Source organism: Oribacterium asaccharolyticum ACB7 (genome assembly GCF_000238075.1).
GTDB lineage: Bacteria > Bacillota > Clostridia > Lachnospirales > Lachnospiraceae > Oribacterium > Oribacterium asaccharolyticum.
Genome location: NZ_JH414504.1, coordinates 1,070,533 through 1,128,203, shown reverse-complemented (window position 1 = coordinate 1,128,203; position 57,671 = coordinate 1,070,533). Strand labels below are relative to the sequence as shown.

Here is a 57,671-nt window from a genome sequence, read left to right as displayed (position 1 = left end):
ATATGTGATTTTCTATGTTAGAATAACAAAAAATGTGTACAGAAAGAAGGCGAAACTATGTCTCCCCTTATATTTCCTTTACTGGCAAAAATTGCATCTCTGTTACTCATGGTATTTGCCGGGGGAATGTTGGTGAAAAGCGGATTGTTAAAAAAAGAAGACAGTTTGCCTCTTTCCAAAATTACTGTTTATCTTCTTTCCCCCTGTGTAATTGTGAGTTCCTTTTCGATAGAGCTCAGTGAAACTGCCGGAAGAAATCTTTTATTGTGTTTCTTTTATGCAATCTTGGCGAATTTTCTCTTTCTTTTCATGGGAAGGGTGCTGAGAAGGCCATTGAATTTAAGCTCCGTAGAGGAAATGTCTGTAGAGTACACGAATTGCGGTTATTTTGTGCTACCTCTTGTTGCAAGTGTATTTGGTGATGAATATCTTCTTTATGTTTCTGCATATATTACTGTCTTTAATCTTCTGATTTGGACGCATGGTCTGCAATTGTTTCAGGGGCAAATAGTCGGTGAAAAGCGATCTGCCAAGTTCTTTTTGAAAATTCTTCTTAATCCGAACATTTTGGCGATTCTTTTTGGTGCTTTTCTTTTTTTTACAAAGCTTTCTCTACCGCATCCTCTTGCTCTTGCCATTTCCGACTTAGGGAAGATGGTTGGTTCTATCAGTATGTTGATTACGGGTATTGCCCTTGGCGGGATGCAGGTGAAGAAGATCTTTTTTTATAAGCGAATCTATCTTATTTCTTTTTTGCGTTTATTCGCCCTACCTCTTTGCTATCTTTTGCTGATTAAAGCTTTTAGTGTAGTGGATGGATTCTTGGATAATCAGACTTTATTTTTAGTTACTTACTTAAGTGCAATAGCGCCATCAGCTGCAAGCGTTGCTCAGTTTGCTATTCTTTTTGGAAAAGACGAGGAGTATGCAAGCTGCATCAATATTTTCACAACGCTTCTTACGGTAGTGTCTATTCCGATTATGGTCTTTTTCAGTGACAAAATATTGACATGAGATTTATATCAATCTTTAATATTGCAGAACGAAAGGCAGGAGATACAGATTTAGTAAATATCTTTAATGCCATAGAGGGTAGTGCAATAGGAACAATGGCAGAGGATACTATTAAGGGTCTATTTAAAGATATAGATACCGGTTTCCAAACTTTTAGCCAGACTTGTAATGGATGGAAAAACAAGCATTAACAAAGTGTATGATCCAACTTGTGGGTCTCGTGTCATAATATTGACACAGGCAAATAGTCAAGTAAATACAAGGGGCTTAGAGCTTCTATTAAATTCTAAATCAAAAAAATGAATTGTGCTGTTTAGGAGAGTTTTAGGAAAATAAGTGTTGTAAACAGTACATCAGCATAAAGGAGGAACTCACATGTCTAAGGTAAAAAAAGACACGATCGAAGCAAAAGGTATTGCTATTCAAGTGTACACAGAAGATTTTAAGAATGACTATATCAGTCTTACAGATATTGCACGATATAAAAATAGTGAAGAGCCGAATGTGGTTGTTGCAAATTGGATGAGAAACTATAACACGATAGAATATTTAGGAATATGGGAGCAGTTAAATAATCTTGAGTTTAACCCCCTCGAATTCGAGGGGTTTTTGAAAGAAGCAGGTAGTAACGCATTTACCTTATCTCCTCAGAAATGGGTTAATATGACAAATGCAAAAGGAATATATGTGAAGCTTGGAAGAGGTGGCGGTACATTTGCGCACAAGGATATTGCATTTAAATTTGCTTCGTGGATTTCAGCAGAGTTTGAGCTATATATCATCAAAGATTATCAAAGATTAAAAGATGATGAGAATTCAAGATTATCATTAGGTTGGAACTTAAATAGAGAAATCTCCAAGATTAACTATAAAATTCATATAGATGCAATCAAAGAATATCTCTTAAAGGATCTTACCAACGAACAGTTGTCTTACAAGTATGCAAGTGAAGCAGATATGCTCAATGTTGCCTTATTTAACAAGCGAGCAAAACAGTGGCGTGAAGAAAATCATGACTTAAAGGGAAATATGAGAGATTATGCAAGTCTGAATGAATTATTGGTACTAGCAAATATGGAAAGCTATAATGCAATCCTTATTGGTAAAGGCATGGATCAAAAAGAAAGAATGATAGAACTTAGAAAACTTGCAAGAACACAATTGATGTCACTTGAAAAACTTGGTGACAGTAGTATTAAAAAATTGGAATGAGAAAAATAATTGCATTAATTAATAAAGCCCACTACTAGTAATAAGTTTTAAAAAAAATATTTCTATAAAGGAGATTTATGGAGCAATATATTCATCCAAACAATGAAGAGATAACTCAATTTATCGAAGAATTAGAATTAAGAAACTTAAGTTTAAAGGATACGACTTTAAAGATATTTGAATGGCTAGACAATAACATAGCGTATAGTCGTTTAAACTCACCTTATTTTCCATTACAACGAAGTGACTTAGATCTTTTAGAATTCAGATCCGGGACATGTGGAGATTATTCAAACTTTTTAGCTTCAGTATTAATTACTTTAGGTTTTAAAGTTAAATATGTATTACTCAAAACTGATTGCTATAAAAATCCTCAAGAACATATTTGTCTTACAGTTCAAGAAAATAGTGTTTGGAAATTAATTGATCCAACAAATCCTTATCGAAAGTTTTGTGGATTTGATTGTCAACACCAAGAATACGAGATAAAAACTCCTGAAGAATTCTTAAAATGGAATAAAGAATTAGAAAGAAAGTATCTAAAACAAGCAGATGAATTTGGAGACCATAGATATGCAGGATTATTATTTGCTCCGTGGATACATCAAGATACTATCTTTGAAAGTGAAGAATTGTTAGAGGTGGTTTTTTATTTACTAATCTTAGAAAAACCTAAAAGTTTCCAAATATATAGTACTTACATCGAGTATACAAAAAATGGTAGTTATACTCCTATAATGTGTAGGATAGAAAGTGGAATCGAAAATTATAGTTTTTCTATTCATACTCCTAAAAATTTATGGGATTCAAATCAATGGTCAGAGGAATACTTAGTAGATGAAGTACCTCAAATTTATAAGGATGAGAAGTACTTTTTATTGAAAGATAATATTCAAAAAAGATTAAAGAAAATCGAAAATATAGCTAATTTAAAATCATAGAATTTTTAACTTAAGAGGTAAATGGTAAACAAGCAATTAAAAGCTTTACAGGTTTTGGGTAGACATGAATGATACAGAAAAATAGCACGAATGATACAGGAAAATTAGCACTCTATATTGAAGAGTGCTAATTTTTGTGTTATACTTCATATTTGTAAGTAAAAAATTTGAAAAGAGGTATTGTTTATGCAGAAAAATGGATCTTTATCTATTCATAGTGAAAATATTTTCCCGATTATCAAGAAGTGGATGTACAGTGATCAGGACATTTTTGTTCGTGAGCAAATTTCCAATGCAACGGATGCGGTAACGAAGCTGGAGAAGCTTTCTCTAATTGGAGAGTGGACGAAGCCGTCTGACTTTAAGGGGCGAGTTACGGTTACAGTTGAGCCGGAGAAGAAGACAATTCGTTTTAGCGATAATGGAATCGGTATGACTGCGGAGGAGGTAGAAAAGTATATTACGCAGATTGCTTTTTCCGGTGCGACCGAGTTTATCGAGAAGTATAAGGACAAGGCAAACAGCGATCAGATCATCGGTCATTTCGGCCTGGGATTTTATTCCGCCTTCATGGTAGCGGACAAGGTGGAGATTGAGACCTTATCCTATAAAGAGGGCTCTACCCCCGTGCACTGGACATGTGACGGCGGTACCGAGTACAGTATGACGGACGGTGAGAAGAAGGAGCACGGTACGGATATTACGCTTCATTTAAATGAAGACTGTGTGAAGTATGCCAATGAATGGGAGCTTCGCTCCGTGATTGAGAAGTACTGCTCCTTCATGCCGGTAGAGATTTACCTTGATAAATATCCGCGCGACAGTGAAATCATTTCCAAGGAGGAGAAACTGGATTCCGACATCGTACTCGAGGAAATTCCCGAGAAGGTGGAAAAGGATGAAAAGGGAGAAGAAAGAAAGACGGAAGCCAAGCTGAAGATTGAAAAGCGCCCCGTTCTTTTAAATGATACCCATCCGCTTTGGGGAGAGTCTCCCTCTACAGTGGAGAAAGAGCAGTATCTCGACTTCTACAGAAAGACCTTCCATGACTATAAGGAGCCGCTTTTCTGGATTCATCTGAACATGGATTATCCGTATAATCTGAAGGGGATTCTTTATTTCCCGAAGATTAACTCGGAGTATGAGTCGATTGAGGGAACAATTAAGCTTTATAACAACCAGGTCTTTATTGCGGATAATATCAAGGAAGTGATTCCCGAGTATTTGCTCCTTTTAAAGGGTGTGATTGACTGTCCGGATCTTCCCCTGAACGTTTCCCGTTCTCAGCTGCAAAATGACGGCTTTGTAAAGAAGATTTCCGACTACATTACGAAGAAGGTAGCGGAGAAACTTTCCGGTATGTGTAAGACGGAAAGAGAGTCCTATGAGAAGTACTGGGATGACATTTCTCCTTTTATTAAGTACGGTGTGCTTCGTGACAGTAAGTTTGCGGAGAAGATGACCGACTATATTCTCTTCAAGGATTTGGAGGAAAAATATTGTACGCTTCCTGAATTAAAGGAGAAGGGCAAGGCTTTAAATGGAGTAGACACAGCGAAATCTTCCGAGGAACTTATTGAGGATGTGAAGGAGGAAAAGGATGCTCCGGTAGCAGATACTGCAGATCAGGTAGAAAATAAGGAAGAAGAAAAGATTCAAAAGGTCTACTATGTTTCCGACGCGGTAGCGCAGAGTCAGTACATTTCCCTCTTTAAGGAGCACAAGAAAGAAGCGGTTTACCTTACAGAGCGAATCGACCAGCCCTTTATCACGGAGCTGGAGGCGAAGAACAGCGGGCTTCGTTTCCAAAGAATCGATGCCGATGTGCAGGAGGCCATGAAAGACGAGCTTTCCTCTGATGATGAGGAGAAGTTGAAAGCAGCGGGAGAAAAGCTGGAAAAGGCTTTCCAAGGCTTACTTTCCAAGGATAAGCTTCATGTGAAAGTGGACAGACTCCTTTCCGAAACGCCGGCGAGTCTTCTTTCTATTTCCGAGGAATCCCGCAGAATGCAGGATATGATGAAGATGTATGCGATGTCCGGTATGCCGATGGGGGCGCTACCGCTTGAAGAAACCTTGATTTTAAATGAAAGACATCCGCTCGTGCAATATCTTCTCAAACATGAGGAAAGCACGGAAACGGATTCCGGAAAGCTTATTGAAGAGCAGCTTTATGATTTGGCACGCATCCAAAATGCGCCGCTCGAGGGAGAGGCAATGAAGAACTTTATTGCTCGTTCGGAGAAAATTCTTTTGGAGCTTGCAAAAGACGAATAATAAACTTGGTGAAAATTTTGTCAAAATCTCTAAAAACCGGTGGAAGAATCTTATTTTTCCGCCGGTTTTGTCAATGGCGGAAAAAATGCAACTATGGTATAAATATAAGGATGATTTTTTGGAACTTGGTAAAGAAAAGCGGAATCTTTCTTTACTGCGGAAAAGCTTAAGGCTTACACTTGAGTCTTGAGAGGATTCAGATTTTAGGGGAGAGTATGAAAAAGGAAAAGTTTTTATCGTATTTGGTCATCCTTACCGGAATTTTGGTTGCCGTGATTCTGGGAATCCGTTCCTGGAGCGGTCCTTCCGCAAAAAGCGCGGATGCACCCGCTACGGCAAAGAAGACTACGGTTACCGTTCCGGGCTTTGGCGGAGATATGCAGATTGAAGTCAGCGCGGATGAGAACAAGATTTATGCGGTAAATGTGTTGAGCAATCAGGAAACCGAGGGAATCGGAAGTAAGGCCGTAGCGGCTTTGCCGGGGAAGATGGTAGAGGAGCAGACCTTTAATGTAGACGGAATCAGCGGAGCAACCATTTCTTCCACAGCACTCAGAACCGGTGTGGAACAGGCGTTAAAGGAAATGGGATTAGATACCGAAAAGTTTGCCAAGGCGCAGGCAAGTGCCGATTCCGCTAAAAAAGAAGACCAGAATCTGGAAGCGGATGTCTGTGTCATCGGTGCAGGCGGAGCAGGTATGATTTCCGCAATCACAGCAGCAGACAGCGGAAAGAAGGTTGTTATTCTGGAGAGCCAGGGTATCGTGGGCGGAAATTCCGTTCGCGCAACCGGCGGAATGAATGCGGCTGCTACCAAGTGGCAGGCGGAAAATTCTTTTGAAGAAGGTTCCGGTGTAGAGAAGACTTTGGCAACCGCAGCGGAAAAATATGCGGACAATGCTGTAATTACCGCTTTGGCAGCAAAGGTGAAAGAGCAGTATGCAGCCTATCAGGCGAAGCCGGAGGGCTATTTTGATTCTGTGGAACTCATGGAGCTGGATACCATGATTGGCGGTAAGGGAACGAATAATCCCGAACTCGTAAAGGTTCTCGCGGAGAATTCAGGTCCGGCTATCGATTATTTGGAAACACTCGGTATGACAATCCATAATGTCGGTGCTTTTGGAGGTGCTTCCGTAAAGAGAATTCACCGTCCGGTAGACGAGAACAATAAGGTGATTGCTGTAGGTTCCTATATGGTTCCGATTTTAGAAAAGAATATCAATGACAGAGAGAACATCACGCTTCTCACTTCCGTAACGGCGGATAAAATCGAGCAGGATGATGCCGGAAATGTAACCGGTGTGCACGGGCTTTCTGCAGATGGCAGTCAGGTCAATGTAAAAGCAAAGGCTGTTATTATTGCGACGGGCGGCTTTGCGGCAAATATGGAAATGGTGGAGAAGTATCAGCCTTCCTTAAAGGGCTATATGTCCACAAATGCTGCCGGGGCACTCGGCCAGGGAATTACCATGGCGGAAGCCATCGGGGCGGATACTGTAGACATGGACCAGATTCAGATTCATCCGACAGTGACGGCCACGGATGCGCATCTTATTACGGAAGGCTTACGCGGAGACGGTGCCATTCTGGTGAACATGGAAGGAAAGCGTTTCACCGATGAGGTAGGAACCAGAGATGCCGTATCCAAGGCTGAGATTGCACAGACCGGTTCGCAGGTTTATCTTGTGATTGACAACAAGATGGTGGAGAAATCCGCTGTTATTCAGGGCTATATCAAGTCCGGCTACACCGTAACGGGAAATGATGCAAAGAGCCTTGCCGAGGCCATGGGTGTTCCTGCCGATGCCTTGGAAGAAACCTTAAAAAGCTGGAATGAGGCAGTAGAGAAGAAGGAAGATGCGGAGTTTGGAAGAACCAGCTTTGCTGCCGCTTTGGATACCGCACCTTTCTATGCCATTAAGGTTACTCCGGGTGTACATCACACCATGGGCGGTTTAAAGATTAATACCGTGACGGAAGTCCTGAATAAGGAAGGAAAGGCGATTCCGGGACTCTTCGCGGCGGGAGAGGTTACCGGCGGAGTGCACGGTGCAAACCGTCTCGGCGGAAATGCCGTTTGCGATTTCACTGTCTTCGGTAAGATTGCGGGAGAATCCGCGGCAAGTTACGCAAAATAAGTTTGAAAAACGAGCTATCGCACGCTTTGCAAGTGATACTCATTATGAATAAAAAAGACTTTTCCGGAGGAAAACTTTTCCCCTTTTGTTAAATCGAAGGGCTCAGGTTTTTCGGGAAGGTCTTTTTTTACGATTTTATAAAAATTTTGTCCGGACTTGCAGTATAAGGGGAAATGCGCTAGAATAAGACAAGTTTTAAGAGGGACGTGCCATTATGAATCATGATTTAAGCAATACGCAAATTATAAGACCATTACAAGACAGCAGTTTGGCTGTGACAGAAGTTTTAGAGCGGGTGTATGAAGCTCTGAATGAAAAAGGATACAATCCCATCAGTCAGATTGTCGGGTATATTATGTCGGGAGATCCTACCTATATTACAAGCTACAAGGGTGCAAGAAGCTTGATTATGAAGGTGGAACGGGATGAAATCCTGGAAGAACTGATGCGGAATTATGTAGAAAATAAATTGAAGAAGGCATAAAGTCTGTTCGGAGACTCCGAAGAGACCTTTTCTTCTTTATGGGAGTAGTATGCGCATTTTGGCATTGGATTATGGCTCTAAGACCGTGGGACTCGCCATTACAGATGCTTTAGGATACACTGTTTTACCTTACAAAACTCTGTGGAGAGAGAGGGAAGGACAACTTAGGAAGACGGTGCAAGCCATTTGTAAAGTGGTTTTGGAGGAAAATGTAGGGGAAGTCGTTTTGGGACTACCCCTCAATATGGATGGCAGCAAAGGAGAAAGGGCGGAAAAAGCAACTGCCTTTTATGAGTTGTTGAAAAAAAAGCTTTCCTGTCCCCTTATTTTTTTTGATGAACGGCTGAGTACCATAGAAGCAAGGGCTATCTTGGATGAAAATGCAGTTCCGAGAAATAAACAGAAGGAAGTTCTGGATCAAGTGGCGGCACAGGTTATCTTAGAGGATTATTTACGGACTAAGGGCAAGCTTTAAGCAATGTTTTAGAGGAGGAATGAATGGAAGGCGGAAGAATTCGTTTACAGTCGGATGATGGAAATTTGGAATTGGAAATTCTGGAAGAAACCGTGGTGAACGGGGTAAATTATATTTTAGTGACGGATGCACCGGAAGGAGAGGACGGTACCTGCTATGTGATGAAGGACATTTCGGCACCGGAGGATGAAGAAGCGGATTATGTTTTTGCGGAAGGCGATGAAGCGGAATCGGTGATGGATGTATTTGCAAAGATGTTAGAAGGGGAAGATATTACGATAGAGCGATAAGGGATTGAAGAAAGGAAATATATGAAAGAAGAAAAGAAACAAACAAGAGTTAAAGCGGATTCGCCGCATAGAATTGTGAATATTCATCGGAGTAATTTAACGCCGAGAGATGCGCTGGAAGAAAGCGCACAGCATAAAAACAGCAGAAGTACGAAGACCATGAACGGAAGAAGGCCCGGGCGAAAACGAAATGCGGAAGAGGGAGTCGATGTAGCGGCAAAGACACCGGTAAAGACGCCTGGGACAGGTCGTGGAAGAAGCAATTCCGCGGAAGGCGGAAAGCGTTCGGAATCAGCTCTGGTTCCGAACTTCGGCAGTAGAAGAAATACAAATACAAACAAAAGAGAATACAGTTTAGAGGATTTCCCGTTACTGGCCAATACAATGGAGGTACAGGAGAGCAAAAATAAAGGGAAAAAGCCAAAGAACGGTTTTCACGGTTCCGTGAAGATTATTCCTCTTGGAGGATTGGATCAGATTGGAATGAATATTACCGCCATTGAGACGGAAGATACTCTGATTATCGTGGACTGCGGTTTGGCATTCCCGAGTGGGGATATGTTGGGTATTGACTTAGTTATTCCCGATATCTCCTATATCAAGTCCAAGATTCACAAGATGAAGGGCTTTGTTATTACGCATGGACACGAGGATCACATCGGTGCTCTTCCGTATGTTTTACAGCAGATTAATGTTCCTATTTATGCCACCAAGCTGACACTGGCATTGATTCAAAAGAAGCTTGTGGAAAATGGGATGGATAAGCTTGTAAAGATGAAGACCATGAAGTATGGACAAAGCGTAAGCTTTGGGGACATTAAGGTGGAATTCGTGAAGACGAATCACTCCATTCAGGATGCGGCTTCTCTTGCGATTACGACACCTGCAGGTGTACTCGTTCATACCGGAGACTTCAAGGTGGATTATACGCCGGTATTCGGCGATCAGATTGATTTGCAGCGTTTTGCGGAGCTGGGGAAAAATGGGGTATTGGCGATGATGTCCGATTCCACCAATGCGGAAAAACCCGGATTCACTATGTCGGAGCGTTCTGTAGGAAGAACCTTTGATCTGATTTTTGCAGAGCATCAAAACAGCCGAATCATTGTGGCAACTTTTGCTTCCAATGTAGATCGTGTACAGCAGATTATTAACACTGCCGTGAAGTACAAAAGAAAGGTTGTTGTGGAAGGGCGTTCCATGGTGAATGTTATTTCCGTGGCTTCCGAACTGGAATATGTTCATATTCCGGAAGGAACCTTGATTGATATTGAGAATCTGAAGGACTATCCGGACGAGCAGACCGTGCTTATCACAACCGGTTCACAGGGAGAGTCCATGGCGGCTCTTTCCCGTATGGCAAGCGGTATGCACAGGAAGGTTCATATCGGGCCGAATGATGTTGTCGTCATGTCTTCTCATCCGATTCCCGGGAATGAGCTTGCAGTAGACCGGGTAATTAATGAGTTGTATAAGCTTCGTGCAAAGGTGATTATGCAGGATACTCATGTATCCGGTCACGCCTGTGCGGAGGATTTAAAGCTTCTGTATTCTCTGGTAAAGCCGAAATATGCGATACCCTTCCATGGAGAGTTTCATCACAGAAGGGCAGCTGCTCTGATTGCCCAGTCTGTGGGAGTGGAGAAAGACCAGTGCCTGATGATTGATAACGGAGACGTTCTGGAATTTACAACCGATGGAGAAGAAACGACCTACAGTATCAAAGAGAAGGTACAGGCAGGCGGAGTCTTTGTGGATGGCCTCGGCATCGGAGATGTCGGCAACATTGTCATTCGAGACAGGCAAAATCTTTCTCAAAACGGTATTATTGTTGTTGCACTGACTTTGGAACGGTACTCCGGAAACCTTATGGCCGGTCCGGACTTGATTTCACGCGGTTTTGTTTATGTGAGAGAGTCAGAGGACTTAATGGAGGAAGCAAGACTCACCGTCCAGAATGTGGTGGATGACTGCCTGCAGAGTCGCATGAATGATTGGGGAAAGATTAAAAACCTGATTAAGGATAGTTTGGCGGATTTCTTATGGAAGAAAATCAAGAGAAATCCCGTAATTTTGCCGGTTATCATGGAGGTTTAATTGGTGAACAGCAGAAGAAAGTCATTTCGCTCCTTTACGGAAATTCTGCTCAGTTTTTCCTTGCGTATTCTCTTTTTAATCGGACTTCTGTACTTGATTTTACAAGGCGTGAAGATTGCTTACGGGTATGGTCATGGCCTGTTATATGAGAGAGCGATGGAAAAAGAACCCGGAAGAGAGATTACTCTGGAAATTAAGCAGGGAGAGAGTGCCGGAGAAATTGCGGATAAATTGCAGAGCCTTGGCTTAATCGACAATACGCAGGCCTTTGTTTTGAAGGCTAAGCTTTATCACACTTCTCTTTTGCCGGGAAGCTACACTTTGAGCACGGCTATGACACAGTTGCAAATGCTGGATTTTATAGCGGAAGAAGGAAAGAAAAACCAGGAGTTGAGCGATAAAAATCTGGTAAAGGAGAATGAGGGCGAAAGCGAAACCGAGGAAGAAAATGTGATAGGCGGCGGAAACGAAAATGAGCAGGAAAATTCTTCCGTAAGCGGAAAGCAACAGGAAATTGATGCAGGAAATGAAGGCGAACAATAGAATCAGCGATTTTATAGGGGCTTTTTTAAGAGAAAACGAGCCCCTGTTGGAGGAGATTCGAGAGGAAGCGCAGAAGGATGCAGTCCCGATTATTCGGGATGAGACCGCGGCGCTTCTTCGCGTATGTTTGGAGATGCATAAACCGAAGAGAATTCTGGAACTGGGGACCGCAGTAGGCTATTCCGGGCTCTTTATGCTTTACAGTCTGGGAGAAAATACAGAGCTGAGCACAGTGGAAAACTTTCCCCAAAGAATTCTAAAAGCGAGAGAGAATTTTGCAAGAAGTCCCTATTCTGAAAACATTACCCTGTTGGAAGGGGATGGCGGAGAAATCCTCGAGCGGCTTGTTTTGGAAAAGAAAAGCTTTGATTTTATTTTTTTGGATGCGGCAAAAGCGCAATATCCTCTGTGGCTCCCCCTTATTTTAGAACTCTTACCTACCGGCGGTGTGCTCTTTTGTGATAATATATTGCAGGACGGACTCCTGTTGGAAAGTCGCTTCTTTTTGGAGAGAAGGCAAAGAACCATTCATAAGAGAATGAGGGAGTTTCTTCATCTTTTACGGGAAAATGCGGAATTGGAAAGCAGCATTGTGCCTATCGGAGACGGTGTGAGCATCAGTGTTAAGAAATAGAAATTGAGTAGAAAGTTGAGTAGGATGAATAGAAAAATAGAGTTACTGATTCCGGCGGGGTCCATGGAAGGATTGAAAACCGCCATACACTATGGGGCGGATGCGGTCTATATGGGGGGAGAGGCTTTCGGACTCCGGGCAAATGCCAAGAATTTCACCATTGAAAAAATGAAAGAAGCGGTAGCGTATGCCCATGAAAGAGGAGTCAAGGTCTATGTAACCGCCAATATCCTGGCCCATAATGAAGATTTATTGCCTATGCGAGAATATTTCCTGGAACTAAAGGGTGTTGGAATGGATGCGGTACTGGTTGCCGATCCGGGCGCGTTTATGCTGGCCCGGGAAATTATGCCGGAGGTAGAACTTCATATTTCCACGCAGGCCAACAACACCAATTATGAAACCTTTCTTTTTTGGTGGAAGCTGGGAGCAAAGCGTGTAGTTTGTGCCAGAGAATTAAGCTTAAAAGAAATCCGGGAAATTCGGGAACACATTCCTGAAGAGATGGAAATCGAAGCTTTTGTTCATGGAGCTATGTGTATGTCCTATTCAGGAAGATGTCTGCTTTCCAGTTTCTTCACAGGAAGGGATGCAAATCAGGGGGCTTGCACCCATCCTTGTCGCTGGAAGTATTCTCTGATGGAAGAAAAACGTCCCGGAGAATACTATCCCGTTTTCGAGAATGATAGAGGAAGCTATATATTTAATTCAAAAGATTTAAATATGATTGCGCATATTCCGGATCTTATTGAAGCAGGAGTGGATTCTTTAAAGATAGAGGGAAGAATGAAAACGGAACTCTATGTGGCTACCGTTACAAGAACGTATAAGATGGCCATTCGAGATTATCTGGAGGACCCGACAAAGTACCAAAGAAATATTCCTTTCTATGAGGATGAGATACGAAAGTGCACATACAGGGAGTACAGTACCGGATTTTACTACCAAAAACCGACAGAGGAAGATCAGATTTACGGGAACAATACTTATAAGGCGGGGGCAACTTACCTCGGAACGGTAGAAAAGGTAGAGGGAAACTATGCTTTTCTTACCCAGAAAAACAAATTCAGTGTAGGGGAAAGGATTGCGATTATGCGCCCCGGGCAAGAAGACATTCTCACGGAGGTTTTGGAAATGGAAGACTTGGAAAGCGGAGAGAAAATCAACTCCTGCCCTCATTCCAAGCAGCAACTTAAGTTACGCTTTTCCGTATTACCCGGCGTACAGGATGTTTTAAGAAGAATGGAGTAAGAAATGCTGATTCTCTTTTTACTGATGGGTATCGCTTCCTTTTTATATTTTGCCTTTCTTTGGACCACAACAGCTCTTTCCGATATTTGGATTTGGCTTATCATCGGTCTTCTTCATCTATTTTTATCTTTCCTTTTCAGGAAGAAGGCGAAGTGGAAGAGAAATTCGCTCTTGTTTCGAGCGAAGGTATTTTGTCTGAGTACTTATTGCATTTTCATTGTATTATTTTTCGCATTATGTTTTTTCCTGAGCAGGTACAAGTTCGGAAAGGCAGAGAATAATTTGGACTATGTCCTGGTCCTGGGCTGTGAACTTGAGGATAACAGGCCTTCACAGACGTTGAAGAAGCGGTTGGAGCTTGCGGCAAACTATGCGGAAGACAATCCGAACACCAGATTTATCCTTGTAGGCGGAAGGGGAAAGTACAGCGCCAGTGCGGAGTCCAGCGTGATGTATCATGCCCTTCTCCGTAGCGGAATTTCAGGTGATCGCCTATTGATGGAGTTTTACTCGAAAAATACGAAAGAAAAAATACAATTCGGTTTGAACAGTATTGCGGAATGGAGGGAAGAATTGTATTTTCAGGATATGGAAGTACAAAGGGAAAAAGGACTTAATTTTCAGGATGAAGAATATAGTTATATCAAGGAGGATGTTCTGGAATGGGAGGATAGACCGCCTCATGTGGGAATACTCAGTTCCCAGTACCAGCTCTTCCATTGCATGGCATTTGCCAAGGAAGAACAGGAATATTACTTTGTGACAATGAGTGCGGAGGAACCGCTTTACCTGATTCCGCATTATTATACAAGAGAAGTTCTATCGGTGCTCTTGGGAAGACTGTTTCATCAGATTTAAGAGGAAGAAGATTTAGAAGCATTCGGCACGCAAGCGGAAGAAGATTTAGAAGCATTCGGCACGCATGTTGTTAGGAAAAGGCTCAGAAAGGAAAAGGGTTTTAAAAGGATGATGGAAAAATATACTTTACTACAGGAAAAAAATATTGCGGAGCTTTCTACGGAAGCAAAGGTTTACGAGCATAAGAAGTCCGGAGCAAGAGTGCTTTGTCTGAAAAATCAGGATGAGAATAAGGTTTTCAGCATTGCTTTTCGCACTCCGGCTACAGACTCCACGGGAGTTGCGCACATTACGGAGCACTCCGTGCTTTGCGGTTCGGAGAAGTTTCCCCTAAAGGATCCCTTTGTGGAGCTTATTAAAGGCTCGCTCAATACTTTTTTAAATGCCATGACCTATCCGGACAAAACGGTTTACCCGGTAGCATCCACCAATGACAAGGATTTTCAGAATCTTATGGACGTCTATTGCGATGCCGTTTTTCATCCGAACTGTATAAAGAATCCGCATACCTTTTCGCAGGAGGGCTGGCATTATACCTTGGATGAGAAGGGAAATTTAGGCTACAGCGGGGTGGTTTACAATGAGATGCGAGGGGCCTTTTCCGAACCGGAATCGGTGCTGGAACGTTATATTTTTCATTCTCTTTTTCCGGATACTACTTATGGAAACGAATCCGGCGGGGATCCCGAAGACATTCCGAATCTGACTTATGAGGCTTTTCAAGCTTTTCATGCGCGTTACTATCATCCTTCCAATTCCTATATCATCCTTTACGGAGATCTGGATATGGAGGAGAAGCTGAACTGGCTGGACGCACAGTATTTGGCGGAATACACAAAGATTAACCCCGATTCCGAGATTGCAAGGCAGAAGAGCTTCCGGAAAATGTCCGAGGAGACAGAGTATTATCCGATTTCCAAGGAAGAAAATCCGGAGGGAAAGGCCTATTTTTCCTATAATTTTGTGCTGGATATAGACCAAGATGCAAAGAAAAGCTTGGCCTTTTCCTATATCGGTCATGCTCTGATTTCCGGTCCCGGAGCGGTGCTGAAGCAGCGTCTTCTGGAGGAAGGCTTAGGAGAAGACATCTTCGGAGGTTACGCAGACGGCGTATTACAGCATTACTTTACCATTACCGCGAAGAATGCGAAGGAAGAAGATAAGGCTCGTTTTTTAAAGGTCATTCAGGACTGTATTCGGGAGGCTTCGGAGAAGGGACTCGATCACAAGACTATCCGTGCGGCTATTCACCACGATGCTTTCCAGTATAAGGAAGCGGACTACGGCAATACCCCGAAGGGCCTGATTTACAGCTTAAAAGCATTGGACTCTTGGCTTTACGATGGTGAACCCTGGCTGTATCTCGAGCAGGACCGCTATTTTAAGGAACTGGAGAAAGCATTGGATGAAGGTTACTTCGAGGCACTTTTAAAAGAGTACTTTCTGGATGTAAAGCACGCCTCTCTTGTGGCACTTCTTCCTAAACAGGGCTTGACCGAAGAAAATGCGGAGAAGCTTGCGAAAAAACTTCAGGAGAAAAAAGAGACGTTGTCTGAAGAAGAGGTAGAGTCAATCAAAAAAGAAGAAGAGGCGCTTCTTCACTATCAGAATCGGGAAAACAGTAAAGAAGCACTGGAAAGCCTCCCGGTGCTTTCACGGGAAGACCTCGGAAAGAAAGCGGAAAGCTATCTAAGAGAAGAGGAGAATCTTTCCGGGAAGCGGATATTGCTTTATCCGGTGGATTCGAAGGGGGTATTATATCTTCGACTGCTCTTTAATACAAGAGATTTTTCGGAGGAGGAGCTTTCGTATCTTTCCGTCCTGAGCACCGCATTTGGCTATATGGATACGGATCATTACCGTTTCCAGGATTTGAATTCGGAGATTTATCTGCATAGCGGCGGCTTTTCAACGGACATCACGTCCTATCCGGATTTTCTGAATAAAAACAAGTATACCGGTGTTTTTAGCCTGGGCTTTAAATTTTTAGAAGGGGAAATGCAGCAGGGCTTAGTGTATCTGGAGGAAATTCTCTTCCATACCCACCTTTCCGATGAAAAGCGTCTTTCTGAAATTCTTTTGGAAATTAAGTCCAGAGAGAGAATGCGGCTGGAGAGTACAGGGCACAGTTATGCGGTTAATTCCGCTATGGAGAGCTTTTCTCCGACATCCTTTTACCATGAGAGGGTAAAGGGAATTCGATATTATCATTTTATTGAAAAACTGGAAGAGGATTTCCGGAAGAATCCGAAAAACTTAGGGGAAAAACTGACTGCACTTAGCAAGAAACTCTTAGAAGGAAAGAATCTATGTGTAGCAGTAGGAGGTGATCTGGAGATTTATCGTAAGGAAAAAGTGAGCCTTTCCGACTTTCTTGCAAAACATTTTTCGGAGAAGGAAGAATGGGAAGAAAGCGTATTTGCTGCGGGAGAGGGAGAGAGAAAGGCTTGGATTACGCCTTCTCAGGTGAACTATGTGGCAAGAGTCGGCTCCTTCCGAGATGAAGCGCTTCCTTACACCGGTGCCTTGAAGGTAATGAAAAATGCACTCACCTTTGATTTCCTTTGGAAAAATATCCGGGAAAAGGGCAATGCCTACGGTGTCATGAGCGGTTTTGGTAGAAGCGGGGAAAGCTATGTGGTTTCCTATCGGGATCCTCATGTTGGCAGAAGCTATGAAGTATATAAGAAAATTGCGGATTATCTACGCAATTTCGAGGCAACGGAACTGGAAATGACGAAGTTCATTATCGGAGCTATTTCGGAAATGGATACGCCGAAGCCTGCCTACACGAAGTTTCTGCTCGGCTTAAGCTGCACTCTTTCTCATTTAACAAATGAAGATTTGCAGAGGGAAAGAGAAGAGGTACTTTCCGCTAATCCGGAAACAATCCGGGAGCTTTCCGCATATATCGAAAAGGCCTTTTCCGCAGAAATTCTCTGCACCATCGGGAATGGGCAAAAGATAGAGGAGAACAAGAGCTACTTTGATACAATTGAAGAGGTCTGAAACATTGTAGAGAAATGGATCGATAAAGACGCGGACCGATAAAGCCTCGGACTATAAAGACTAGAACCGATAAAGACTGGGACCGATAAAGACCCGGAAGTGGATAAAGGTGTAGAAAAGGGAAAGCGGTCAAAAGAGAGGGAAAATAGCATGAATCAGGTTATTGAGGATTTTTTTGCAAAGGAAAATGGAAATGGAGGAAGCAAGGAGGAGATGATTAAATCCGGCTTTGTCTCTATTGTGGGCCTTCCGAATGCCGGAAAATCCACCCTCTTAAATGCGCTTGTCGGGCAGAAGATTGCGATTACCTCGAAAAAAGCACAGACCACAAGAAACCAGATTATGGCCGTCTATGACGATGAACGAGGTCAGATTGTTTTTCACGATACGCCGGGAATCCACAAGGCGCAGAATAAGCTTTCCGTCTATATGGAAAGTGTGGCGGAGAAGGCACTCGGAAACGGAGACCTTATCCTGTGGATTGTAGACAGCACCGAGCAGAAGGGAAAGAAGGAGGAGCAGATTTTATCGCTCCTTTCCCACAGTAAAAGGAAGATTCTTCTCGTCTTAAATAAAATTGATCTTTTGGGTGGAGAGGAAGCACTGGAAAGAAAGAAGGCGGAGTACCGGGACTGTCTTCCTTTTGTCGGGATTGTCGGCGTTTCCGCCTATAAGAATCAGGGTTTGGAGACACTTTTGGAAAGTATATTTTCCTTCCTTCCCTATGGTCCCCGTTACTATGATGAAGATACGGTCACAGACCTTCCGGTACGGGAAATTGCTAAAGAGCTGATTCGGGAGCAGGCCTTGTACAAGTTGGATAAGGAAATTCCACACGGGATTGCGGTGCTCATTGACAGCATGCAGGAGCGGAAAAACGGAATCTGGGATGTGAAAGCAACTTTGGTATGCGAGAAGGAAAGTCATAAGGGAATCATTATCGGAAAAGCCGGCAGTATGTTAAAAAGCATCGGTAGCGGTGCACGCATTCAGATAGAAAAGCTTTTGGAAGCAAAGGTCAATCTCCAGCTTTTTGTGAAGGTCAGGAAGGACTGGAGAGAGAATCCTGCATATTTACAGGAATACGGATACAGAGAGCAGAAGTAAAGTGAAAGAGTAGAGAGGAAGGGTAGTGAAGGAAGAGGTCGTTGTGCATGGAGTGGTTCTTTCCGAGCACAGTCAGAGGGAGTTTGATAAGAGGCTAAGCATTCTAACCATGGAAGAGGGGAAGATGACCGTCTGGGCAAGCGGGGCAAAGCGCCCTTCTTCTCCTCTTATGGCGGGAAGCAGGAGCTTTGTCTTCGGAACATTTTCCTTGAAGAAAGGGAAAAGCGGCTACAACCTGCAAAGTGTAAAAGTCGATGCCTACTTTGAAGAAATTGCACTTGACTTGGAAAAGGCCTGCTATGCGGCCTACTTTCTGGAACTGGCGGATTTTGTTTCCCAGGAGAATTTGCCTGCGGAGGAAATGGTCAATTTGATTTATCTTTCTTTAAAGGCTTTGCTGCACAAGGATTTGAAAAATGAACTGGTACGGGCTATTTATGAACTGCGTCTCCTTGAATTGGAAGGGGAATATACGGAGCAGCCGCCATTTTCCACGAAAAAAGCGGTTATGGAGGCGTGGGGCCATGTTCTCTCCAGCCCTCTTAATAAGCTGTACACCTTTAGGCTGGAAGAAGGAACTTTACTGGATTTTTGCGGCAATGTGGAAATGCTCTGCAGGGAGAGCTTTCCCATGCAATTTCATAGTCTGAAGATTCTAAAGAGTTTAAAACAGTAATGATTGAAACGCTTATTCATAATAAGTATTTCTCGCAAAGCGTGTGATATCTCGTTTGGCAGGGAACTGGGATAAGATTTCTCCTTTGTAATAGCAAAAAGCAATGAATCAACAAAGCGGACTGGATTTTTCTATAAAAAAAAGCTAAACTGATATTTAATTATCCAACGCATAAGGAGCAGAATAGCAAAGACTTCATATTATTTGTTGGTTGATTAAGTTATCTTCATGGAAAATAAATCGGAAAAATGGAGGAGGGAAGTGTTATGGCAAAAAACTATACGATGGACACCATTGTTTCCTTGGCAAAGTCCAGAGGTTTTGTATATCCGGGATCCGAAATTTATGGCGGCTTGGCAAATACTTGGGATTACGGAAACCTCGGTGTAGAACTGAAAAACAATATTAAAAAAGCCTGGTGGAAGAAGTTTGTGCAGGAATCCAAGTACAATGTAGGCATTGATTGTGCTATTTTGATGAACCCGCAAACCTGGGTAGCTTCCGGTCACTTGGCAGGCTTTTCCGATCCTCTTATGGACTGTAAAGAGTGTAAAGAGCGTTTTCGTGCGGATAAGCTGATAGAGAATTTCTGTGAGGAAAACGGTATTGCTCTGGAGGGCTCCGTAGATGCCTGGTCTAAGGAAGAGATGGAGAACTTTATTGTAGAAAAGCAAGTTCCGTGCCCCAGCTGCGGAAAACGGAATTTTACCGGTATTCGCCAGTTTAACCTTATGTTTAAGACCTTCCAGGGGGTAACGGAGGATGCGAAGAATACGGTATATCTTCGTCCGGAGACGGCACAGGGTATTTTCGTGAACTTTAAAAATGTGCAGAGAACTTCCAGAAAGAAGCTTCCCTTCGGTATTGCACAGATTGGAAAGTCCTTCCGAAATGAGATTACGCCGGGAAATTTCACCTTCCGCACCAGAGAGTTTGAGCAGATGGAGCTGGAATTCTTCTGTAAGCCGGATACGGATCTGGAGTGGTTCCAGTATTGGAAAGACTACTGCCAGAACTGGCTGTACAGCTTGGGCATGAAGAAGGAAATGCTTCGTGCGAGGGACCATGAGCAGGCAGAGCTTTCTTTCTATTCCAAGGCAACGACGGATCTGGAATTCCTCTTCCCCTTCGGTTGGGGCGAACTTTGGGGGATTGCGGACAGAACCAATTATGACCTTTCCCAGCATGAAAAGGTTTCCGGTCAGGATATGAGTTATTTTGACGATGAGACGAATGAGCATTATATTCCGTATGTTGTAGAGCCGTCTCTCGGTGCGGACAGAGTAACTCTGGCCTTCCTCTGTGCAGCATATGATGTGGAAGAACTGGAGGGAGGAGATGAGAGAACCGTTCTCCGCTTCCACCCGGCACTGGCTCCGATTAAAATCGGTATTCTTCCCTTGTCCAAGAAACTCGGGGAAGGTGCGGAGAAGATTCATGAGGAGCTTTCCAAGTACTACATGTGCGAGTACGATGACAGAGGAAATATTGGAAAGCGCTACAGAAGACAGGATGAAATCGGTACGCCGTTCTGTATCACGTATGACTTTGATTCGGAAAATGATCATGCCGTAACGGTAAGAGAGAGAGACAGCATGGAACAGGTTCGTATTCCGATTGCGGATCTGAAGAAATACTTTGATGAAAAGCTTGCTTTTTAAAAGAGAATAAACGAATAAATACGAAGTCATTCATATGAAAGAGAGGCGGGAGCGAGGCGACTCCCCGCCTCTTGTATTTTTTTAGGGTCTGCACTAAAAAAAAACATGTATTTATTGATTTTTTTGCTACAATAGTAAAGTTAGAGAAAATATTAACAGAGTATTATACCTAGCTAATCTAGGCATGAAACACGGAGGAGAGCATGTACAAAATCACTAGAGTTGAGCATCTCGTTGATAAAGACTGGCTCATGGATGTGGAAGCACCTTATGTGGCTCGTAAGGCGGAACCGGGACAGTTTATGATTGCAAAGCTAGGGGAACTTGGAGAAAGAATTCCCTTAACCATCGCAGACTATGATAGGGAGAAGGGAACCATTACCATTGTATTTCAGGTAATCGGTGCATCTACAGAGAAATTCAGTCACTTGAAGGTTGGCGATTATTTTACCGATATCGTAGGTCCTTTGGGACGTCCTTCCGAGCTTGTTGAAATGACGAAGGAAGAGCTGGAGAAAGAAAACATCATCTTCATCGCAGGCGGTGTAGGAGCAGCACCGGTATACCCGCAGGTGAAGTGGCTTCATGAGAGAGGAATTGAAGCGGATGTTATCTTGGGAGCAAGAAATAAGGATCTTCTCATTATGGAAGAGGATTTACGCAAAGTAGCCAAGAACGTTTATGTAACGACGGATGACGGTTCTTACGGCGATAAGGGTGTGGTTACCGATGTTTTAAAGCGTCTGGTTAATGAAGAAGGAAAGAAATACACTCGTTGTATTGCTATCGGTCCTGTTATTATGATGAAGTTCGCAGCGCTTACAACCAAAGAACTGGGAATTCCGACCATTGTTTCCATGAACCCGATTATGATTGACGGAACGGGAATGTGCGGCGCTTGTCGTCTGGTTGTAGGAGACCAGGTAAAGTTTGCTTGCGTAGACGGACCGGAGTTTGACGGACATTTGGTTGACTTTAATCTGGCCATGAAGAGACAGCTGACTTACAAGACAGAAGAAGGACAGGCACTTCTGGAACTGTTGGAAGCTGAGAAGTCCCATGGTGGATGCGGAAATTGCAACTAAGGGAGGAAAATTATGGCTGATATGATGAAAAGAGTTCCTGTAGCTGAGCAGGAACCGAAAGTTCGTGCAAAAAACTTTGAAGAAGTATGTTTAGGATATACGGAAAAAGAAGCGATGGAAGAGGCAGTTCGTTGCTTGAACTGTAGAAATCCGAAGTGTGTGGTAGGTTGCCCCGTATCCATTCAGATTAATGAATTTATTCACGAGGTAAAGGAAGGAAACTTCGAGAAGGCTGCAGAAGTCATTGCCCGTTCTTCTGCGCTTCCTGCTGTTTGCGGAAGAGTATGCCCACAGGAGACACAGTGTGAGGGTGTTTGTATCCGCGGCATTAAGGGAGAGCCTGTTGCTATTGGAAAGCTGGAGCGTTTCGTAGCGGACTGGGCAAGAGAGCATGGCTTCCAGGCCGCTCAAGCAGGAGCGCCGAACGGAAAGAAAGTAGCTGTAATCGGTGCAGGTCCTGCAGGACTTACCTGTGCGGGAGATTTGGCAAAGCTTGGCTATGATGTAACCATTTTTGAAGCTTTCCATGAGCCGGGCGGCGTGTTGCAGTACGGTATCCCGGAGTTCCGTCTTCCAAAGACCAAGGTTGTTGGACCGGAAATTGAAAATGTAAAGAAGCTCGGAGTAAAGATTTTGACCAATGTATTTGTAGGTCGTTCCATTACCGTAGATGAGCTTTTAAATGAAGAAGGTTTTGATGCCGTGTTCCTCGGAACCGGAGCAGGTCTTCCGAAGTTTATGAATATCCCGGGTGAGAGTGCAAACGGTGTATTTTCTGCCAATGAGTTCCTGACCAGAAATAACCTGATGAAGGCTTATCTTCCGGAATCCGATACGCCGATGCGTGCCGGAAAGAAGGTGGTAGTCGTAGGTGGCGGTAACGTTGCTATGGACGCTGCAAGAACCGCACTTCGTCTGGGAGCAGAGGTACACGTTGTTTACCGCCGTTCCGAGGAAGAGCTTCCTGCAAGAAAAGAAGAAGTACATCATGCGAAGGAAGAGGGCATTATCTTCGACCTTCTGCAGAATCCGATAGAGATTCTTGTAGATGAAAATGACTGGGTAACCGGTGTAAAGATTGTAAAGATGGAGCTTGGTGAGCCGGATGCTTCCGGAAGAAGAAGACCGATTGAGATTCCGAATTCCGAGTATGTGATGGATTGCGATACAGTAATCATGTCTCTCGGAACTTCTCCGAATCCGCTAATCAGTTCTACAACGAAGGGACTCGATACGGACCGCAGAGGCTGCATCATTGCGAAAGAAGAAAACGGAGAAACCACAAAGACTGCCGTATATGCAGGTGGAGACGCCGTTACCGGAGCAGCTACTGTTATTCTGGCCATGGGCGCAGGAAAGGCTGCAGCAAAGGGAATCCATGAATTCCTTTCCAAGAAATAAGATATAGGGAGAAGAAATACCTCGACGAAAAAAGTGCCCGAGACGCAAAGTCCGTGCACTTTTTCTTTTCATAACGAGTATCGCTTGCAAAGCGTGCGGTATCTCGCCGGGGCATTTTTTCCCATTTGTTTTTCGTTCTTAACAAGTGGTGCAAGCGAAGGCTTAGACAGCTCTGGTATACTTCTTTAAGAAGACTTTTTCTTCTTCGTTTAAGTGTGGAGCAATTTCTTCGTAAACTCTTTTATGATAATCGTTTAGGAGCTTTCTATTTTCCTCATTTAACATATCGAGACTTATGGCATCAAGGTCAAAAGGAATCAGGGTGATGGTTTCAAAATAGAGGAACTGACCATACTCGTTCTGAACGCCTTTTCTGGCCAGAAGCTCATTTTCCAAACGAATCCCGTGAGAGCCTTCGATATAGAGTCCGGGCTCGTCGGTAATGACCATTCCTTCCTGAATCTCCTCGGTTTCTCCGGCCCTAAACTTATAGCGGAATCCGGCAGGACCCTCATGAATATTGAGAAGATATCCCACACCGTGTCCGGTGCCGTGGTTATAGTTCAGTCCCCGATCCCAGAAAGGCTTTCTCGCGAGAATGTCTAAAGTGAGTCCGCTGGAGCCTTGCAGGAACTTGGCACTGGCAAGCTGTAAATTGCTGATGGCAACAATCGTGAAATCATCTTTCATCTTCTTAGGAACTTCGCCCAGGGCATAGGTTCTTGTAATATCTGTGGAACCTTCATAGAAGCCGGCTCCGGTATCACTAAGGTACAAACTTCCCGCCTTAAGCTCTACATCCGTTTCCGGAGAGGAGGAGTAGTGCACGATAGCAGAGTGAGGACCGTACGAAGAAATCGGCTCAAAGCTGTCCCGGATAAAATTTCCCATTTCGGCGCGGAATTCATCCAGTTTTTCGGAAGCACTCATCTCCGTGATTCTTATCTTTCCAAGATTTTCCTTCAGCCATTTCATAAAACGGACGTGCGCAACACTATCTTTGATTTCCGCCTTCTTGATATTCTCGACTTCGACCGGATTCTTCAGGGCCTTCATGAGAATTTCCGGATTTCTCTTGTTTACGATAGAAACAGCATTCGGGATATTGTTAAAAATCGCATAGTTTAGCTTAGACTTATCAATGAGGACAGTGGCATTTTCCGGAAGTTTTTTTACATCCTCATAGATGGCGTTATAGGGATGAAGCGTTACGCCGACTTTTTCCAAGATGGATTTTAGCTTATCATCCAGTTTTCTTTCATCGATATAGAGATCGAAGCTGTCCTTCCTTATGATGGCATAGGAGAGAACAAGCGGGAAGAAATCGATGTCATTTCCCCGAATGTTCAAAGTCCAACAGATATCGTCCAAGGTGGAAACGATGTGGGTATCACAACCTGCATCTTCCATCTCTTTACGAATACGGGAAAGCTTCGATTCGGTGCTTTCTCCACTGTATTTTTCCTCCAGGAACCAGACAGGCTCTTCGGAGAGAGATGGACGATCGGTCCAGATGGCATCAATCAAATCTTCCTGATAGTCTATTTTGGCTCCGTTTTTCTTGGCGATACTTGCATATTCATCGCCTTCTCCGACAGAGACCACGCGTCCGTCGAAGGAAAGAGTCTGTCCGGATTTTAATTCGGCCTCAAGGTACTCCTCTATAGTCGGGACACCCGGCTCAAACATCTTCATCAGCGTAACGCCTGTTCCTTCCAGCTGCTTTGCAGCTTGCAGGAAGTAACGTCCGTCCGTCCAAAGTTTCGCGTCATGGAGCGTGATTACGGCTGTTCCTGCAGAACCGGTGAAGCCGGTGATATAAGCTCTTGCTTTGAAGTGTTCTCCGACGTACTCACTCTGATGGAAGTCTGCTGTCGGAACAATATAGATATCAATATGTTTTTCCTGCATGCATTTACGCAATGCGGAAAGTCTCTCCGGTACGGTCATAGTTTTCCTCCTTATAGAAATCCCCAAGGTACTGGGGAATACGGAACAAATGTAAAGAAGTGATTATTTCAGAGAAATTAGCCTTCCTCTTTTTCTTTCTCGGCAAGGATCAGTTCCTTTGCATAGGGAAGGGTCTGCACCCAGTCACAGAAACTGTGCCATTCCATAAGCTTATGGCTTTTTCTGGAATAGTACATATTAATCAGGTTCTCATAATTCATGGTACAGGTACGCATTTGCTCGTAAGAAGAGGGCAGAAGTTGTACCAGGGTATACCAGTCTTCCTTCTTTTTCTCTTCCAGATATTTTTGGCGGATTCGCTCAAGGTCGGATACCGTTCTCTTCAAACTCTCCAAGCCTTCTTCTGTTAAATGGTCATGAGAGAAGTCATCCAGGGTAAATTCCTTGGCATGAATCTTATGCATGGTGGAAGTTGAATTTGCAACGGTACTGATTTTATAGGTATCATATTCCTTCCACCAATAAAGGGGAGCGGTAATATCGACAGATACAAAAATCTGCCGGATATATTTTCTATGGTCTGGACCGGCCAGGCGAAGCCGTTTGGCAAGGGACAGGTCATTCGGACCTAAAATATATTGTCCTTTCTCATCATAATAAGAGTCTCCCTTTGCCCACGAGTTCATTGGATTTCTGGCGCCTCGAATTGCATTTTCAAAATTCATCACGCTACTACGTTCAAATTGAATCATATTCTTCCTTTCTATCAATCAGCCTTTTCGTGCTCAATAAACGGAATACTTCTTCCAAAATAGTCCCTTACGGTAGGAACTTTATCTTTTTCGAAAGTACATCCGCTCCATTGTATCTTTTTTAATGCAGTTTGAGAAGAGCAGGATTGCCAAGAGACTATGATTTTTCTATAAAGTAATCCTTCAGCGAGAATCTAGTTTTCCGTCTTTACCTTCCGGTTATCTATCTTGAAAATCACCAGCAGATCAAAGAGCAGACTGCTGTCCTTCGGATAGGACAGGTATCTTGCCTCCCAAAGGGGTGAGAACTTGTCCTTATATTTTCGTAGTCCCGAAAAGGAGTAGAAGCGATTGGTAAAGGCATAAACCAGAAAGGCCAGTTTTTCTTGGAAAAAGCTATGCTCTTCCTGTCCTACGTTGGAGAGAGGAGCCATACCCAAATCAAAGTATTCCACGCCTTTTTCTTTAAAATACAGGAAAATCTCCACAAAGAGGTAGTCCATAATGCCGTTACTTTCCGTGCCCGGATTATAACGCATTAAATCAATGCTTGCTTCTTTTTCTCCATTGCAAACGAGGAAGTTGGAGAAGGCCTGCACATGTCCTTCGGAATCCAATACGCAGGCAATGGGAGCAAGAGAGAGATAGCCTTTGTCAAAGAAGCCCAGAGAAAAGCCTTTTTCCTGTCTTCCGGAAAGCCAGGCATCCGATATTTTCTCCAAATCCTGTAAAAAGGCATCGGAAAAAGGCGGGTACTGTACTTGAAAGGTATATCCTTTGTTTTCTATTTTATTGACCGCGGCACGGAACTTTTTACCGGATTTTCCCACGAGATCAAAGTCGGAAAGAGGAACCTTTGCACTTTCTCCGAACTTCATAAATTCATAGCCATGGTTATGGAGGAGAAGGGTTAAGTCCTGGCCTACCTCATAGAAGAGCGGGGTAAGATTTTTTTCCTCCGCTTCCGCAGTAAAGGAAGAGATTGCAGCAGGAAAATATCTTTCTTCCCCGATGGGCTCTCCCATGACCACCGCTTTTCCGTCTTCTAAGGCAAATTGAAAAACCATCTTATCCACTCCATTTTCCTGATAATAGTACAGTAGCTTATCGCCAAGGAATGCCAGAGAAGCATCTAAGTTCGTATTGGGAAAGCTTTGCAAAAAGTTCTGAAAGCGTTCCTGATTGAATTTTTCTCCGAAGGAAAAATGTTTATCTCTTGCCAGCGCGCCCACGGCAATATAGCAAAGCGCAGGAATCAGAAAATAGGCGAAAAGATGAAGAAAGTAGTCTAAAAAGACCGTGAAAAAATGGGGCTTTGAGAAAGTATGTAACTTATGCAGAACTCCCTTATGGAAAATCAGGAAGCCGAGACTATCCTTTCCGGTATTGCCGCTGGAAAGGTATAAAAGGAAGAGGGTAATGAAAATACTTCCCAGAATATAGGAAAAGTCCTTCAAACGGTCTTCCACCGGGTAAAAAAAGGCTTTTCTGGAAAGCTCTTTTCTTCGAAAAAAGAGAATCAGCAGAAACAACAGAAGGTAGAGACTACTGAAAAGAGAAGGGCTTCCCAGATTGATATAGAAAAGTGTCACAAGGCAAAGCAGAAGGGAAAAGGGTTTGGCAAAGGCGGCTTTTCTTTTTAAAAGTCTTCCCAACAGGAAGAAAAGAGAACCCAGAAGAAAGCTTGGAAACTGCCAGAGTAGCTGCCCCCTTATGGGATCCATTTGTCCAATCAGAGGAATACTATGGATTTCATCGGGAAGAATGGCGGTGGCCATCAGAAAAAAACCAAAGAAAGTTGCCATAAAGTGGCTGATGCCCTGTCCCAGTAGGGAGCTAAGCTTCTTCGGCAGACCATAAAATTTCTGATTAATCTGCCCTCCCATACTTTTGATAAAGAAAAGGAGACCGATGGCAAAGGGAATGATGTAATAAAAGATACGGAAAAGCAGCAGCCAGCTTGCCGCCTCATTTCGATTTACGGAAAAATGTAAAAGACCGCTCATCATCATTAAATCAAAGCTTCCGAGACTTCCGGGAATCATGGAGACGATACCGATGCAAATGGAGATAAAGAACAACGGCAGGGTATTGGCAAGGGAAACGCTGTAGCCCAGTGTCCTTCCGCAGTAAAAGAAAAAGCAGGAAACAAAGCCCCAATCGAGGAGGGAAGTTGCGATTAAAGCCAGAATCTTTTTCTTAGATAGATTTCCAAAGTAGGACCAGTTTTTTCTGGTGGAAAGAAAAAGCAAGACCGGAAGAATCAGAGAAGCTAGAAGGAGGACAAAGCTGTAGGGTCTTAAAACGGCATTTTTCTGAACGAAAAACAAGAGCCCGAAGGATAGCAAGGAATAGAGGGAAAGCCCGGACATGAAATAAGGCATCACCTTGGAAATGCCCTGCATGGTTTCTTCGCCCTTATCCTCCTCCGTAAAATAGCTGTAACGCAGTCCCACGTCCACAAGGCCTGCAAAGCCGATCAGGTTGTTTAAGCTGTTGATGGTCCAGCTGCTTTCTATCAGCTTCCCCAAAGAAATCTTCTTTTTCAGCTCCTTACAAAGGATAAAGTCATAGAGCATCATCGGAGAAACGGAAAGGATTCCGATAACAAGGAGACTTACAATTTGGAAAGGGGACAAGCCGCTTAAGATGCTTTTTACCGCCTCCGGGGAAATGGTCTTTCCCATTTTAACAAGTTCCAAAAGCACCAAAATAGAAATGCTTAGGAAAAGAATGCTCTTTAGAACATTCTGCCATTTTTTGAAAAAAGAAATCAGCTTATTCAATTTTTCCTCCTTACTATGGAAACCGGAGTTTCTAACTGTATGCCCTGCACCATTTTTTCTATCAAGCGGTTAAAGTAAACGCTATCCTTTTTCGGGATATTGTGTCCCTGTCCTTTTCTTTCCAGAAATTTGCCTTTGGGGAAAAGCTTTGCAATAGCCATACTGTGCTTTCGCTTAATCATATCCCTATCACCCACCAAAACCACTACGGGGTAAGGCGCCTTTCGGAAAATCTCTTTCGGCACATCCACATTTTCCCGTAAAAGGGGAGAAACCCTGGACTTCCGTTTAAAGGCGGGAAGGAAGAGCCCTAAAAAGCGATAGAGCCATTCTTCCAGATAACAGGCATAGCGGGGAAGGAACTTTAGACCGGAAAAAGTAATATTTCCGCTGTTTGCCAGAATTCCGGCTACTCTCTCCCCATGGCGACCGGCGTATTCCAGAGCCAGGTTCGCGCCGTCACTGTGCCCCACCAAAAGACATTTTTCTATGGAAAGGGAGGAAAGCAGCTCCTCCAGACTATCAGCAAGGTAAGCAAAGCTTGTTTCTCCCTGTAGTTCTCCGGATTTCCCATGCCCCAAACTATCTACAAAGAGGAGCTTAAAACTTTTCTCGAGAACTCTTTGCTTTGCAAAATAGCTGCTTTGCAGATTATTTCCATGGAGGAAGACAATGGGAAAGCCTTCTCCCAGAATATCCACATGGATTCGTTCTCCGCTTTTACAATAAAATTCCATTTTGAACTCCCTTGGCGTAAATTACATACTTGGTTTTATAAGAATGGCACTTGGCTTTACTGGTTTTCATCTAGCGCTTAGTGTAAGTAGACTTTTATCCTTTCGCTTTCTCACAACATCCATGATACTGCCGTCTCTTGCTTCGATAATGGCAACTACCTTATCCTCGAATTCCAGTTTAGCCGGTTCTCCACAGATTTTGTAGGCAATATCTCGTAATTCTTCAATACTCTTTATGGGAAGTTTAGCGGCTTTTGCAGCCTCCAAAAGCTCCGGCCGCCGGGGATTAATGGCAATGCCATAGTCAGTAACAATCACATCCACAGTTTCCCCGGGGGTGGTAACGGTAGTCACATCATTTCGAATAGTGGGAATTCTTCCCTGTACCAAAGGCGTGATGACAATGGTGCATTTTGCTCCGGCCGCCGTATCCGGATGTCCTCCCTGAGCCCCCATTAATTCTCCCTCGGAGCTCATCACCACATTGCAGTGAAAATGTATATCTGCTTCCAGAGTGCCTAAAATCACAAAGTCCAGTTTATTGACCACCGCGCCTTTACAGAAGGGATCGGCATATTCCTTTGTGCTGATGGAAAAATGCTTCGGATGGGAAATCAGATTCTCGATAGAAGGTAAATCAAAGTCCTGGGTATCCAAAAGGCAGGAAACCAAACCCTCATCCAATAAATCGCACATGGGTTTGGACATTCCTCCGGCGCCAAAGCCCATATGAATGTTTTTCTCCCGCATTTTCTCCGAAAGACAAAGTGCCGTGGCACTGGCTGCACCGCCTATACCGGTTTGAAAGGTGAAGCCTTCTTTAAAATAGGGGGTAGCGGCAATGAACTTTGCACAGCTTTCCGCCATCATCAGTTTTCTTCTATCCGTCACGGGACGGGCGGCACCGGTAGCGATTTTTTCCGGATCTCCGATAGCATCCACCTTTAGTACATAGTCCACGTCAGTCATACTGATATCTGCCGGAAAATTCGGAAAAGGAACGAGACAATCCGTTAAAACCACCACATACTCGGCATACTCCGCATCAATGGCAGAGTAGGAGAGCACACCGCAGTTGCTGTTTCCCCCTACTGCCCGGCAATTTCCGTATTCATCACAGCTTGGAGCCCCGATAAAGGCAATGTCGATTTTCGTTTCTCCCGTTTCGATGGCCCGGACTCTTCCGCCGTGGGAACGAAGAATAGCGATTCCCTGTAATTTCCCCTCACTGATGGCTTCTCCGATTTTCCCCCGAACTCCGGAGCTTTCGATATGGGTTACGGTACCGTCTTCCAGCATGGGAACCAGCTCGTCCTGTGCTTTGCTTAGGGAGCTGGCACAGATGGTAATGTTCTTAAAGCCCATCTCGTGAATAGCCTGCATCACCTGCATAGCCACCAGGTCTCCTTCCCGAAAATGATGATGAAAGCTGATGGTCATGCCGTCATGGGCGTTGCATTTTCGCAAAACCTCCTGCAAATCCTTCTCCAGTTTACTGCCCTCGCCACCGATTCGTGCTCTTGCTTTTACTGCTGTCTTTTCATAAGAATAGCCGTCAAAATGTCTGCTCCCCCGAAATACCGTTTTCCCGGTTTCCGCTAAAACCGCATCCGGAATCTCTCTACCCACTGCATTAATCATTTTGCACCTCCTCCAAAACGCCGGCAGCCTTTGCCAGCGCAAGGGTTCTTTTGGCTCCGTCATAAAAGGCGATATCTATCATTTTCCCATCTACGGTAAATACGCCGATGCCCTGACTTCGTTTCTCATCAATTTCCTGTACTACTTTTTCGGCAAAGGTAATTTCCTCCTCGCTTGGCGTATAAACAGCATGCACAACGGGAATCTGTCTCGGGTTTATAATGGACTTTCCGTCAAAGCCCATGGTGTGAATCAGCTCCACTTCCTTCCGGAAGCCTTCCATATCCTCCAGATTGGTATAAACGGTATCAAAGCACTGTATTCCTGCGGCTCTGGCATGAATAATCATCAGTTGCCTTGCACCGCTTAGCTCTACGCCGCTTTCGCTGATTCCTGTATGTAAATCCTTGGTATAATCTCCTGCGGATAAAGCTACCCCGAAGAGTCTCTCCGAGGCATGGCATATTTCTTCCAAATGCACCACGCCCTTGGCAGACTCAATGGCCGCCATAAGAAGGGTGCTTCCGGGAGCCACACCGGCTTCTTGTTCCGCCTTTGCTACTTCCGCTTCCACCAAAAGAATATCCTCCTTGGATTCCGTTTTCGGAATGCGAATGCTGTCACAGCCGGCAAAGACGACGCAGCGAATATCCTCCTTCCAAAAGGGGGTATCGATGCCGTTAATCCGCACCACTTTTTCTGCGTTTTGATAATCTACTTTTTTTAAGGCATGAAAGAGGGTAAACCTTGCAGCATCCTTTTCTCCAAGGGCTACAGCATCCTCCAGATCGAAAATCAAGGAGTCCGCCCCATAGATATAAGGATCCTTTAAAAGATTCGGTTTCTGTGCGTTCAGAAACATCATGCTTCTTCGCAGACGATTTTTATGATTCATAGAGCAGCTCCCCCCAAGGAATATTTTCCGTTTTATCCTGACTGCGGTAAACAGCGGCCTGTAATCTTGCCACAAGGATGTGGTCAAAGGCGCCCATGTCCTCTACCTCCACGAGGGCATCCTGAATGCCCATTTTCGTAAGGCACTGGTGTACCAAGGCGACCATTCTGTCTCCGTACTCGTAGAGCACCTTGGACTTAAGCTGCACCGTTCTGCCGCCGCTTCCTTTGGAAACGGTTACCAGGCAATCACATTTCTCCGTAGTGCCGGCACTGGCTGTTTTTTGGATTTCCATAACGACTCCTTTCGACCTTCCATCCCTTCGGGGAATCTGCATTGTTCAAGTACTATACATCTTTTCGTGAAATCATGCTATTCTTCGTCGCATAGTATAGACCTCTTGAAGAAAGAAGGGTGTGATTTTCTTGTGAAAAATATCAGGTGGAGGAAGCCTTGGAAATAAAGGGATATTTTTCTGTGAGTTCGTTATCCAATTCCATCATGTGAAGAAGTCTGCTGGCTGAACCGGAAGGATGGTTGGTACCTGCTTCCCAAGCTTCTACAGTTTTAATGGAAACGCCCATATAACTTGCAAAGTATTTTTGGGACAGACCGGTTGAATTTCTGATTTTTTTTATATCATTTGCTCCATATACTTTAAGCGGAATAACGGTGACCTGCTGTCTTTTTAACGAGGGAGTCTCTTTTTTTGCATCTTCCAGTGCTTCATTTAGTCCGGATAAAATGCTGTCGAATACTGCTTTTTTACTCATTGTGTGCCTCCTCCAAGGTCTTTTTTAGCGTATCAATCATCTTTTTGATTTGATTTCGTTCTGCGTTGGAAAGATTGTCTTTTTCTTTCTTTCCGTATACGGTAATCAGATATACCGTCTCAACCAAAATAAAATCCACGAAGCAAACTCTGGCTCCTCCGCTTTTCCCTTTTTTATCCAAAGAAATTCTGGCTTTTCGAAGCCCACCGGTTCCTTTCATGATAGGATATTTTTCCGGATGTTCTAGAATGCTAAGTTCCAATAAGCGTAGGTCTTCATCATCAAAGCCCAATATATCCCAATTTTTGGAAAACTCATTGGTTTGAATAAATGTTCTTGTCATAGTCTTGTCTCCTGATATGATACACCCTATTTAATAGGGTGTCAAAGAAAATGGAACTGATTTTGCTAAGGGAAAAAAGAAGAATGAATTAAAATAAAAGAAGAGTATTGTGATAATGCATGAATCTATACAAAATATTAGGATACGTGACGATAGCCTTAGAAGAGTTATAGAAGATAAATAAGTGTATGGAATACAGTGGAATAATAAGATAAAATACTTGAGTAGGTTTACTTTTTAGAAACTTTATAGAATTGCTTTTTATGTTTTTGAGATTATAGAGAATGCTGTGAGTTCAAGATTTTTTTAAGGGATATAGTATTTGCCTACAGTATAGCACAAAAGGAACAGGGACAAAGGGGATTTCGCAAATCTTTAGTCTGAAATTATGCGATTTCGGGAGGATAGAATGTTAGAAGGATTAAAGAAGTTTTTTGCTCGAAAAGACGAGGCTAAGTCTGAAAATCAAAGGAATAGTGGGAATGGAGTCGATTCCGAGAAGCATAGCAATGACAATGTAGAGCAGCAAGAAAACCATGACAGAGCTGAGCGAACCCGCTTTACTCTGATGGCGGAAAGCTATGCAACTGTAGAGGGGGATTGTTTTTCTGTAGAAGGCCAACTCTTTGGAAATGCCAAAGAAGGGGAGAAAGCTTATGCCCTGCATCGTGATGGAACGATTTCTCACCTAACGATTATGAAGATAGAAGAAAGTACGACATTTGCGGAGCAGGTAAAAAAAGAGGAACAAGAGGAACAAGAGGAAACACCGGAAACACAAGGGGCGAGAAGGGTAAAGCTCTTCTTCTCTCGAAAAGATATTCTTTCTCCGGACTGGAAATATGCTGTAATCACGGATATTCCCTATCAGATTGAAGCAAATGTGCATCAAGCGGTGGAGAATCCCTATCTTTTAGGCTTAAGTCGCGTGTTTTTTGAAAGGCAAGGAGAGGGAGAATTTCTGAATCTCTTTTTTAGAGAGCTGGTACGAAGTCATTACCTGGTGGCGATAGAGACAGACGGAAGCCTGCCAATGGGAGAAAAGGATGGCTCTGTAACCCTAAAGGCGGGGATGAAGCTCACCATCCCTCATGTAACGATGGATCGGGGAGAATCGGCCCTTCCGGTGTTTACGGATTGGTTTGCACTGGGCGCTATGGATCAGCAAATGGGGGCTATGAATCAGCAGATGGAGGCAGGATGGAAAAGAGAAACCATGATTGCCGGCTTCCCTCAAATTGTTTCCATGCTTACTAAGGGAGAGGGATTTGTAATTAATCCTTATGGACCACAGCTCTTCTATGTAAGCCCTACACTTATCCATAACCTGATGAGTTCCCCGGGATACCAAAGTGAATTTGGGGAAGCGAAAGTACAGTCCGTGGAAGTGAAGAAAGATACGGAGGTTCTGCTGGGCTATCCGGAGGAAAATGAAGAAGTGGAAGCCTTGCATAGGAGACTTATATCCTTTGCAAAGACACATTCCGAGATTGCAATGTTGGATATGCTTTTAAAAAGGGATGAAAGCGGAACTACTTCTTATCTGATTATTGTGGACATGCCGGAGGAGCATTGTCATGAATGCTTTAAGGAAATCTATGAAAGCTGTCGGGATATTTTGCATCGGGTTCCCTATATGGATTTTGTGACCTTACAAAGAGGAGATTTTGCAAAGGGAGCAAGGACTGAGGAGCCGCTATATGTAAGGGAATAGCTGTATTTTTTGAAAAACAGTTAAAATAGTATAGGCTTAAAGATCGCTTATAAAGGAAAGTTAGAATCGGATAGCTAGAATAGGAAAGCCGGAATTGAAAAGCAAGAATCAAAGAGCTAAACATCGGATAGCTCGAACAGAAAGGCAGGAGGAAGAAAATGCAGGCTTTTTTAAAGAGAAAAAATATTGAAATTTCACTGAAACGCTACGGGATAGATGCCTTATCCGCTATGGCGCAGGGACTTTTTTGCTCCCTCTTAATCGGCACTATTTTAAATACGATAGGGCAACGCCTCGGAGTTTCCGCATTAACCCGAGTAGTGGCTACTATCGGCGGTGTGGATTACACTGTGGGCGCTATGGCTTCCGCAATGAGCGGGCCGGCTATGGCTACGGCTATTGCCTATGCTTTGCAAGCGCCTCCTCTGGTTCTGTTCTCCTTAATTACCGTGGGCTTTGCTTCCAATGCTTTGGGAGGAGCCGGAGGACCACTCGCCGTACTATTTGTGGCTATTCTTTCCACAGAGATCGGAAAGGCGGTTTCTAAAGAAACGAAGGTGGATATTCTGGTGACTCCTCTTGTGACGATAGGCTCTGGAATGCTGTTCTCCGCTCTTTTGGCACCGCTTATCGGTAAAGCGGCTATACAGGTAGGAAGCCTCATCATGTGGGCGACGGAACTGCAGCCCTTCTTTATGGGAATCCTGGTTTCGGCTCTCGTGGGTATTGCTCTCACCCTTCCGATTTCCTCTGCAGCCATTTGTGCGGCTCTTGGACTCACCGGCCTTGCAGGAGGAGCGGCTGTGGCAGGTTGCTGCGCACAGATGGTGGGGTTTGCGGTAATTTCTTTTCAGGAAAATGGAGTATCCGGGCTTGTTTCTCAAGGCTTGGGAACTTCCATGTTGCAGATGGGAAATATCGTAAAAAATCCGAGGATTTGGATTCCCGCGACCTTTACATCCATGATTACAGGACCCTTGGCGACCTGCATTTTCCATTTTGAAAATAATGGACCTGCGGTGACTTCCGGTATGGGAACATGTGGACTCGTAGGCCCGATTGGTGTATATACCGGATGGCTAAAGGCGGTAGAGGAGGGCGGTAAGTCCGCTGTAACAGCGATGGACTGGATTTCCTTACTGCTTCTCTGCTTTATTCTTCCGGCTATTTTATCCTTACTTTGTTCCGCCTTTTGCCGGAAAATGGGATGGATTAAAGAGGGGGATATGAAATTGGCTTCTTAAAAAAACAGGTAGAAGGAGAAAGCAATGAAAACGAGAGAAGAAGCAATACAATTCGGCTTGTCTTTTCCGGATAGCTATATAGACTGTCCTTTCCGTACGGCGGATTGGGAGCTGATTCGTTTTCGGGAAAATAAAAAGGCTTTTCTGCTTATCTACGAAAGAGATGGTTTCGTGAACCTGAATGTGAAGGTACATCCGGAATGGCGGGATTTTTGGAGAAGAGTTTATCCTGCGGTGCAGCCTGCCTATCACCAGAATAAAGAGCATTGGAATACAATCCTTTTAGACGGCAGTATTCCTGAGGAAGAGCTTCGGAGAATGATTTCGGAAAGCTACAGCCTCATTTCCGATTCCCCCACAAAAAGGATTTACGAGGCGGTGAAGAAGATCCCCAAGGGCAAGGTAGCCACCTATGCGGAGGTTGCGGAGATGGCGGGAAATAAAAAGATGTCTCGTGCCGTGGGAAATGCCCTGCATAAGAATCCGGATCCGAAGCATATCCCCTGCTTTCGGGTTGTGAATTCCAAGGGAGAGCTTGCTCCTGCCTTTGCTTTCGGAGGAGAGGATGAACAGAGAAAACGCCTGGAAGAAGATGGAGTGGAAGTGAAGGACGGAAAAGTGGACTTAAAGAAGTATGGAATGGAAGTCAAAAATTGAATGCGGACTTAAAGAAACAAAGAAGTAAAATATAAGAAAGCCTGATAAAATGCCAGAATCTTTGTATGCTGAATATCAAGAAAATCAAATCATCCTTCATGTGGATATGGACGCCTTTTATGCTTCCGTGGAAATGCGGGACAATCCGACTCTTAAAGATAAGCCCCTGATTATCGGTGCGAAACCCACGGAGCGGGGCGTGGTGGCAACCTGCAATTATGAAGCAAGAAAATACGGTGTCCGTTCCGCCATGAACAGCAAAGAAGCCTTTCGGCTTTGCCCGAAGGCTGTTTTTCTGTATCCGGATTTTGAAAAGTATAAGGCGGTGTCAGAGGAGCTCCATGAAATTCTGGAAAGCTATACCAAGCAGGTAGAATACATTGCCCTCGACGAGGGCTATCTTGATTTAACCAAGGTGGCCAAAGATTTTTTCGAAGCGGAAAAAATCGGGCGGGAAATTCAAAGGAGGGTTGCGGAAGAGCTGAGGCTTACCTGCTCTGTAGGGATCGCTTATGGGAAAACGGCGGCAAAAACCGCCAGTGAAGAGAAGAAGCCCAACGGTTTCTTTATGATTCAAAGAAGAGAAGATTATGTAGAGCTTTTACGGGACAGAGATGTTCGGGCGCTTTTCACGGTAGGGGCAAAAACGGCGGAAAAACTTCATTCCTTCGGGATTTATACCGTAAAGGATTTGCAGGAAAAAGAAAAGGAAGTGCTTCGTCTTCTGGGAAATCAGGGGAAAATGCTCTTGGAGCTTTCCTACGGTATCGACCATCGAAAAGTGGTTCCCTACCGTCCGGAGGACACCCAAAGCATCAGCAAAGAAATGACTTTTCAGGAGGATGTGACGGACTATTCCTTTTTGGATGATGTGCTGTTTCTCCTATCCTTCCGTGTGGAGAATCGGGCGAAGCGATACGGGCTTTATGCAAGAGGGGTTTCTCTAAAAATCACCTTTGCGGATATGAAAACCATTACCCGTTCTGCCCTCATTTCCGAAAGCACCCAAAGTGCATTTTCCTTGTATAAAAATGCCTCTGCCCTCTTACAGCAGATTCCCAGGCGCAGAGTCCGGCTAATCGGGGAAGGTTTTTATCATTTGGAGGAAAATGAAGGAAGACAGCTTAGCTTTTCCGACATTTTCACGGAAGAAAAAGAGCGGGAAGAAAGAGAGAGGGAAGAGCGCTGGAGGCAAATGGAGGATCGTTACGGCACCCTGTTTCAGGACAGAAAGAACACGATTCTTTCCGGAGAGCGAGTGTATGATTTGATAGAGGAGATGCGAAAGTTCGGAGGAAAAGATTGACATTTGTAACGCGGGAGGTTACGTTAAAAACCAGATGTATAGTGACATTTTACTTTGAAGGACAGGATGCCTATTTAGTGGATTATCAAGATTATCATTGATTGAAGTAAGGAGACCAACTATGAAAAGAAAACCGACACATCCGGGAACTGTATTTTTTGAGGATGTTTTGAAACCATTAAATTTATCGATTACAGAAGCTGCCGGAATGTTAGGGATTAGTAGGAAAGCTCTTTCGGAATTTGTTCATGAAAAGGTTTCTCTGAGCCCGGAAATGGCGATTCGTATTAGTAGAGCCACCGGAACTTCCGTTGAGAGCTGGATGAATATGCAGCAAAAGCTTACCATCTGGGAGGCAGAGCAGAATATTGTCAATAATGTTATTGCTTTTCCGAGTTTGCCTACGGAAAATACAGTGGCGTTATAGAGGGTAAGTGTATGGGAGAAAGCAGAATCGAAAGGGCGGTAGACTATATCACAAAGCTTTTTCAGGGAAATGGAGATGGGCACGACCTTTCCCACAGTTTGCGAGTATATAAAAATGCGATGTCGATTGCTAAAGCGGAAGGGCAGGGAGAAGAGGAAATTATTGCGCTTTCCGCTCTCCTACATGATTGCGATGATCATAAGCTTTTCCATACAGAAAACAATGCCAATGCCAGAAGCTTCTTGCAGGAGGAGGGTCTTTCCGAAGAGCGAATTGAGGAAATATGCAGAAATATCAATTCCGTTTCTTTTAGTAAAAATAGAGGGAGAGTTCCGGAGACTATTGAGGGAAAAATCGTGCAGGATGCAGACCGTCTGGAAGCGATTGGCGCTATCGGTATTGCTCGATGCTTTCAATTTGGTGGAAGCCACGGTAGGAGCTTGGAGAATTCCATCGAGCATTTTTATGACAAGCTTTTACTGGTTTCTAAGGAATTAAATACTCCTTCAGCCAAGAAGATGGCAGAGAAAAGGGATAAGCTCATGGAGGAGTTTCTGAAGGAGTGGGGAGAGGAAATGAATTAAACATTGAAAATATAAAATAGTTTAATTTTCCAGCTCATCTCTTAAATAATTCCGAGTGAGTTCCAAGACGGTAGAGCATAAGGACGAGAACGTCATTTTGAATTTCGTATACTAACAACCAATCTGGTTCAATATGACATTCTCTTGTACCCTTATACTTACCGGATAGGTCATGATCTCGATATTTTTCCTCTAACATGCCGCCTTCTGCTAGAATATTTACTACATCAAATAGTTTATTTAAATCTTTATTCTGTTTTTTAGCGAGCTTAAGATCTTTCTTAAACAGATTAGTGAACTTGACTTCGTATTTCATACTTCCAAAGCCGCCTTGAGTTCATCCATAGTTTTATAGGATTTTACGCTACTATCTAAGGCAATACGGCGTCCTTCCTCGATAGCAGCAACTGTCTCTTCATTTGGAGTATCCAGTTTTAAAGAAAAGGGAATCCCGTTTTCACGGATAGTTGTTCTAAGAAACATATTAATGGCAGTAGTCATATTCAGTCCCAGCTCGGAGAAAATCTGATCCGCCTGCTCTTTAATATCCTTATCGGTTCTGATGTTTAAATTTGTTGTTGCCATGCAAAGTACCTCCAATTTCTTCTTCCCGATTTACAATTAATAGTTCATTGTCTGAATGATAGGATAAAACAAAATTTATCTAATATCAACATCTTGTCATTACAATATGCATCTTTTACAAGATTTCCTCATAATACGCAATATCCATGACCGCAAGACGCCTGTAACCTTTTTGGGTAACATAAACAGGGCCCTGTGAACTTTCTGTTAAATAATTTATAGCTGCGTTGCATTAAATTTATACCGATGTTATAGTGCACGGACACACGATGGTTCATCCATCTTCACGGGGAATATCCCTTTTCAGAGAGAGTGAGGAATCTTATGAAAGCACACGAAATTTTGAACAACCCCTTTTTAAACAAGGGCACGGCATTTACCATGGAGGAAAGGGAAAAATTAGGTCTTATCGGACTTTTACCGCCCCACGTGCAGACCATTGAAGAGCAGGCGGAAGAAACCTACGCACAGATGCAGACGAAGGCAAATAATCTGGAAAAGCGGCTCTTCTTGATGCAGATTTTCAACACCAATCGTACGCTCTTCTACTATCTTTTTTCTCAGCATCTCGCAGAATTCAACCCCATTGTTTATGACCCGACCATTGCAGAAACCATTGAGCACTATAGCGATCTCTTTGTAGATCCACAGTATGCGGCATATCTGGATATCAATCACCCCGAGAATATTGAGAAGACCTTGAAAAATGCGGCGGAAGACAGAGAAATTCGGCTTATCGTGGTGACTGACGCGGAGGGGATTCTTGGAATCGGAGACTGGGGAACCAACGGGGTAGACATTTCCGTAGGAAAGCTCATGGTGTATACCGGCGCAGCAGGAATCAATCCCTCCTACGTTTTGCCTCTTGTGATTGACGGCGGAACGAACAGAGAAGAGCTTCGTAACAATCCGCGTTACCTTGGCAATCGTCATGAGAGAGTTCGCGGAGACCGTTACTACGATTTTATTGAGCAGTTTGTACAGACCGCAGAGCGCCTTTTCCCGAAGCTCTATCTGCACTGGGAGGATTTTGGAAGAGGAAATGCAGCCAATATATTGGAGAAATATCGGAAGCAGATTCCGACCTTCAACGATGATATTCAGGGAACAGGAATCGTGACACTGGGCGGCGTTTTTGCAGCGATGGCGATTTCCGGACAGAAGCTGACGAATCAGGTTTATCTCTGCTTTGGCGGAGGTACGGCAGGAGCCGGTATTGCCTCCAGAGTCCATCGGGAAATGGTAAGAGAGGGTCTTTCCGAGGAAGAGGCTTACAAGCGCTTCTTTATGGTGGACAAGCAGGGTCTGCTTTTTGACGACATGGAGGATTTGACACCCGAGCAACGTCCCTTTGCAAAAAAACGTTCCGATTTTCCGAATGCAGACAAGTTGACGGATCTTGCCGAAGTGGTACGGACAGTAAAGGCAACCATTCTAGTGGGAACTTCCACTGTACCGGGAACCTTTACGCAAGAAGTTGTAGAGGCAATGTGTAAGAATACGGAGCGCCCCTGCATTTTCCCACTGTCTAACCCGACAGAGCTTGCGGAGGCAAGCGCAGAGGATTTAATCACCTGGTCTGACGGAAAGGCTTTCGTGGCAACGGGTATTCCCGCAGACGATGTGTCCTATAAAGGCGTAAACTATGTAATTGGACAGGCGAATAATGCCTTAATTTATCCGGGACTCGGTCTTGGTATGCTGGCATCGGAGGCGAGCCTCCTCACCGACGAAATGATCGCGGCAGCTGCGGATTCTCTCTCCGGTATTACCGATATTACAAAGCCCGGCGCACCGGTGCTTCCGCCTTTCAAGTATGTGGGCGAGGTTTCCATTAAGGTTGCGGAAGCGGTAGCGAAGAAGGCCAAGGAGCAGGGACTTGCCCGTGCCAAGGAGCAGGATATGGTGAAGGCAGTGCATGACTTTAAGTGGTATCCGAAGTATCAATAAAGGAGGGGAAAATGACTGTATTTCTCACCTCGATTCAGAGCATTATTCCCATTATTGTGATTATTGCTCTGGGCTATATCCTACAGACAAAGGGATGGTTTTCAGAGAGCTTCGGACCGAACCTTTCCCGCCTGATTATGAATGTAGCTTTACCGGTATCGATCTTTGTCTCGGTTTTAAAGTATCTCACTGTGGATAAGCTCATTAGCCTTTCCGGTGGATTGCTGTACACCTTCGGCGCCTTTGCCCTGACCTATGTCTTTGGCTTTTTGGCGGTGAAAGTTTTCGGTGTGCGTGCCGGAAGACGAGGCACTATGATCAATACCTTTGTAAATGCCAACACCATTTTCATCGGCTTACCTTTAAATGTGGCACTCTTCGGAGACGATGCCCTTCCCTATTTTCTGATTTACTATATTACAAATACAATTTCTACCTGGACGCTGGGAGTTTACATCATGACTACGGACAGTGTAGGAGGAGAAAAGAAAAAAGGAACAAAGTTTGACTGGAAGAAGCTTTTACCGGCACCCTTGGTGGGGTTCCTGATTGCACTGGTATTCCTCGTTTTACGGATTCCGGTACCGACCTTCGCAGGAAATACCCTGACCTACATCGGAAACATCGTAACGCCCTTGTCATTAATTTACATTGGTATTATTCTTGCAAAGGCAGGGCTAAAGAGTATCCACTTTGATAAGGATACCGTAGTGACGATTGTGGGACGTTTTATTCTGGCTCCGGTTATTATGTATGTTTTACTCTACTTTACCGGAAAGGGCTTACCCACGAAGGAGTTCAATACCTTCGTGATTCAGTCTGCCGCGCCGGCTCTTGCGGTTCTCCCAATCCTTGCCAGTCAGGGAGACGGAGATGTGGAGTTTTCCACCAATGTGGTAACTATCAGTACGGTGCTGTTTGTCGTTGTCGTACCTGTAGTGATGACTTTACTGGGATAAAGGAAATGAAAAATATTAAGACTTCATTTGGGGCAGTAGCTATGCCCATAAACGAAGGATAGAAAAAGAGCGGGAATCCCGCTCTTTTTTGCAGACTCTGGATAGGATTCTTGTCTGTCCGCTTTCTAGCTTATCCATTAGGACAGGAACATCTACTCCGGCATCAGCCGTTGGCTATTCGCCAAGAAAATTCATATTGGGCCAGAGGGCACGGACTACATTTTCCGGATACTCCTGATCTATAAAGCTTTCTATAGCATTTCTTGGCTCCGGATGTTCTTTTCGATCCGTGGCTCTTACCATGACCATGGCGGTAACCATGGAGTCGGAAAGGAAAAATATAGCAATAGCTATTGCCAGCACGGAACCCAGGATAGGCGGTATCTTTTCAATAAACCGGGAAATAGGAGGGTAGGCGTAATGAAACCAAAGCACAGAAACGATTCCCCAAAAAATCATAAACAGGAGATTGGTTCTTCCGTCTATGTTAAAGGGCATATGGGAATAATCCCAAAACTTCATGCCAAAGAAAACCTCGGTGAATACGGAGCAGAGATATTCAAAGGCTCCACCAAAGAAGAATCCGGCAATGAAGATGGAAAGATTATTCTGCTTTTTGACCTTACTGAGCACCAGTGTTAGGATAACCGCGCCTAAACCCCAGACAATACTGAATGGACCGAGCACCAAACTGGAACGCCGCATCAGGATGTGGGCTGTCAGAAAGACATAGACGGTTTCAATGATATCTCCCATAAAAGAGGTAATGAGCAGCATCCAAATCAGTTTATAAAAGTGAATTCCTTCGGCAAAAATAATTCCTTGTTGTTGCAGGAATTGATCGGAGGCGGCAATTCCTGCAGATGGAGAAGCTCCATTTTCTACAGAGTTTTCTTCATTTTCTGCTAAAAGACTTGGATATTGGCGGTAAATTCTATTCCAAATACCTCGGGAAATCCATTCTCCTAATCGCAGTTTTCTATTGTGAGCCAAAATTTCTTCCTGCTTTATGTAGTATTTTCTGGGAAGAAGATAGAGCAAAACAATATCGGAAACAAGGGAAAGCAAGAGGAGAGCAGCAAGGAGGTGAACAAGAGAAAGTGGAAGCAAAGAGACCACAGAAAAAAGAAGCGGGTGGAAGCTCTTTAGCAGGACATATCCCGGAATAGTAAGGAGTATAGAGTAAGCAGCAGAGATTTTCAGATTTCCTTTTGGGAAAATTTCCCGGCTGTTCTTATTTTGATAAAATTTATGTAGAAAAAATAAAGATATGTTGTCTGTAAAAATACCATAAAGAAAGGTCATAAATAGTAATCCCGGCGTGCTGACCCTTTTTCCGGAGGATAGGAAAATTAAGAAAATCATGATTAGTGCAGGTTGAACCAAGATTGGAAGATTTAAAATTCCAAAATTTCTGTAGCACTGTTCCTTTAGGCTTACAAAAATAGTGGCGGTAATCCAGGCAAAAAAGCCGTAAAAGAAAAAATATAAGACTAGGTCTGTTCCTGAAAATAATGGCATACCCCTTACACTCCTTTTTGTTTATTACTTTTAATAATTTTTCAAAAGAATACTTTTATACAGTTTAGATATTCTCCAGTCCATAAATTCTATGAAATAGGATAATATTCGTCAAGACATTGTAGTGTTACCCATTATAAGGATTTGGTTTAGTAGCTTTAGGATTCCGGTGTTTATTCGCTAGAACTTGAAAATAAGAAACGATAAGCATACAATTTACTGAGACAAACTTTTGGCAATATATTTTGTCCTATAACTCAGAGTAGTCCTATAGCCCGGTTTTACCCTCTAGGACTAAAAAGAATGGATTTACACGGGAGAGGAGCTTTCTTTGCGCGATTTCTTGAAAAAATATGCTTTGGTGCTTCTGATCGGCGGCATTTTTGAAGCGGTTGCGGTGAGTCTTTGGCTTACGAAGCATAATCTTTTTTATCTTTTCAACTTTAGCTATATTGGAATCTCACTATCTTTCGGAATTTTTCTGCTTGGAAGAAAATATCCCTATGCCCGCCGTATTGTACAGCTTCTGGTGGGACTCTATATGCTTGTTTATTTAGGGCTTATCAACCGGGAAAATATGCAAATTGAGGGATTTTGGTACTACTTGTTCACCGGTGTTTTCGAGGCGGCTACCATTCATTATGCCGTGGCAAAAATCTTCGGGCCGCTGATTTTTGGAAGAGGCTTCTGCGGTTATGCCTGCTGGACTGCCATGGTTTTGGATTTTCTACCCTATAAAACGAGAGCGCTTCCTCGAAAAAATATTGGCTGGATTCGCTATCTGACGTTTGCTTTGTCTTTCCTCTTTGTTTCCGCTTTGTTTCTTTTGAAGGTAGGAAACTTGGAAAGGATTATGTTTTGGGCTTTCCTTATCGGAAATCTCGCCTATTATCTTGTGGGGATTGCTCTGGCTTTTCTTTGCAAGGATAATCGGGCTTTCTGCAAATACATTTGCCCGGTTACCGTATTTCTAAAGCCCATGAGTTATTTTTCTTTGGTACGGATTCGTTGTGATGAGAATAAATGCATTTCCTGCGGAAAATGTAAGAGGGTCTGCCCCATGGATGTGGAAATGACGGACAATTCCAGGAAGAGAAAAAACGGGACGGATTGCATCCTGTGTATGGAATGTGTAAAGGTCTGCCCGAAGAGGGCGCTGTAAGGGAAAAAAAGGATAGATTAGGTGAGGCCGGAATATGAAGATTTTTATTGTAGAAGATGAAGAAAATATCGTAAGGCTGTTAAAGGATGAGCTTATGCAATGGGGCTATACGGTAGAATCCGTAAAGAATTTTCAAAGGGTGAGTGATGAAGTGGAAGAATGCAATCCGGAGCTGATTCTAATGGATATTAGCTTACCTTTTTACAACGGCTTTTATTGGACGGAAAGAATCCGTAAGTTTTCCCATGTTCCCATCCTCTTTCTTTCTTCCCACAGCGAGTCCATGGACATGGTACAGGCTATGCAATTCGGGGCGGATGATTATATCGTGAAGCCCATTGATTTATATGTGACAAGGGCGAAGATTCAGGCGCTGCTTCGAAGAACCTATGAATATATCGCAGTGCAGGACAAGCTTTCCTTTCATGGATTGCAGCTGGATTTAGCAAAGGCAGCTCTTCAGAGAGAAGACTTTCGGATCGACTTAACAAAGACGGAACTGCTCATCTTGGAGTGTTTATTCTTAGCCAAGGGAGGAATTTCAAAAAGAGAGGAAATCATGAACCATTGTTGGCAGGGAGAGGATTTTCTGGATGACAACACCCTTTCCGTCAATATCACAAGGCTCCGAAAGAAGCTTTCTGCTGTGGGCTTAGAGGATTTGATCCAAACCAAGAAAGGGATTGGGTATTTTTTAGCGTTAGAAAAGTAGTGATTAAAAGGAGGCGGAAAAACCACGATGCAGATAAAAAACCGGATACCGGCGTATCTTCAAACAAAATCAGATTTATTAGGGTTTTTCCTGCTTTTGCTGTCCCTTTTCGGAGGGATTTTTTTCTTTGGGCATTTGCCTTGGAATTATTTTGTTTTAGGGGCGGAGCTGAGCGGCTTTTTGCTCTTTGTCTATCTTGTCCCGGGCTACTTTTCCTTTGTCCGGAAGGAAAGCTTGGAAAAAGCCTTGGAGCGGCTGGAAATAGAGAAAAAGGAAGAAGAACGCAGGCGGATAGAGGAAAAAAGGGAGCTTTCCGAGTATTTTCTTCTCTGGGTGCATCAGATTAAAACACCGATTACCGTGTCTAAGCTTCTTCTTCGAAAAACGGAAAGTGAGCATAAAAAGAAGCTCGAAGAGCAAATGTTCTATATCGAAGAGTACAGCAACATGGCGATGAACTATTTGAAAATGCAGAACCGTTCTGCCGACATGGATATTCATCCGGTGGATTTGGAAGCCTGTTTAAAACGTCTGTTCAAAAAGTACGCGCCCATTTTTATTGAAAAACAACTATCTCTTCACTATGAGGGGTTCAGCACGGATGGCAACGGAGAAAAAGCGGAAGTGATTAGCGATGAAAAATGGCTTTCGATTCTCTTAGAGCAGCTTCTTTCCAATGCTCTAAAGTACACGAAAGAAGGCAGTATCACCTTCTCTTTTGAGCGGGAAAGTTCCTCTCTTCGGATACAGGATACGGGTATCGGAATTCCCTCTTCCGACTTAAAGAAAATATTTGACCTGGGCTATTCCGGCTTTAATGGCAGGGCTACGGAGAAGTCCAGCGGACTGGGACTCTATATGGTGCAGAAGATTGCCGGATTTTTGCAGATTTCCGTATCGGTAGAATCTACCGTGGCAGTGGGAAGCTGCTTCACTTTGCGTTTTCCAAACTAAGCTCTTTCAATCTTACAATTCTGTAAGCTTTATCCCTTATTTTGTCATCTTAAATAAAGGCAAAAATCGGCTATGCGTTTTATACTTCTTCTTGTTCCAAGCCTTCCTGAAAAGAAAATGAGGCAAGGCAATGTGTAGAAGGGAGTTTAAAACGAATGTCCATTTTAGAATGTAAAAATATCAAGAAAGTCTATCAGACCAAGAATCTGACAACGGAAGCCCTCCGGGATGTAAATTTCTCCGTGGAAAAGGGGGAGTTTATCTCGATTATGGGAGAGTCCGGTGCAGGAAAGACTACCCTCTTAAATATCCTTGCTACCCTGGACAGTCCCAGCTCCGGTGTTCTTTTATTAAATGGAAGGGACGTGGGGAGTCTCAAGAAAGAAGAAGTTTCCGCCTTTCGAAGAAAGGAACTCGGATTTGTCTTTCAGGACTTTAATCTTTTGGATCAGTTTAATAACCGGGATAATATTTTCCTTCCCCTTGTTTTATCGGAAGAGAAAGAAAGCCTGATGCAGGAGCGTTTAGCAAAAATGCAGGGGATTCTGGGAATAGAAGAGCTCCTAGAGAAGTATCCCTATGAGGTGTCCGGCGGACAAAAGCAACGTATCGCCATTGCCAGAGCCATGATAACGAACCCCTCACTCCTTCTTGCGGATGAGCCTACAGGCGCGTTGGATTCCGCGTCTTCAGAGATGATTTTACAGCTCTTTCACAAGATTCATGCAGAGGGACAGACTATTTTGATGGTAACCCATTCCCTTCGGGCCGCCTCCTACGCCGATAGAGTCTTATTTATCAAAGACGGCGTGGTTTTTCATGAGATTTATCGGGGAAATGAGGAGGGACAGCGTGATTTTATGGAGCGTATCTCCGAGGCACAGCTTGTACTGGGAAGACGGAAGGAGGTTTAGGCATGCGCTTTTTTATGGCAAGACGCTTCGCTCTGAAAAATCTCCGGGCGAATCGACTTTTAGAAATACCCTTTGTACTTTCTTCCGGGATTATGGGAATGCTTTTCTTTATCATGGCTTCTTTACTGGACAATCATTACGTAGAAACCCGTCATAGGGACTTGCCCCTTTTTATCCAAGTCGGTACGATTCTTCTTTGCATTTTTACTTTTGTATTTGTTCAATATGCAGTTAATTTCATGCTGAAGAAACGAAATAAGGAGTTTGCTCTTTATGGCATTTTGGGCTTGGAGAAGAAGCATATCCGAAAGATTATTGCCATTGAATTTTTCTGCCTCTTTGCTTTTATCCTGTTACTGAGCATTGTGGGCGGATATCTCTTTGGGCAAATGGTCTTTCTCATGCTGAACTTCATCATGAAAGACGTGTCGGGGAGGCTGATGGACTTTCCCTTCAGCTTTACCACCCTGTTCTATACCACGGTTTTGCTCTTTGTCCTCTATCTTTTCACCTTGCTCCGCAGCAGTTTTCGGATTTCCTTTTCTACCCCGATGGCGCTTTTACAAAAAGGACATGAGGGGGAGGGTGAACCGAAGTCGAGAGTGCTTCTGTCTCTCATCGGCTTCCTTTTCCTCGGCGTCGGCTACGGTATTGCGCTCTTTATCCAAGGCTTACTGTCTTCCTTTACATACTTTTTCCTTGCGGTATTGGCGGTAATTTTTGCGACCTATCTTTTATATGTTTCCTTTTCCGTGCTGCTTTTGAAAATGGAGAAAAGGCGCCCTTCTTATTACAAGCCGGAGAAGTTCTTAAGCATCAGCGGACTTCTCTATCGTATCAAGGGAAATGTGGTTTCTCTTGCAAGTATTTCTATCTTGAGTACAGGAGTGATTTTGAGCCTTGCCACCACCATTTGTATGTATGCAAATATTCAAAATAAGGGAAACAGTTTATTTTCCAGAGAATACAGTATGGAGCTTTCCCCATTTTCCTATCCGGAAAAGGAAGGGGAAAACTTGAAGCAGTCTTTAAATCAAATGGTGCTGGAAAGCGTGAACGAGCCTTCCGAGGTAGAAGGTTTATATACCATGGCAACGCTTGCTACCGCGGGCTATGTAGAGGAAGGTCAAATCCTCCCTGTGCAAGGGCAAGAGAACATGGCGAATGCTAAAGATCCCAATATGATTATTCTTTATGATTTAGCCGGCTACAATGCCCGTTTTCAGAAGCATATTTTTTTAGGAGAAAATGAAATTCTGCTCTGCAACAATAGAAATACGCCGAAGAATCCGGGCAGTTTGAAAATCGGAGACCGGGTGTTTCAGGTGAGCTCTATTGAAAATATCTTGCCGGTGGACATGGTGGCTTTAGGAAGCTACGGCATTGTGGTGCGGGATCTTGCTACGATGCAGTATATAGAAAAATATTTACAGCCAAAGGAGCATCGCAGTGAATCCACTGCCATCGAATTGACCACCCATTGGAATCTGAAAGGGATTTCCGGGGAAGCGTATCAGCCGAAGTACAGCGCCTTAAAGAAACAGCTGAAGGCGTTTACGGAAAAAAATTTCAAGGGAAATGCCAGGTATTCTGTAGAAAATAAGGGCGAATACTTGCAATCGCAATATGAAGTAAACGGCGGATTTTTATTCTTAGGGGTGCTAATCGGCATCATTTTCCTGACAGGCACGGTATTAATCAGCTACTACAAGCAAATCAGCGAAGGCTATGAAGACAGAGAAAAGATGCAGATCATGAAGAAGTTGGGGCTTTCCGACCGTTTGATTCAGAAGACCGGGGCTTCTCAGATTCTATGGCTGTTCTTCGGTCCCTTAGCGGTGGCAACCCTGCACTGTCTCGTAGCCTCCAAGATTGTTTTCAGGCTACTGGGACTATTCGGAGTGGGAAGTCTGACCCTTTATGCCGGCTGTTTGTCCGCGGTACTTCTTGTCTTTGCGCTGGTTTATCTTGTGATTTTTCGGCTGACCAAGAAAGCCTATACGCGGATAGTAGAATAGGAAGATATTTTTTACAGAACGGGTGCGGATTGTGAAATGAGAAAATCCTCTTAGAGTGCGTTTGGTTTTGGAACAGGGAAAGTGAGGAAGAAAGAGATGAAAATGATAGGGAAACTTTTGAAACTTGCAGGAAAAATTGTTCTTGCGCTGCTAGCCTTTCTGTTTGTCTGTATTTTGCTTTATTTTGGAAAATTAAAGTTCGAGGAATTACAGGCTCACCGCGAAATCAAAGAAGTTCAGGCGGAAATGAAGCCCCTCTCCGCAGAGTATATACCGGAGAATATTTCTATTCTTTCTATCGGAGAGGCTGCCCATGGCTGTAAAGAAATGCAGGAGCTGAAGCTGTCTGTTTTCAAGGAAATGGTGGAGAAACGGGGCTTTACGGCATTTGCTCTGGAAGCAGACTATGGGGAGTGTGCGGAAATTAACCGCTATGTTCAAGGGGGAGAAGGAAGCGCGGAGGAAATGGTACAGAAGTTTGCCTTTCCCATTTACCATACCAAAGAAATGGCAGAGCTGATTTCCTGGATGCGAGAGTGGAATGATAGTGCTCCGGAAGAGAAGAAGGTCCGCTTCTACGGCTTTGATATGCAGGATCCGGAGGGAAGCTATGCCTTTTTAAAGGAATATAGCCTGTCTCACAAGCTGACGAGCGAAGAAGAGTTTTCAAAAAATCTGGACTGCATTAAGGATGAGAATTTCAGCTTAAACGAAAAGAATGCCGGGGAAGTCATCGCCTTTTTGGACAGCTTAAAGGAAAAGGCGGAGAAGAGTCCGGAAGAAGCGCAGAGGGAGAGGGGAAACACAGCGGATGAGCAGGACGCTACAGAAAAGCAGGTCTCCAATGACCATCAGGGCGGTATAGATAAACAAGCGTTTAAGGAGAATCAAGACTTTCTGATGGAGTTAAATACTGTCCGCCAAGCCGCGGAAACTTGGCTTTCCAAAGAGAATTCTTCTGTCCTTCGGGACCGGGATATGGAAGAAAATGTAAAGAAAATCTTGGAAATAGAGCAAAAAATCGGTTCCGGAAAGCTCGTTATTTCTGCGCATGACGGACACATTCAGAAGGAAAATCCGATTTATAACAGCATGGGCGTGCTTTTGACCAAGGACTTCGGGGAAGCCTACTATGCCATCGGAACGGATGTCTGGAAGGTAACAGACAATATCAAGGTGCTTGGAGAAGCTAAGAGAACAGTGCAGAGCTTTGTTTCCGTAGACCCTTTGGCGGCACAGGCAAGATTTGCGAAGGGAAAGCAATATGCCTTGTATTTTTCCAGCATTACAGACGAGAAAAGTAAAGTGCATCAGCTGATTCATACGCCGATGGAAATGTTACAGCTGGGAGAAGGCTACTCTTTCCTTCTGCGATTTTTGCCGAATTCTTATCGGGTGAAGGGGGCTCCCGTTCAGCGCTACGACAGCATGATTTATCTTTATGAAGGGAATCCGATAGAGCTTTTGGAGAAGAAATAGTGGCTGGCGAGGCAGAGTGTTTCTTGTAAAATAAAAACAAGGCGGAGACATCCTGCTAAGTAAAAATGCAAGAGCGTAATATGCAAAAGTATGTTATTGCATATTACGGTGTTGCATTATGTTAATGAACTCAAGCCGATTTAGAAGTTCTTTTCGCCCTTTTTCTTGCGATATGAATGCTTGGATGGTCACTTACTTTATACTTATAGCTTATTCTTTATAAAAAACCATTTTGACCTCTGCCCCGGAAATCCCTCTACTAGAATTATTTAAATATAAGTTTCCATTATTTGCCATGACAATATTCTTCACCACCCATAAGCCTAAGCCATGTTTATAAGACTTATCCTTTACTTTGCCGGAAATAAATTTATGTGTAAGTAAAGGTAATAAGTCTTTATCAAAACCTGTTCCTTCATCTCTGACGATCAAAACAAACTCTCCGGGCTCATCTTTAAACTCTACCGATATTACAGAATCTTTTTTAGAATATTCGACAGAATTAGTAACTATATTTTGCAGTGCTACAGCCACTTCCTCTTTATCTAACCTAATATTACTGCTTTCCCTTTTTATTACTTTTAATTTCAAGCCATTTAACCTACATATACTGGACATTACCTCAATCCAATATAAAATCACCTCATTACTGACAACATCTTTTTTCCCTTCCATCGTATAAGAAAAATTTTTTAATTTTCCAATATATTTTTCCAGTCTATCAATACCATTGAAAATATCCGAAAATCGATCGGAAGATAAACCGGGATTCTCTTCTTTTAATAATTCTAAATTACCTTTAATCAATGTGATTGGCGTTCTTATGTCATGCGTAAGTTGTTCCACCAACTCTTTTTGCTTAACTTGCATGTCCCATTGTTCACCAAGAGATTTTTTTAGATTTTTAGCCAATACATCAATCGAACAAAGTACTCCATCTATTTCTTTATACTTGGAATACTCTCTCTCATAATCTAAATCCATCCGACTGATGTTATCATTCGCTATAGCAATTTTGTGGATTTCCCTTTTTAATATATTTGATGAGCGAATGAGAAGCAAAGCAAATCCCAAAAACCAAATCGTCAGTATAAAAACAATATACCCCCACTCGAAATTTTCAAAGAGTTTATAGAGCTTTTTATTGGTAAATATAGCATTGACTTTATACCTTATTACCAATTGTCTATTTCCCATAGTATAAGTCTTAAAAATATTTGAGCCTATAATTTCATCACTTGTTGCTTTTCCGTTTTTTTGGGCTTCCTGTACTAAATTATCATATTTTTTATCAATAGTATTTTCTATTATTTTTCCATCTTTCAAATATAAAAAATCATAATAAAATGGAATTTCGGCAGGTGTCCAATCTTCTTTTTTAAAACCTTCCTCCACTTTTTCCGACTGAATATCCGCATAGTTGGCAGGGTGGATTACCCCGGCATTTAACAATACATTTAATCCTACATAAAATAATACAACGATAAAAAAACTATATACTAACTCTATAATTGCATATTTGCTGATTAAATATCTTAAACTCTTTTTATTTCCCACTGATAACCAACTCCCCAAACTGTTTTTATAGGATTTATGCGATAGGGCTCAAATTTACTTCTTATTAATTTGATTCGTTCGGTAATCGTTGTAGAACTATCACCCTCCTTATCATAACCATAAATTGCCGTATAAATTTTTTCTTTAGAAAAAACTTGGTTTTTATTTTTTAATAAAAACTCGCAGATTTCATATTCGCTATTTGTGAAACTGATTTCTTCATCATCAAAATAGAATTTTTTTGAAAGCAGATCGCAAGATATCGGATAATCTATAAGTTTTGAATGCTTTTCTCTATTTTCTCTTCTGATATGTGCAGCCACCCTTGCTCTAATTTCAGCAATAGAAAATGGTTTTGTTACATAATCATCTGCGCCCAATGCAAACCCTTCGACTTTATCTTTTTCGAAGTCTTTAGCGGTAAGTAAAATAATAGGAATATCTAAGATATTTCTGTATTTGATTAAAAAATCAAAACCGGACATTTCTTTCATCATGATATCTAAAATGATTAAGTCATATTTACATAAATCACTCGGCTCAACTTTGAGTGCCGAATCGCAAATAACGACATTATATTCTTTCTCAAAGGTCAACTGTAATAATTTCAGCAAATCTTTATCATCATCTATTATGAGAAGGTTCATGCCTTTTATTCCTCCATTTTACTGATTCCATCCCATTGATTATACCAAAATGAACATATACCCACACTTACAAATGAAATAAAAAAAGATAGAAAAAGATAAAAAACAATAGTGTTTAAATTGAAAGAGCGACAAACATAACCATATAGAAGTCGTATTGGATAAACAAATGGGAAGTAATACCATATGCCACTTCCTAAATCTGTTGTGCCTAGAAGAACGGCAGCCAAAGTAAAAATAGTACCTGGCAAAATAGAACCGGTATAATCAAATTTTAAACTTAAAAATTGATAAAACGGCACCATACTAATCAAGCCTACAGACCCGATCATCGTATAAACTTCCAAATCGGATATTTGAATCTTGATTCCATGAAAATATAAAAACAATAAAAAGGGTAATAGTACTATCCCTTCAATAGTAATTAGTAATATAAAGATAAATAAATATTTGGCAAAAAACAATTTTTTTCGACAAATGCCTATTCTCAAATCATTGGCATAGATCCCGGCTTTTTTATCGCTTTCATATAACATGGGAATAAAAAAACTGATAGAAAAGCCTGCCAAGGTCGTATAAGCTCCAAAAAAGTAGGCAAGCTCTACTCCTTTTAAGCTTGTGGAACTTAGAAGATATACAATAAAAAGACCGGTAAATAGTAAAGGGCACAAAATAATTACCATTCTGGACGGCGTTCTTTTAGTTCTTATCCAATAAGACTTTAAAATATTAAACATGACTTTTTCCTCTTTCCATTCCTATATTTAGAACTGTTATTAGGATATACACCATGACGCTTAACGCTAATCCGACAAACACGGCGTTCATAGATGTTAACGGCGATGATTTTTCTAAAAAAGTTCCATTGGGATGAACCTCAATAATCGGACATAGTATCCGCAAATTGTAATCCCAAGGGAAAAATTTCCAATAGGATGTTACAGCAATCATTGCCGATGGAAAGGTAAATACGAAATTAATTAAAATCACTAAATACTTTTTGTTAAATAAATTATAAATAAAAAAAGATAAAGCAATTATAGGCAAACTTCCAATAAACAAACAACAAGTGGCTAAGAACATGATTTTCAGACTAATTTCCTCTTGTAAGAAGAATCTTCCTACTAAATAAATTCCAATCGATGACAATATCAAAATTACAAATAATTCAAGAATAACCATTTCATTCTTGGCGATTAAAATCTTTTCCACACTTAGATTCAGTCTTCGTTGAAAAGTAAGATGCTCTTCTTTCTCTTTACTGACAATATTAACGACCAGTAGGCTTAATACAATAGGTAAAATCAGAACAGGATACCAGTTAAATGCTGTAGCCATTAAATAACTTCTTCCTTCAGGGCTTTGTCCCATGAGATTAACCATAAAAAGATTAAATAGCAGAAAAATAACGGGGACTATATATTTTAGTGTTGAATTAGCAGCTCTCTTTTCTTTAATCCATTCTACTTTAAGCATCTTAATCATTATTCATCACATCTTTCCTAACAATTTCCATAAATAAATTTTCCAGCTTAGACGGATTGGTATTTTGTCCTTCATAGCGTAAAAGTCCCTTATTAATAATACCAATTCTATCCGCAATCTGTCCCACTTCACTCAAAATATGACTTGACAAGATTATTGTAATCCCTTGACCTGAAAGCATTTTTATCAGTTCTCTTAATTCTTGTATTCCCAAAGGATCTAGCCCATTTGTCGGTTCATCAAGAATAAGTAATGCCGGACTGTTAATTAGTGCCATTGCAATGCCGAGTCTCTGCTTCATACCTAAAGAGAACTCTTTTGCTAACTTTTTGCCGGTATTCGTCAATGAAACCATCATAAGTACTTCATCCATTTTCTTCCTATCAATATTTAGTAAAGTGGTAATAACCTCTAAATTCTCATAAGCTGTTAAATTAGGATAAATAGCCGGATGCTCAATAATCGCTCCAATATTCTTTACATCATTTGCGTTTAATGGATGATTTTCAAATATCACTTCACCTGAGCTTTTTGGAATTGATCTTGTAATTATTTTTAATAATGTGGATTTTCCGGCACCGTTAGGACCCAACAGACCATAAACTGTACCTTTTTCCACTTGAATTGAAACATGATTTAGCGCAATCCCATTTTTATATTTTTTTGTCAGTCCTTTTGTTTCTAATAGGATACTCATATGATTAACCTCCATCCTTTTGATGATATCGTTATAAAAAATAAAAATAACTGGATTATAACAATGAGGAGAACCCAATAGAGATTTTGGAGAAGAAGTAGTGACTGGCGAGACAGAGTATTTCTTGTAAAATAAAACAAGGCGGAGGTATCCTGCTAAGTAAAAATGCAATAGCGTAATATGCAAAAGTATGTTATTGCATATTACGCTATTGCATTCTATAATGTTCCTGGAGATTATTATGAGTATACGCGATATCTCTTTTTCAGGAGGTGATTTTATGCGCTTTATAGGAAGAGCATTCGAACTAAGAGAATTAGAAGAGGAATACGGGAAAGGGAATTTCGCTTTATCGGTTTTTTACGGCAGAAGACGAGTAGGGAAAACCTACCTGATTAAAGAATTTTTAAAAAGAAAAAAAGGCTATTATTTTGTGGCATTGGAATCCAATGCGCTGATCAACCTGAGCCTTTTGTCACAAGCGATCTATGAAGCTTGCGGGAATCTAAAGGGCCTTCCGGATTTTCAGGATTTTGAGGCAGCTCTCCGTTATTTGTTTGCCTACGCGGAAGAGCACAGAATCGTTTTTGTCATCGATGAGTATCCCTATTTAGCCCAAAGTGCGGAGCATATTTCCTCCCTGCTACAAAAACTAATTGATGAGTATAGGGAGAAGAGCAAGCTCTTCTTGATTTTGTGCGGCTCTTCCATGAGTTTTATGGAAAATCAGGTACTGGGCTACAAAAGTCCGCTTTACGGACGACGGACAAGCCAGTTAAAGGTTCAGCCCTTTGGATATTTGGAAGCGGCCGAGTTTGTCCCTTCCTATAGCTATAGAGATAAGGCCATTGTCTATGGAATCACCGGGGGAATTGCGGAATACTTAAGCTTCTTTGATGAAAATGTAGATTTAAAAAGCAATATTATTCGTAATTTCCTGAAACCCAGCGGAAGATTATTCGAAGAGCCCGATAATCTCTTAAAGCAAGAGTTGAGACAACCCAAGCTTTACAATGATATTCTTTTTGTGATTTCGGCAGGGGCAAGCAAACTAAATGAAATTGCAACGAAATTGAATATGCAAAGCGGGGGACTAAGTCATTATCTGAATTCTTTATTGGAGCTTGGAATCATTGAGAAGAAAACACCGGTTTTAGACCGTAAAAGTAAGCGCCCTATTTATCGGATCAAGGATACGATGTTTCGTTTTTGGTACATTTTCGTACAGAAAAATTTGAACTTGCTCAATATGGATTTGGGAGAACTTGTATACGAAAAACAGGTTGAGCCAAAACTCAATGAATATATGGGGACTGTATTTGAGCAGATTGTTATAGAATATTTTGAACAAAGACTGCGAAAAGGAGAGTTGGACTTCCTACCGGAAGACTATGGAAACTGGTGGGGAACGGACAAAATCAGAAAGAAGGAATCCGAAATTGATTTACTTGCTTTTGATGGAAAGGACCGCTATTTATTTGCCGAGGTAAAGTGGAGAAATCAAAAAATAGATGCGGTGGTTTACCAAGAATTATTGGAAAAGGCAAAGCCATTTCCTGCGAAGAATAAAAGCTATTGGTTGGTCAGTCTTTCCGGATTTGAAGACTTTCCCGCTGAGAAAAATCTGGAGCGAATCACTTTAGAGCAAATTTATGAGATAGGACGACAAAGTATTGACTCCTTCTATTCAGAAAGCAATATGCGTTCACTGAAAAAATCTATAAAGGAATTGCGTGAGGGCAAGGGAAAAGCGCATGAGCTTATAGAGGTAGAGGATGAGAATTGATTGGTTTACCGCAAAACGTGCCAACCATAAAACGTGCCAACCATAAAACGCATTTTGACGTACGTGATAAAGTACGGTATAATGGGACATAGAAAAACTTATGAAAAATGCAGTATGGAAAGAAGATACGAATACAAGGAGATAAGCAATGGCTTCAATTAGCATTACTAAGGCAAGAGCAAACCTATATCAGACGGTTTCAGAGGTAAATGAATCTTCTCAGCCAATCACAATTACCAACAATAGAGGTAAAAATGCGGTATTGATTGGAGAGGAGGATTGGAAGGCTATTCAAGAAACGTTGTACTTGAATAGTATT

Annotated in this window: 52 protein-coding genes and 1 pseudogene (1 of these 53 running past the window's edge); 35 read left to right on the top strand and 18 right to left on the bottom strand. The window is 42.7% G+C overall.

The features are described 5' to 3' along the window. Window positions 1-57: 57 nt before the first annotated feature. The 19 genes from HMPREF9624_RS05050 to gltA all read left to right on the top strand — a co-directional run bounded on the left by HMPREF9624_RS05050 (window position 58) and on the right by gltA (window position 23,156). Window positions 58-1,014: an AEC family transporter gene (locus tag HMPREF9624_RS05050; protein WP_009536815.1), complete on the top strand. Its 957-nt coding sequence runs from the start codon at window positions 58-60 to the stop codon at window positions 1,012-1,014. A 375-nt stretch (window positions 1,015-1,389) separates the two neighbouring features. Continuing rightward, a complete protein-coding gene (locus HMPREF9624_RS05040; protein ID WP_009536814.1) occupies window positions 1,390-2,226 on the top strand; it encodes a KilA-N domain-containing protein in 837 nt (278 codons plus the stop codon). A gap of 77 nt (window positions 2,227-2,303) precedes the next feature. Continuing rightward, entirely contained in the window at window positions 2,304-3,167 is an 864-nt protein-coding gene (locus HMPREF9624_RS05035; protein ID WP_009536813.1) for a transglutaminase-like domain-containing protein, read from the top strand. A gap of 186 nt (window positions 3,168-3,353) precedes the next feature. Then, window positions 3,354-5,444 (top strand): molecular chaperone HtpG, encoded by a 2,091-nt coding sequence (gene htpG, locus HMPREF9624_RS05030; protein ID WP_009536812.1) that lies wholly within the window; start codon window positions 3,354-3,356, stop codon window positions 5,442-5,444. A 215-nt stretch (window positions 5,445-5,659) separates the two neighbouring features. Next, a complete protein-coding gene (locus HMPREF9624_RS05020; RefSeq protein ID WP_036594636.1) occupies window positions 5,660-7,585 on the top strand; it encodes a flavocytochrome c in 1,926 nt (641 codons plus the stop codon). Window positions 7,586-7,799: 214 nt separating this feature from the next. Beyond that, window positions 7,800-8,069 carry an IreB family regulatory phosphoprotein gene (locus HMPREF9624_RS05015; RefSeq protein WP_009536810.1) on the top strand — a complete coding sequence of 90 codons (270 nt, stop codon included), beginning with the start codon at window positions 7,800-7,802 and terminating at the stop codon, window positions 8,067-8,069. Window positions 8,070-8,118: 49 nt separating this feature from the next. Continuing rightward, entirely contained in the window at window positions 8,119-8,544 is a 426-nt protein-coding gene (gene ruvX / locus HMPREF9624_RS05010) for a Holliday junction resolvase RuvX (RefSeq protein WP_009536809.1), read from the top strand. Window positions 8,545-8,567: 23 nt separating this feature from the next. Beyond that, window positions 8,568-8,834 (top strand): DUF1292 domain-containing protein, encoded by a 267-nt coding sequence (locus tag HMPREF9624_RS05005; RefSeq protein ID WP_009536808.1) that lies wholly within the window; start codon window positions 8,568-8,570, stop codon window positions 8,832-8,834. Between the two features lie 21 nt (window positions 8,835-8,855). Continuing rightward, on the top strand, window positions 8,856-10,931 hold the full coding sequence (locus HMPREF9624_RS05000; protein ID WP_009536807.1) for a ribonuclease J: 2,076 nt from the start codon (window positions 8,856-8,858) through the stop codon (window positions 10,929-10,931). A gap of 3 nt (window positions 10,932-10,934) precedes the next feature. After that, window positions 10,935-11,474, top strand: coding sequence for an endolytic transglycosylase MltG (locus HMPREF9624_RS04995; protein ID WP_009536806.1), 540 nt, complete (start codon window positions 10,935-10,937; stop codon window positions 11,472-11,474). Then, a complete protein-coding gene (locus tag HMPREF9624_RS04990) occupies window positions 11,458-12,108 on the top strand; it encodes an O-methyltransferase (protein WP_036594754.1) in 651 nt (216 codons plus the stop codon). The genes HMPREF9624_RS04995 and HMPREF9624_RS04990 overlap by 17 nt, the downstream gene beginning before the upstream one ends. Before the next feature lie 24 nt (window positions 12,109-12,132). Next, on the top strand, window positions 12,133-13,359 hold the full coding sequence (locus tag HMPREF9624_RS04985) for a peptidase U32 family protein (protein ID WP_009536804.1): 1,227 nt from the start codon (window positions 12,133-12,135) through the stop codon (window positions 13,357-13,359). 3 nt (window positions 13,360-13,362) lie between these two features. Continuing rightward, the gene (locus HMPREF9624_RS04980) at window positions 13,363-14,217 is read left to right on the top strand and encodes a YdcF family protein (protein WP_009536803.1); all 855 of its coding nucleotides are present in this window, start codon (window positions 13,363-13,365) and stop codon (window positions 14,215-14,217) included. Between the two features lie 108 nt (window positions 14,218-14,325). Beyond that, window positions 14,326-17,226: an insulinase family protein gene (locus HMPREF9624_RS04975; protein WP_009536802.1), complete on the top strand. Its 2,901-nt coding sequence runs from the start codon at window positions 14,326-14,328 to the stop codon at window positions 17,224-17,226. Between the two features lie 150 nt (window positions 17,227-17,376). Continuing rightward, entirely contained in the window at window positions 17,377-18,333 is a 957-nt protein-coding gene (gene era, locus HMPREF9624_RS04970) for a GTPase Era (protein WP_009536801.1), read from the top strand. Window positions 18,334-18,358: 25 nt separating this feature from the next. Further along, window positions 18,359-19,009: a DNA repair protein RecO gene (gene recO, locus HMPREF9624_RS04965; protein ID WP_009536800.1), complete on the top strand. Its 651-nt coding sequence runs from the start codon at window positions 18,359-18,361 to the stop codon at window positions 19,007-19,009. A gap of 266 nt (window positions 19,010-19,275) precedes the next feature. Next, entirely contained in the window at window positions 19,276-20,670 is a 1,395-nt protein-coding gene (locus HMPREF9624_RS04960; RefSeq protein WP_009428947.1) for a glycine--tRNA ligase, read from the top strand. A 203-nt stretch (window positions 20,671-20,873) separates the two neighbouring features. Continuing rightward, complete coding sequence (locus tag HMPREF9624_RS04955; protein WP_009429477.1) at window positions 20,874-21,755, top strand: sulfide/dihydroorotate dehydrogenase-like FAD/NAD-binding protein; 882 nt, start codon at window positions 20,874-20,876, stop codon at window positions 21,753-21,755. A gap of 12 nt (window positions 21,756-21,767) precedes the next feature. Further along, the gene (gene gltA / locus HMPREF9624_RS04950; RefSeq protein WP_009429974.1) at window positions 21,768-23,156 is read left to right on the top strand and encodes an NADPH-dependent glutamate synthase; all 1,389 of its coding nucleotides are present in this window, start codon (window positions 21,768-21,770) and stop codon (window positions 23,154-23,156) included. A 162-nt stretch (window positions 23,157-23,318) separates the two neighbouring features. Here gltA and HMPREF9624_RS04945 read toward each other — a convergent pair whose 3' ends face one another. The 9 genes from HMPREF9624_RS04945 to HMPREF9624_RS04905 all read right to left on the bottom strand — a co-directional run bounded on the left by HMPREF9624_RS04945 (window position 23,319) and on the right by HMPREF9624_RS04905 (window position 32,994). After that, window positions 23,319-25,106 carry an aminopeptidase P family N-terminal domain-containing protein gene (locus HMPREF9624_RS04945; RefSeq protein ID WP_009428105.1) on the bottom strand — a complete coding sequence of 596 codons (1,788 nt, stop codon included), beginning with the start codon at window positions 25,104-25,106 and terminating at the stop codon, window positions 23,319-23,321. Between the two features lie 77 nt (window positions 25,107-25,183). Then, window positions 25,184-25,819 (bottom strand): hypothetical protein, encoded by a 636-nt coding sequence (locus HMPREF9624_RS04940; RefSeq protein ID WP_009536799.1) that lies wholly within the window; start codon window positions 25,817-25,819, stop codon window positions 25,184-25,186. 194 nt (window positions 25,820-26,013) lie between these two features. Next, on the bottom strand, window positions 26,014-28,605 hold the full coding sequence (gene mprF, locus HMPREF9624_RS04935) for a bifunctional lysylphosphatidylglycerol flippase/synthetase MprF (protein WP_009536798.1): 2,592 nt from the start codon (window positions 28,603-28,605) through the stop codon (window positions 26,014-26,016). Further along, window positions 28,602-29,342, bottom strand: a complete 741-nt coding sequence (locus tag HMPREF9624_RS04930) for an alpha/beta fold hydrolase (protein WP_009536797.1) — start codon at window positions 29,340-29,342, stop codon at window positions 28,602-28,604. Before HMPREF9624_RS04930 ends, mprF begins: the two co-directional genes overlap by 4 nt. A gap of 66 nt (window positions 29,343-29,408) precedes the next feature. Then, on the bottom strand, window positions 29,409-30,983 hold the full coding sequence (citF, locus tag HMPREF9624_RS04925; protein WP_009536796.1) for a citrate lyase subunit alpha: 1,575 nt from the start codon (window positions 30,981-30,983) through the stop codon (window positions 29,409-29,411). Next, window positions 30,976-31,878, bottom strand: coding sequence for an aldolase/citrate lyase family protein (locus tag HMPREF9624_RS04920; RefSeq protein ID WP_009536795.1), 903 nt, complete (start codon window positions 31,876-31,878; stop codon window positions 30,976-30,978). The genes citF and HMPREF9624_RS04920 overlap by 8 nt, the downstream gene beginning before the upstream one ends. After that, window positions 31,868-32,173 carry a citrate lyase acyl carrier protein gene (citD, locus tag HMPREF9624_RS04915; protein ID WP_009536794.1) on the bottom strand — a complete coding sequence of 102 codons (306 nt, stop codon included), beginning with the start codon at window positions 32,171-32,173 and terminating at the stop codon, window positions 31,868-31,870. The genes HMPREF9624_RS04920 and citD overlap by 11 nt, the downstream gene beginning before the upstream one ends. Window positions 32,174-32,315: 142 nt before the next feature. Further along, a complete protein-coding gene (locus HMPREF9624_RS04910) occupies window positions 32,316-32,651 on the bottom strand; it encodes a helix-turn-helix domain-containing protein (protein WP_009536793.1) in 336 nt (111 codons plus the stop codon). Further along, window positions 32,644-32,994, bottom strand: coding sequence for a type II toxin-antitoxin system RelE/ParE family toxin (locus tag HMPREF9624_RS04905; RefSeq protein ID WP_009429190.1), 351 nt, complete (start codon window positions 32,992-32,994; stop codon window positions 32,644-32,646). Before HMPREF9624_RS04905 ends, HMPREF9624_RS04910 begins: the two co-directional genes overlap by 8 nt. 409 nt (window positions 32,995-33,403) lie before the next feature. On the opposite strand from HMPREF9624_RS04905, the gene HMPREF9624_RS04900 reads away from it, so the two are divergent. From HMPREF9624_RS04900 to HMPREF9624_RS04875, 6 genes are all read left to right on the top strand, one after another. Further along, window positions 33,404-34,708, top strand: a complete 1,305-nt coding sequence (locus tag HMPREF9624_RS04900; protein WP_009536792.1) for an enhanced serine sensitivity protein SseB C-terminal domain-containing protein — start codon at window positions 33,404-33,406, stop codon at window positions 34,706-34,708. A gap of 158 nt (window positions 34,709-34,866) precedes the next feature. Continuing rightward, window positions 34,867-35,952, top strand: a complete 1,086-nt coding sequence (locus HMPREF9624_RS04895; RefSeq protein ID WP_009536791.1) for a PTS transporter subunit IIC — start codon at window positions 34,867-34,869, stop codon at window positions 35,950-35,952. Between the two features lie 24 nt (window positions 35,953-35,976). Beyond that, complete coding sequence (locus HMPREF9624_RS04890) at window positions 35,977-36,609, top strand: methylated-DNA--[protein]-cysteine S-methyltransferase (RefSeq protein WP_009536790.1); 633 nt, start codon at window positions 35,977-35,979, stop codon at window positions 36,607-36,609. Window positions 36,610-36,658: 49 nt separating this feature from the next. After that, window positions 36,659-37,915, top strand: coding sequence for a DNA polymerase IV (dinB, locus tag HMPREF9624_RS04885; RefSeq protein WP_009536789.1), 1,257 nt, complete (start codon window positions 36,659-36,661; stop codon window positions 37,913-37,915). Between the two features lie 121 nt (window positions 37,916-38,036). Next, window positions 38,037-38,342 carry a HigA family addiction module antitoxin gene (locus HMPREF9624_RS04880; protein ID WP_007157196.1) on the top strand — a complete coding sequence of 102 codons (306 nt, stop codon included), beginning with the start codon at window positions 38,037-38,039 and terminating at the stop codon, window positions 38,340-38,342. An 11-nt stretch (window positions 38,343-38,353) separates the two neighbouring features. Beyond that, window positions 38,354-38,926 (top strand): HD domain-containing protein, encoded by a 573-nt coding sequence (locus HMPREF9624_RS04875; RefSeq protein ID WP_009536788.1) that lies wholly within the window; start codon window positions 38,354-38,356, stop codon window positions 38,924-38,926. Between the two features lie 34 nt (window positions 38,927-38,960). Here HMPREF9624_RS04875 and HMPREF9624_RS04870 read toward each other — a convergent pair whose 3' ends face one another. Together HMPREF9624_RS04870 and HMPREF9624_RS04865 are read right to left on the bottom strand one after the other, a co-directional pair. After that, window positions 38,961-39,242, bottom strand: a complete 282-nt coding sequence (locus HMPREF9624_RS04870) for a type II toxin-antitoxin system YafQ family toxin (protein ID WP_009536787.1) — start codon at window positions 39,240-39,242, stop codon at window positions 38,961-38,963. Beyond that, window positions 39,239-39,511, bottom strand: coding sequence for a type II toxin-antitoxin system RelB/DinJ family antitoxin (locus tag HMPREF9624_RS04865; protein ID WP_009536786.1), 273 nt, complete (start codon window positions 39,509-39,511; stop codon window positions 39,239-39,241). Before HMPREF9624_RS04865 ends, HMPREF9624_RS04870 begins: the two co-directional genes overlap by 4 nt. A gap of 312 nt (window positions 39,512-39,823) precedes the next feature. On the opposite strand from HMPREF9624_RS04865, the gene HMPREF9624_RS04860 reads away from it, so the two are divergent. Then, on the top strand, window positions 39,824-41,461 hold the full coding sequence (locus HMPREF9624_RS04860) for a malolactic enzyme (protein ID WP_278208891.1): 1,638 nt from the start codon (window positions 39,824-39,826) through the stop codon (window positions 41,459-41,461). An 11-nt stretch (window positions 41,462-41,472) separates the two neighbouring features. Further along, the gene (locus tag HMPREF9624_RS04855; RefSeq protein ID WP_009536784.1) at window positions 41,473-42,420 is read left to right on the top strand and encodes an AEC family transporter; all 948 of its coding nucleotides are present in this window, start codon (window positions 41,473-41,475) and stop codon (window positions 42,418-42,420) included. A 174-nt stretch (window positions 42,421-42,594) separates the two neighbouring features. Here HMPREF9624_RS04855 and HMPREF9624_RS11975 read toward each other — a convergent pair whose 3' ends face one another. Both HMPREF9624_RS11975 and HMPREF9624_RS12270 read right to left on the bottom strand, forming a co-directional pair. After that, complete coding sequence (locus tag HMPREF9624_RS11975; protein ID WP_242822625.1) at window positions 42,595-43,413, bottom strand: putative ABC transporter permease; 819 nt, start codon at window positions 43,411-43,413, stop codon at window positions 42,595-42,597. Between the two features lie 57 nt (window positions 43,414-43,470). Beyond that, window positions 43,471-43,941: pseudogene (locus tag HMPREF9624_RS12270) on the bottom strand (putative ABC transporter permease); the annotation flags it as partial. Window positions 43,942-44,272: 331 nt separating this feature from the next. On the opposite strand from HMPREF9624_RS12270, the gene HMPREF9624_RS04845 reads away from it, so the two are divergent. The 6 genes from HMPREF9624_RS04845 to HMPREF9624_RS04820 all read left to right on the top strand — a co-directional run bounded on the left by HMPREF9624_RS04845 (window position 44,273) and on the right by HMPREF9624_RS04820 (window position 51,180). After that, on the top strand, window positions 44,273-45,103 hold the full coding sequence (locus HMPREF9624_RS04845; RefSeq protein ID WP_009536782.1) for a 4Fe-4S binding protein: 831 nt from the start codon (window positions 44,273-44,275) through the stop codon (window positions 45,101-45,103). Window positions 45,104-45,137: 34 nt separating this feature from the next. Continuing rightward, window positions 45,138-45,815 (top strand): response regulator transcription factor, encoded by a 678-nt coding sequence (locus HMPREF9624_RS04840; RefSeq protein WP_009536781.1) that lies wholly within the window; start codon window positions 45,138-45,140, stop codon window positions 45,813-45,815. A gap of 27 nt (window positions 45,816-45,842) precedes the next feature. After that, window positions 45,843-46,769 (top strand): sensor histidine kinase, encoded by a 927-nt coding sequence (locus HMPREF9624_RS04835; RefSeq protein ID WP_009536780.1) that lies wholly within the window; start codon window positions 45,843-45,845, stop codon window positions 46,767-46,769. A gap of 155 nt (window positions 46,770-46,924) precedes the next feature. Next, on the top strand, window positions 46,925-47,683 hold the full coding sequence (locus tag HMPREF9624_RS04830; RefSeq protein ID WP_009536779.1) for an ABC transporter ATP-binding protein: 759 nt from the start codon (window positions 46,925-46,927) through the stop codon (window positions 47,681-47,683). 2 nt (window positions 47,684-47,685) lie between these two features. Beyond that, window positions 47,686-49,701 (top strand): FtsX-like permease family protein, encoded by a 2,016-nt coding sequence (locus HMPREF9624_RS04825; RefSeq protein WP_009536778.1) that lies wholly within the window; start codon window positions 47,686-47,688, stop codon window positions 49,699-49,701. A 96-nt stretch (window positions 49,702-49,797) separates the two neighbouring features. Further along, the gene (locus tag HMPREF9624_RS04820; RefSeq protein WP_009536777.1) at window positions 49,798-51,180 is read left to right on the top strand and encodes an erythromycin esterase family protein; all 1,383 of its coding nucleotides are present in this window, start codon (window positions 49,798-49,800) and stop codon (window positions 51,178-51,180) included. Window positions 51,181-51,390: 210 nt separating this feature from the next. Here the strand turns inward: HMPREF9624_RS04820 and HMPREF9624_RS04815 are convergent, their stop codons facing one another. The 5 genes from HMPREF9624_RS04815 to HMPREF9624_RS04795 are packed head-to-tail and all read right to left on the bottom strand — an operon-like array spanning window position 51,391 to window position 55,566. After that, window positions 51,391-52,737 (bottom strand): sensor histidine kinase, encoded by a 1,347-nt coding sequence (locus HMPREF9624_RS04815; RefSeq protein ID WP_009536776.1) that lies wholly within the window; start codon window positions 52,735-52,737, stop codon window positions 51,391-51,393. Beyond that, entirely contained in the window at window positions 52,716-53,384 is a 669-nt protein-coding gene (locus tag HMPREF9624_RS04810) for a response regulator transcription factor (RefSeq protein WP_009536775.1), read from the bottom strand. The genes HMPREF9624_RS04815 and HMPREF9624_RS04810 overlap by 22 nt, the downstream gene beginning before the upstream one ends. A gap of 5 nt (window positions 53,385-53,389) precedes the next feature. Next, window positions 53,390-54,121: an ABC-2 family transporter permease gene (locus HMPREF9624_RS04805; protein WP_009536774.1), complete on the bottom strand. Its 732-nt coding sequence runs from the start codon at window positions 54,119-54,121 to the stop codon at window positions 53,390-53,392. Next, window positions 54,114-54,869: an ABC transporter permease gene (locus HMPREF9624_RS04800; RefSeq protein ID WP_009536773.1), complete on the bottom strand. Its 756-nt coding sequence runs from the start codon at window positions 54,867-54,869 to the stop codon at window positions 54,114-54,116. Before HMPREF9624_RS04800 ends, HMPREF9624_RS04805 begins: the two co-directional genes overlap by 8 nt. Then, window positions 54,862-55,566, bottom strand: coding sequence for a lantibiotic protection ABC transporter ATP-binding subunit (locus tag HMPREF9624_RS04795; protein WP_009536772.1), 705 nt, complete (start codon window positions 55,564-55,566; stop codon window positions 54,862-54,864). Before HMPREF9624_RS04795 ends, HMPREF9624_RS04800 begins: the two co-directional genes overlap by 8 nt. 280 nt (window positions 55,567-55,846) lie before the next feature. Here HMPREF9624_RS04795 and HMPREF9624_RS04790 point away from each other — a divergent pair, with 280 nt between their 5' ends. Together HMPREF9624_RS04790 and HMPREF9624_RS04785 are read left to right on the top strand one after the other, a co-directional pair. Continuing rightward, on the top strand, window positions 55,847-57,352 hold the full coding sequence (locus HMPREF9624_RS04790) for an ATP-binding protein (protein WP_009536771.1): 1,506 nt from the start codon (window positions 55,847-55,849) through the stop codon (window positions 57,350-57,352). 148 nt (window positions 57,353-57,500) lie between these two features. Further along, window positions 57,501-57,671, top strand: the 5' portion of a protein-coding gene (locus tag HMPREF9624_RS04785; RefSeq protein ID WP_009536770.1) for a type II toxin-antitoxin system Phd/YefM family antitoxin. Its footprint extends 84 nt past the window's final position; the window shows 171 of its 255 coding nt (coding positions 1-171); the start codon lies at window positions 57,501-57,503; the stop codon falls past the right edge of the window.

Excerpts from the sequence above, each read along its gene's own strand:
- era (WP_009536801.1), top strand. The coding sequence starts at position 17,377 with ATGAATCAGGTTATTGAGGATTTTTTTGCAAAGGAAAATGGAAATGGA.
- HMPREF9624_RS04890 (WP_009536790.1), top strand. The coding sequence starts at position 35,977 with ATGAAAACGAGAGAAGAAGCAATACAATTCGGCTTGTCTTTTCCGGAT.
- HMPREF9624_RS05035 (WP_009536813.1), top strand. The coding sequence starts at position 2,304 with ATGGAGCAATATATTCATCCAAACAATGAAGAGATAACTCAATTTATC.
- HMPREF9624_RS04980 (WP_009536803.1), top strand. The coding sequence starts at position 13,363 with ATGCTGATTCTCTTTTTACTGATGGGTATCGCTTCCTTTTTATATTTT.
- HMPREF9624_RS05050 (WP_009536815.1), top strand. The coding sequence starts at position 58 with ATGTCTCCCCTTATATTTCCTTTACTGGCAAAAATTGCATCTCTGTTA.
- HMPREF9624_RS04955 (WP_009429477.1), top strand. The coding sequence starts at position 20,874 with ATGTACAAAATCACTAGAGTTGAGCATCTCGTTGATAAAGACTGGCTC.
- HMPREF9624_RS04975 (WP_009536802.1), top strand. The coding sequence starts at position 14,326 with ATGATGGAAAAATATACTTTACTACAGGAAAAAAATATTGCGGAGCTT.
- citD (WP_009536794.1), bottom strand. The coding sequence starts at position 32,173 with ATGGAAATCCAAAAAACAGCCAGTGCCGGCACTACGGAGAAATGTGAT.
- ruvX (WP_009536809.1), top strand. The coding sequence starts at position 8,119 with ATGCGCATTTTGGCATTGGATTATGGCTCTAAGACCGTGGGACTCGCC.
- HMPREF9624_RS04990 (WP_036594754.1), top strand. The coding sequence starts at position 11,458 with ATGAAGGCGAACAATAGAATCAGCGATTTTATAGGGGCTTTTTTAAGA.
- HMPREF9624_RS04945 (WP_009428105.1), bottom strand. The coding sequence starts at position 25,106 with ATGACCGTACCGGAGAGACTTTCCGCATTGCGTAAATGCATGCAGGAA.
- citF (WP_009536796.1), bottom strand. The coding sequence starts at position 30,983 with ATGATTAATGCAGTGGGTAGAGAGATTCCGGATGCGGTTTTAGCGGAA.
- HMPREF9624_RS04835 (WP_009536780.1), top strand. The coding sequence starts at position 45,843 with ATGCAGATAAAAAACCGGATACCGGCGTATCTTCAAACAAAATCAGAT.
- HMPREF9624_RS04940 (WP_009536799.1), bottom strand. The coding sequence starts at position 25,819 with ATGATTCAATTTGAACGTAGTAGCGTGATGAATTTTGAAAATGCAATT.
- HMPREF9624_RS04960 (WP_009428947.1), top strand. The coding sequence starts at position 19,276 with ATGGCAAAAAACTATACGATGGACACCATTGTTTCCTTGGCAAAGTCC.
- HMPREF9624_RS05015 (WP_009536810.1), top strand. The coding sequence starts at position 7,800 with ATGAATCATGATTTAAGCAATACGCAAATTATAAGACCATTACAAGAC.
- HMPREF9624_RS04905 (WP_009429190.1), bottom strand. The coding sequence starts at position 32,994 with ATGACAAGAACATTTATTCAAACCAATGAGTTTTCCAAAAATTGGGAT.
- HMPREF9624_RS04880 (WP_007157196.1), top strand. The coding sequence starts at position 38,037 with ATGAAAAGAAAACCGACACATCCGGGAACTGTATTTTTTGAGGATGTT.
- HMPREF9624_RS04895 (WP_009536791.1), top strand. The coding sequence starts at position 34,867 with ATGCAGGCTTTTTTAAAGAGAAAAAATATTGAAATTTCACTGAAACGC.
- HMPREF9624_RS04810 (WP_009536775.1), bottom strand. The coding sequence starts at position 53,384 with ATGAACCTTCTCATAATAGATGATGATAAAGATTTGCTGAAATTATTA.
- HMPREF9624_RS04795 (WP_009536772.1), bottom strand. The coding sequence starts at position 55,566 with ATGAGTATCCTATTAGAAACAAAAGGACTGACAAAAAAATATAAAAAT.
- HMPREF9624_RS05020 (WP_036594636.1), top strand. The coding sequence starts at position 5,660 with ATGAAAAAGGAAAAGTTTTTATCGTATTTGGTCATCCTTACCGGAATT.
- dinB (WP_009536789.1), top strand. The coding sequence starts at position 36,659 with ATGCCAGAATCTTTGTATGCTGAATATCAAGAAAATCAAATCATCCTT.
- HMPREF9624_RS04920 (WP_009536795.1), bottom strand. The coding sequence starts at position 31,878 with ATGAATCATAAAAATCGTCTGCGAAGAAGCATGATGTTTCTGAACGCA.
- HMPREF9624_RS04865 (WP_009536786.1), bottom strand. The coding sequence starts at position 39,511 with ATGGCAACAACAAATTTAAACATCAGAACCGATAAGGATATTAAAGAG.
- HMPREF9624_RS05040 (WP_009536814.1), top strand. The coding sequence starts at position 1,390 with ATGTCTAAGGTAAAAAAAGACACGATCGAAGCAAAAGGTATTGCTATT.
- HMPREF9624_RS04800 (WP_009536773.1), bottom strand. The coding sequence starts at position 54,869 with ATGATTAAGATGCTTAAAGTAGAATGGATTAAAGAAAAGAGAGCTGCT.
- HMPREF9624_RS04930 (WP_009536797.1), bottom strand. The coding sequence starts at position 29,342 with ATGGAATTTTATTGTAAAAGCGGAGAACGAATCCATGTGGATATTCTG.
- gltA (WP_009429974.1), top strand. The coding sequence starts at position 21,768 with ATGGCTGATATGATGAAAAGAGTTCCTGTAGCTGAGCAGGAACCGAAA.
- HMPREF9624_RS04820 (WP_009536777.1), top strand. The coding sequence starts at position 49,798 with ATGAAAATGATAGGGAAACTTTTGAAACTTGCAGGAAAAATTGTTCTT.
- HMPREF9624_RS04875 (WP_009536788.1), top strand. The coding sequence starts at position 38,354 with ATGGGAGAAAGCAGAATCGAAAGGGCGGTAGACTATATCACAAAGCTT.
- HMPREF9624_RS04855 (WP_009536784.1), top strand. The coding sequence starts at position 41,473 with ATGACTGTATTTCTCACCTCGATTCAGAGCATTATTCCCATTATTGTG.
- htpG (WP_009536812.1), top strand. The coding sequence starts at position 3,354 with ATGCAGAAAAATGGATCTTTATCTATTCATAGTGAAAATATTTTCCCG.
- HMPREF9624_RS04900 (WP_009536792.1), top strand. The coding sequence starts at position 33,404 with ATGTTAGAAGGATTAAAGAAGTTTTTTGCTCGAAAAGACGAGGCTAAG.
- HMPREF9624_RS04870 (WP_009536787.1), bottom strand. The coding sequence starts at position 39,242 with ATGAAATACGAAGTCAAGTTCACTAATCTGTTTAAGAAAGATCTTAAG.
- HMPREF9624_RS04985 (WP_009536804.1), top strand. The coding sequence starts at position 12,133 with ATGAATAGAAAAATAGAGTTACTGATTCCGGCGGGGTCCATGGAAGGA.
- HMPREF9624_RS04830 (WP_009536779.1), top strand. The coding sequence starts at position 46,925 with ATGTCCATTTTAGAATGTAAAAATATCAAGAAAGTCTATCAGACCAAG.
- HMPREF9624_RS04840 (WP_009536781.1), top strand. The coding sequence starts at position 45,138 with ATGAAGATTTTTATTGTAGAAGATGAAGAAAATATCGTAAGGCTGTTA.
- HMPREF9624_RS04790 (WP_009536771.1), top strand. The coding sequence starts at position 55,847 with ATGCGCTTTATAGGAAGAGCATTCGAACTAAGAGAATTAGAAGAGGAA.
- HMPREF9624_RS05000 (WP_009536807.1), top strand. The coding sequence starts at position 8,856 with ATGAAAGAAGAAAAGAAACAAACAAGAGTTAAAGCGGATTCGCCGCAT.
- HMPREF9624_RS04805 (WP_009536774.1), bottom strand. The coding sequence starts at position 54,121 with ATGTTTAATATTTTAAAGTCTTATTGGATAAGAACTAAAAGAACGCCG.
- HMPREF9624_RS05005 (WP_009536808.1), top strand. The coding sequence starts at position 8,568 with ATGGAAGGCGGAAGAATTCGTTTACAGTCGGATGATGGAAATTTGGAA.
- HMPREF9624_RS04910 (WP_009536793.1), bottom strand. The coding sequence starts at position 32,651 with ATGAGTAAAAAAGCAGTATTCGACAGCATTTTATCCGGACTAAATGAA.
- HMPREF9624_RS04825 (WP_009536778.1), top strand. The coding sequence starts at position 47,686 with ATGCGCTTTTTTATGGCAAGACGCTTCGCTCTGAAAAATCTCCGGGCG.